Consider the following 56,795-nt stretch of genomic DNA (forward strand, 5'->3'; position numbering starts at 1 on the left):
CACGCATCCGCCAAAGAGCGCCCCGGAAAACTGCCGCCGGTGGGCGACGACGACGAAAAGCCTCTCGATCCGGCCGCAGAAAGAGTGCGCCGGCGGCTCGTCCGCCTGTTGATCGTTTCGTTCGGGACCATGGTTTTGGGCTTTGTCGCCGTGTTCGGCGCAATAGTCTACAAGCTCGGTCTCCTCGGTGCCCCGGCCGGGACGGGGCCGAGCGTCGCCGAAGTGCGGCTGCCGGCGGGATCCACCGTCACGTCGGCCGCGCTCGACGGCGACAACATCCTTCTGCGGATCAGCGAAGCGGCGCGCGGCGACGGCCAGGAGGGCCGGGGCGAAGAGCTTCTTGTCCTCGATGCGGCGAGCGGCACGATCCTGCACCGTGTCAAATTGCTCCCGGGCGGCTGATCGAGGGCCTGAGAGCGCGGTTGGCTGGGGGCAGGGGCTGTGCTTGCCGGAATAGGCGGCAAGAACTGCACGCCACAAGACCCGCAGGTGGCAGGACCCGCACGCGCCAAGCCGCAATGGCGCGCCGCGGCTCCTGCGCCTTGCCGTGCCGTTGTTGTTTTGCTCCTTGCGCTGCTTTGAGTGTTTCGCACCTTGGGGCGCGTTGAGTGTGTCGCACCTTGCGGCGCTGGTGGGGAGCGAGCCTTTTGCCGTGATTTGCGGCGTTCTACGGGCGCCTCGTCCGCACAACGGGCCGGGTGGATCGGACGCTGTCCGGCTCGCAAGCGGGATTTTCATTTCTCGTCTCGTCGCCTCTTGCATCGCCGCGCGGGTCATGCCACATAGCGCCTCCGATGCTTCACGCGGGCGCTTTCGCCTGCCAGGCTGACGCCGCTGCTCCCTTCGTCTAGCGGTCTAGGACGCCGCCCTCTCACGGCGGAAACAGGGGTTCGATTCCCCTAGGGAGTACCAGCGCCTGAGTTTTGATGCGACGATTCCGTGGGTTTCGCTTCGGACATCAGGCGTTGACTGTAAGCTCCGGTATGCGGGCTTCTTGGGATTCTCTCTCTACATTCACACCTCTTCGGATCCGCGCTTTTGCTGAGGTACGGCGCGGGCGGCGCTTCGAGCAGGCGCTTCGGCTGCGTGGCATCGTCTTTATGGGACGGTCTCCTGTGCCTTCGGGCAAGGTCCATTTCCGTGCAGTTCATCGCCCCGTCACGACGAGTTTCGAGCAGGCGTTCGCCCGAAAACGCGGCCTGAGCTTGTGCGCGCCGGCGTCTTTGAGGGCGGATTGGCTGATTTTGAGGCTGGGCGACGGCAATCCGTTCAACAATCGAGCGAGGACTGTTTGAAAGAGTGACGTCGAAGCGGCTTCCGAGGCTCCGCCTTCACAAATCTTGCGGCTCGGAATCCCGGGGTTTTCAAGGGGTTTTGCCCGTCTCCGCGGCCCGCTCTGTTGGAAAGTTTCGTAAAATCCGGCTTCGAAAAGTCATTAGGGTCTCAGGAGTGAAACGAACTCCTTGAAGGGTGAGACCTCGGATGAACGAGCAAGTCCCGATTGAAGGCCGCGCCTCGGCTACAGCGTCGACGGCGGCCGCAGAAAAAGGTGGCATCCCCGGCTGGTGGATCACCATTTTCCTCTTCTGGCTCGGTTGGGTGTTCATGTACGCCGACCGAACCGTCCTCAGCCCAGTGATGCAGGACATACAGACCGAATTCGGCCTGAATGGGACCGAATTGGGGCTGATCAGTTCCCTGTTCTTCCTGGCCTATGCCGCCCTCCAGATCCCGGCCGGTATCCTCGGCGACCGCATCGGCCGCAAGAAGGTCCTCGTACCGGGCTTCCTGCTCTTCGGCGTCTTCACTGCCGTCAGCGGCATGGTCAAGACGTTCCCGCAGCTCATTGCCGCGCGCATCATCACCGGGGTGGGCGAGGGCACCTATTACGGGCCGCAATACGGTATCTCTTCGGAACAGATTCCGCAGAAATTCCGCTCCCTCGGCAGCGCCATCATCAATTCCGGCATGGCCTTCGGCATTGCGCTCGGACTGATGATGTCGAGCTGGGTGGCCTACACGCTCGATCTCGGCTGGCGCATGCCGTTCTATGTGCTCGCCGTTTTGACCATGATCACGGGTCTGTTGATCTGGGTTCTGGTCAAGGAGCATCCGCGCGCCAAAAGCGCCGAGGGCACGTCGCAAGGCTCGTCCTTCAAGTCGCTCATCAAGAACCGCAACCTGCTCCTCACCTATCTGATGGTGTTCTGCTCGCTGTTCGGGTTCTTCATGATCCTGACCTGGCTGCCTTACTATCTGCAGACAGAGCGCGGCATTCCGGCTGAAAACATCGGCAACATCGCCTCGCTCGTGGCCTGGGTCTCGATTCCCGGCGGGCTGCTCTTCGCCCACATTTCCGACCGGCTCGGCAAGCGTCGTCCGCTGGTTCTGGTTCTCGTCCCGATCGCGGCCATCAGCCTCGTCTCGATCGCCTTCCTCGACGACGTGAACCAGATGATCGCGGCGATCTGCGTCTACGGCTTCTTCGGCAAGCTGGCACTCGATCCGGTGCTGATCGCCAACGTCGCCGACAACGCCTCGAAGGAATCCTACGGCACCGCCTTCGGCATCTTCAACTTCGTCGGCATGTCGTCCTCGATCCTCGCTCCGACGATCGCCGGCATGATCGCCGACGCCACCGGCAGCCTCGCCGCCAACTTCTATCTCTCCGCCGTCATCCTGATCGTGGGCATGCTCGGCATGATGTTCATGAAAGACGTCCGCAAGTCTGCGGTCGAAAAGGAAAGTTGAGATGCTCAGTGCTCGACTGATCAAAGGAAACTTCCAGGATTCCGTGACCTTGATGGTTCTCTCCAGGGACCTTTCGTCTCTTCCCGAGGTGAACCGGGTGTCGGTGATGATGGGAACCTCCGCCAACAAGGACGTCTTCCGCGAAACCGGCATGTGGCACGACGATCTGGATGACGCCACGCCGAACGATCTGTGCATCGTCATCGATGCGGAAGGCGAGGATGCGGGCGTCGCCGACAAGGTCGCCGCCCAGGTGGAAGAGCGGCTTGCCGCCATGGCCAAGGGCGGGTCGAAGGCCCGCTATCCGGTGGCGCGAAGCTTCCGGCGCGCCTGCGACCAGCTTCCGAAAGCCGATCTCGCGCTCATCTCCGTGGCGGGGCAGTACGCCCACGGTCTGGCGAAAGAGGCGCTCGATGCCGGCCTCAACGTGATGATCTTCTCCGACAATGTCAGCGTCGAAGAAGAGCGTGACCTCAAGGAGCAGGCGCGGGAGCGCGGGCTCCTGGTCATGGGGCCGGATTGCGGCACGGCGATCGTCGGCAAGGCGCCTCTCGCCTTCGCCAACCGCATCCCGCAGGGCCCGATCGCCGTGGTCGGTGCTTCCGGCACCGGCCTCCAGGAAGTGACGTGCCAGATCGCCCGTGGCGGCATGGGCATCAGCCATGCCCTCGGCCTTGGTGGTCGCGACCTGTCGGAGAAAATCGGCGGGACCTCCGCCGAAACCGCTCTCGATTTCGTGGCCGCCGACGAGGCGTCAAAAGTCGTCGTCTTTGTTTCCAAACCCCCCGCGGCGGCCGTGCGGGCCAGGCTTCTCGACAAGCTGAAGCAGCTTGGCAAGCCGGCCGTCGCCCTCTTCCTGGGCGATCATCCCGACCGTCGGGATTACGGCGATCTGCACCTGACACGCACGCTCGACGAGGCGGCAGCCTTGGCCGTCGATCTCGCAAGGGTCGAGGAGCAGGCAGCGAGCGTGCCGGCCGTCACGGCGAAGGGTATTCGCGGTCTTTATACCGGCGGCACGCTCGCCGGAGAGGCCGCACAGCTTCTCGCCGAGGCTCTGGATCTGTCGCCGGATGCCGCCCATGACGAAGGCTTCATGCTGCGCACGGCGGAGCATCGCATCATCGATCTCGGCGATGATCTCTACACCAGAGGTCGGCCGCATCCGATGATCGACCCGTTCGGGCGCAACGAGATGATCCACGCGCTCGCTGAGGACGCCGATGCGGCCATCCTGCTGGTCGACGTCGTGCTCGGTTTCGGCAGCCATGCCGATCCTGCCGGTGAACTTGCCCGGGCGGTGGAAGAGATGCGGGCGGCGCGCGGCGACAAGGCGCCGATCACCGTCATCGCCAATCTTACCGGCGTGAGCGAGGACCCACAGGATTACGCCGCGCAGGCGAAGACGCTCGAGGATGCCGGCATCCTCATCGCAGACAGCGTGCGCATGGCCGTCCTCCTGGCGCTTCGGCTGATCACGCCCGCGAGGGCAGAAACGGCGAAAGCGTCTCCGCTTCTGAGCGAGCCGCCTGCCGTCATCAACATCGGACTTCGCGGCTTTGCCGACGATCTCGCCAGCAACGACGTCGATGTCGTCCACCTCAAATGGGAACCGGTCTCCGACAAGACCGAGAAGCTGCGCCGCATGGCCGCGTCCCTGATCTGAATCTGGAGTTTTCAAAAATGTACGCAACGATCAACGAAGCCAATGCGGCCGTTCTCGACGAAATGCGCAGCGCGCGGCCTTATCTCGTCGATGTCCGCCCGGCGCATGAATGCATCCCGGCGCTCGCCGAAGGGCATGTCCTGATGCATGCCGGCCCCCCCATCGAATGGGCGGCGATGACCGGCCCGATGAAGGGGGCCGTCCTCGGTGCCTGTCTCTATGAGGGCTGGGCGAAGACGACCGAAGAGGCCGAAGCGTTTGCGCAAAAGAGCGTCCGTTTCGTGCCCTGCCATGATCAGTCGGCGGTCGGCCCGATGGGCGGCATCACCTCCGCCAATATGCCGGTCCTCGTCGTGCGCAACGCCAATCAGGGGAACTTCGCCTATTGCAACCTCAACGAGGGCATCGGCAAGGTGATGCGCTTCGGTGCGTTCGAGGGGGAAGTGCAGACGCGTCTTGCGTGGATGCGCGACGTGCTGGCCCCGGTCCTGTCTGAGGCTCTGAAGCGCAATTCCGACGGGCTCGAGCTCTCCGCGATCATGTCGCAGGCCATCACGATGGGCGACGAGTTCCACCAGCGCAACATCGCCGCCTCGGCGCTTCTGTTGAAGGCGCTCGCCGCCGACATCGCCATCGGCAGTGCGTCGGCCGCCGACAAGGAAGAGGTTCTGCGCTTCCTGGAGCGGACCGACCAGTTCTTCCTCAACGTGGCCATGGCCTATTGCAAATGTGTCATGGATGCCGGGCACGCCGTGGGCGAGGGCAGCATCGTCACGGCGATGACCCGCAACGGCCGCGATTTCGGCATCCGCGTCTCCGGGCTCGGCAAGCAATGGTTCACGGCGCCGGTCAACACGCCGGTCGGCCTGTTCTTCACCGGCTATTCGCAGGATGACGCCAATCCCGATATCGGCGACAGCGCGATCACCGAGACGTTCGGCGTCGGCGGGGCGGCGATGGTTGCGGCACCCGGTGTCACCCGCTTCGTCGGCTCGGGCGGCTTCAACGATGCGTTGGAGACGTCTGAAGAGATGCGCGAGATCTATGTGGAAGCCAACACGACGCTGCAGATCCCGACCTGGGATTTCCAGGGCGCCTGCATGGGTCTCGATGTGCGGCGTGTGGTGGAAAGCGGCATCACGCCGGTGATCAACACCGGTATCGCGCACCGCGAGCCGGGCATCGGCCAGGTCGGCGCCGGTGTCGTGCGCCCGCCGCTCGAATGCTTCGAACAGGCGTTCGAGGCCCTCGTGGAAGCGCGCTCCAAGACCGCCTAAGCCGGATCGGCTGAGACGGGGCGGGCGCTTTGAGGGCCCCGCCCCCTTTCTTTTTCGAACCGCTTTTTGATCGGGTTTTCGCCTCGACCGCTGTCGCGGCCGGGAACGGGCCCCGATTGTCTCAAGTCCAAGCAAATCTTCAAACAACCAGGAGGTCGAGATGACCGAGGGTATCCCTCCGCGCCTGCTGATTGCCATTGGCGGAAACGCCACCCATCCGGAGGGCATTCGCGGCACTCCGGCGGAACAGTTCGAGGTCGGCGCGCGTCTTGCGACAACGCTCCTGCCTTTGATGGAGCTCAACACCGAACTCGTCCTCACGCATGGCAACGGCCCGGTGGCGGGAAAAATCCTGATGCGCAACGCGATCGCGCGCGACCGCGTCACGCCGATGTCGCTCGACGTCTGCGGCGGCCACAGCCAGGGCGGTATCGGTTATGTCCTGATGCAGTCATTCGAGAACGCGCTCAGGCGCGCCGGTGTTGCGCGCGAAGTCGTCTATATGCTGACGCAGGTGGTGGTCGATGCCGATGATCCCGCCTTCGACAATCCGACAAAACCGATCGGCTATTTCTACGATGAGGAAGAAGCGCGGGCTCTGACCCAGGAAATGGGTTGGGAGATGCGCGAGGATTCCGGGCGTGGTTGGCGCCATGTCGTGCCGTCGCCCGAGCCTCGCCATATCGTGGAGACGGCGATGATCGGCACGGCGGCGGCGGCCGGTGCCGTCGTGATCGCCGGCGGCGGCGGTGGCATCCCCGTGGTGCGGGACGCGGAAGGCGATCTCCACGGCGTGGAGGCGGTGATCGACAAGGATCGGACGTCCGTCCTCATGGCGAACCTCCTGGGCATCGACGATTTGATGATCCTGACGCCGGTGCCGCGGGTCGCGATCGATTTCGGCAAGCCGACACAGCGGCCTCTCGAGCAGGTCACTCTCTCGGAGATCCGCCGCCACCGCGCCGATGGACAGTTTCCCCCGGGTAGCATGGGGCCGAAGATCGATGCGGCCATCACGTTCCTGGAAAATGGCGGCAAGCGTGTCCTTATCGGACGCATTGAGGACGCGCTCGCGATGCTGAAGGGTGAGGCCGGAACGTCCGTCACGGCGGACGATCTCGCCTAGGAAAGGAGCCGGCGGTGATACGTCTCTTTCCGGTCACAACGGCGGGTGCCGGGGCTGCTCGTGTTCTCCCAGCGGGCGGCGAGGGACGGATCATCGCCGTGTTCCGTCGCAGCTTCTATGCGTCTTTCGAGAAGGGCCTCATCTGCGTCGGCCCGCCGGGTTTTGGGCCGGGGCCTTTGCATCTGCTCGCTCCGATGGCCGGCATTGCGTCTTGGCAGTCATGGCTTGATGTTGGAGAGAGGGCGGTGGCCGAGGCGGGGAGGCTCCTCGTCGACGATCTCTGCTTCGATGCGCGGAGCGTCCGGCCGTGGCGGGCTTCTCCGCCTTTGCTCACCAGCGCGGACAGTCTTGCCCGCGGTCTCGGCCGGCTGGCAGCCGAGGCGGAGGACGCTCGTCCGGCAGGCCTCGGCAAACTGATTATCTCTTTGGATGGTCATGTCCCAGCAGACCACCTCGCTTCAGATGATCCCGTCCTTGCCAAGGCTCTGCCGATCATCGACGCTTTGATGGGGTGGGCAGGCCGTGCAGAGGTCGCCAGAGACGCGCCTCTGCCTTCCGTGAAAGGGGTGCTCGGCCTCGGACCGGGCCTGACGCCCTCCGGCGACGATTTCCTCGCGGGCTTTCTGGTTGCCTTGCAGCGCCTCGGTGCGCCACACCTCGCCGATCGGCTGGCCTCCTCGGTTCTGCCGCTCGCTGCGACGGAAACCAACGCGATCAGCGCCGCCTATCTGGCCTGTGCCGCAAAGGGTGAGGCTGCGGCCAGTCTGATCGACGCTTTTACCGAAATCTCTGACGGCGGCGCAGACCTCAGACCGCATTTTGAACGCATCGCAGAGATCGGTCACAGTTCTGGATGGGATTGTCTGGCGGGAATGGCGTTCGCCGCCCGGGCAATGCTGCCGGCATTGGTTTGCCGCGACCAAAGCGTTGCGGAGGCATTTGGTCGCTACGCGGGTGCCCTTTAAGCATTCCCGAGCTATTCTTTTTGCCGCTTGCGTTATGGATCGCTACAGTCTTCTGAGATTGTTCTTTCCGCCGCGCTTTGTGCAAAGAGATGCTGCCACCATGAACTCTGGTCTGCCCAATCTCGATCTCGAGGCCATTCGCACATTCGTGGCGGTGGCCCGGCTGAAGAGCTTTTCGGCCGCGGCTCAGCATCTTCATCGCACGACGTCTGCGATCAGCTACCGGATCAAGGCGCTGGAAGACCGCGTCGGCACGCCGCTTTTCGTGCGCACCACCCGTCAGGTGACGTTGACGTCGGCCGGGATGGTTCTCCTGGAGAAAGCCACCCAGATTTTCGAATGGCTCGAGGAATTGCCGGACGAGCTGCGCCAGGTCGGCGACAATGTCGAGCCGCATTTCAAGCTCGTCATCAACAACCTTCTTTACGATGCCGGTGCGGCTGCGGAGCTGCTCGACAATTTGAGCCGGGCCTTCCCCTATACGGAATTCGAGCTGCGGCTCGCCGTCTATATGGGGGTGTGGGACGAGCTGTTGCACAATGGCGGGCATATGGCTCTGGGTGCGCCTGGCTTTCACACGATCAACGACGATTTCCGCACGCATGCGCTCGGCACGATCCATTGGGTTTTCGTGGTCTCGCCAGAGCACCCGCTCACCCAGGTTCCCGAGCCGCTGAGCGATGACGATTTGCGGCGTTTTCCCGCGATCAATGTCCAGGACACGGCGATCCGGCTGGTGAAGCGGGTCGCCTGGAAATTGTCGGGTCAGAAGGAACTGCTCGTGCCCGATCTCCAGACCAAGCTTCTTGGCCACCTGACCGGCGCCGGCATCGGCTTTCTGCCCGAGGTGATGGTGCGTGAGCATCTGCGGGCGGGGCGGTTGGTGGCGCGTCGCGTGGTCCATCCGCGGTCATCCTCGCCCCTGTCGCTGGTGTGGCGGCAGGGAACCACCGGCCGCGTGTGTTCGCACCTGCAGGAGCTTTTCGTGCGCAAGGCCGATGTCGTCGCCCCCATGCTGAGAAACGTGGATGCCGAAGACACCGTCGAAGCCGGGCAGCCGTCTGCCCAGAGCTTTCGCCGCGCCACCGATTTCAATTGAGGGGTGAGAGCGCTCCCGCGCGCTTCATTCGGGTCGTGAACCCTGGTGCAGTCGTGGAACCTGGGGCAGATGCCCCGGAGGTTTTGAGTAAACCTCCGGGGCTGATCCTCATGGGAAGAAGTTGATGTGGACGATGCCGGGTTGGACGCCTGTGGTCATCGGTGCGGCGATGATCTGGCCGCCTTTATAGGGAACCGCGTAGCCGCCTTCTCCGTAATCGGCGAAGGGCTCGACGGAGGAGGCGTTCGCGCCTGTCTTGCCGGCAAAATGGTCCGCCAACGCCTTGCTCAGGGCTATGCCGTCTCCCGAGCCCATGACGATGGTGCTGCAATGGTCGGCAATGCTCGAGAAGCCGATTTTGACCGAGGCATTGATGCCGTCGGGGCCGGTGAAGCTCGCATATGTGATCGATCCGGCGTTCGTTCCGGATTGATTGCCGAAGGTTTTGGAGCCCGCAAGAGCGGCGATCGCTTTCGTGAGGTTTCCGCCGTTGGCGAGGCAGTATTGCTCGAAATAGGAGGCGGCTTGAGCGGGGCGGCCGTTCAACTCGGCGGGACCTGCATTCGCGGAAGAGATCGTTCCAGCCAGGAAGAGGCCCGCCAGTCCCAAGGCGATCTTTTGCATCATAACGTCATTTCCAATCGGGCTGAGTGTGGTGATTTGAGCGCCGCCGTTCGGGTGAGGGATCGGCGGGCTCTTCGGGAGGTGGGCGGTGAAGGGGATCATTGACCCGCCTTCGCCGCGAGAGGTGTCGCGCCGTCCGGCGTGGGCGGCCGAACATTTGGCGCAAACGGTGGCTCTCGGGTGAGGGACCACCTTGGAGCGGGCCTAAACTGCGCGCCCGCCTCCGGGCAAGGGAGAGACGTCGTCGGAACATATTTTGCCGGCAAATCCTTGTGGAAATCCCGGCCTCTCGCGCCGGTTTTTCCGTGTGACGTTGGCGGCTATGCAGGTCACGCGGCTTGACGTCAGGGAAATGTTCGGCAAACCCTTCCGCCCACATCCGAAATCGGCTTCGGCCGCTTGCCCTGCGTTTCCTCCCCTCAAGGCTCCCGGTGCCTTTCATGCGTTCCTCTCTGACCCGCTCCCTGATCATCGTTGCCGTCTTCTCGCTTTTGTCCTTTCTTCTCGGCTTCGTGAAATTCGGCGGTGCGAGCTCCATCGCCCTCGACGCGTTTCCCTCGTATTTCGTTGCCGGCTTCTATGGCCCGCTTCTCGGTGCGCCGGTGGCCGCGGTCGCGCATCTTCTCTCAGCCGTTTCGGGCGGCTTTCCGTTTTCGGTTCCGGTGCATCTCTTCATTGCGGCGGAACAGGCGCTCTGGGCATCTCTCTTCGGCGCCATCCTGCGGTATTCGAACGATGTGTGGTTCCTGGTCGTTGCCATTCCGGCCGGTATCGTGTGCAACGGCTATGTCGGGCCGAAGCTGATCGGCTGGGTCTTTCCAGCCCTCGAGGCGCCGGTGAGCGGGCTCATTCCGGTCCTGCTCGTGGCGAGTGCGGTCAATGTGGCGCTCGCGGCCGCCGCGATCCTGGCGCTGCGCAAGACGCCGCTCGGTCATACCTGACCCATATGTGATGTCGTCGGGGATGCATCTTCGTGTCGAAGCCGGCACGGCCGAGATTGCCGGTCATGCCTTCACGGTGCCGCAACGCATCGACTGGGAGGCGGGCGATATCGTCTATCTCGATGCCGCTTCGAGTGAGCGTCCCTCTTTGTTTCTTGAGCTCTTGTCGGGGCTCGCGCGCTTTTCCAGGTATTTGCAGCCCGTCGAGGGGCGCGCGATGGTGCGGCGGCCTTTCCCGGTGCGCGGGCTCGACCTCTTTTCTTTCCGGCTCCCGGACGGTTCGTCGTTCAAGCTCACCCTGCCGGATGAAGAGTGCCCGGCCGGCCTCGATTTCCGTCTTCACCGCGCACAGACGATCGGCTTCGTTTTCGGCGAGCCGAAGCAGTATAGCGTCGGGCGCAACGTCGCCGAGGAGATCCGCTATTCCTTCGCCGCCCTCGGGCGGGAGGTGCCTTCGGATCTTTCCGCTTTTGACACATACGGTCTGACGAAGATCCTGGCGCATCCGACGCAGTCCCTCTCCGGGGGAGAGAGCCACCGCCTCAATATCGCCTGCGTGGTGGAAACCGGATCGCCCTTCCTGATCCTGGATTTGAGCGCCGCCAATCTCGACCGCGATTTCAAGGCGTTCCTGAAGACGTTGTTGAACGAGATCCGGGAGACCCGCATCGTTCTCATCTATGACGGGGGACGGGGAGATTTCGCCGATCTCTGTCGTCGCGCGGTGACGATTTCGGCCGGGCGTGTCGCAACGGTCGAGGTGGCGAGCGTACGGGAGGCATGCGCCTCGCGAGCGCCGCTTCTCCTCACCGACCCGGCGCGTGAGGGCGCCGAGCCCATCCTCGTTGCCGAGGGGTTTGGTCATGCAGGCCTGGCGCGGCCTTTTTCTGCCCTTTTGCGGGAGGGAGAGCATGCGCTCTTCCTGGCCCCGAACGGAACGGGCAAGACGTCACTCGCCCGCGGTCTCGTCGGCATCGACGCGCGCCATGATGGCCGGCTGTGGCGGCGGGAGGGGAGCCGGATCGCCGCCATCTTCCAGTATCCCGATCGTCTGCCGGTGCATTTGACGGTGGGTGAACTCGATCGGGGCGGCGCCTTTCGCGACCATTTTCCCGAGGTGGGGCGGGACGTGCGGGTCGCAGAACTCCCGCTGTCTCGCAAAAAGCTCCTCTATGTTCTCGCCTTCCTGGCGATGCCGCTCGACATTCTCGTTCTCGACGAGCCCTTCGCCGGGCTCGACCGGCCGGAGATGGAAATCCTGCTTGCGCAGATCAACGCGGCAACCGGACTGTCGGCGATGATCTTCAGCCATGAGGCAGAGATCGACGCCGAGACGGTGCGCCATCTCATATGATCTTCTTCCTTGCACTTGCCTTCGCCTGCGGGGCGGCCAGCAGCCTTGGCGACTTCGTCTTGCCGGCGCTCGGCGTGGTCGCGCGAAGCCTCTATCTGCGCAAGAGTTTCAGACTGCCGGTCTATGCGCTTCTGCTCCCGGCGATCTCGGCTTGCGTCCTCGTTGTCTCCGCCTTCGGCGTGGCGATTGTGCGCGGCGCCACGCCCGAGGCCGCCTTCGAGATGCTCGCCGGCGACTTCCTCTTTCTCCGCATCCCCTGTGCGATGTTTCTTCTCCTCGTCTTCGTGCACAACAACCGCGCCGAACTCGTCGATTTTCTCGGCCGCGTGCCGGTCGTCAATTACGTCGTGCATTTCATGGAGCGGGCGCAGGACGTGCTGGCGGAAGCCATGCGAGAGACGCGCTACACCGCCGATGCGCTCGAGGCGGCCACACCTGCGGCAAGCGGGCGGGGGCCAGTCTCGGCAGTGCGGCGCCTGTCACGGCGTCTCGATACGCTCATGGTGTTTCTGGTGATCTACGTGGAGCGGGTGACGACCGTGATCGAGGCGCGGGGCGTGCTGCCGCCGATGCGCCGCTGGCGCGGCTATGGAGGCAGGGCCGAAATCGTTGCCGACGGCCTCGTCTGCGGGGCCTATCTCATCTGGATCTGGGGGCCATCTGTGGTCCGGCACATGGCCGGAGCGGGCGGCGTCGCCGGCTGAAGGCGCGCTGTCCCGATCCTTTGCGCGGCAATCTCAGAAGATGGAGCGTCCGCGATGCGAAGCTGAGGTCCGTGAGGTGTCGGCGATCCAGGCATTCGGCTTGCGATCGAGCGCGGAGAGGGGCGAGCGGTCTATGTCCAGCCATCCTCGGTCAATCGCGAAGCGGACGATATCGGCCCGGCTTTGCAGAGAGAGCTTTTGCGCCGCGCGACGCTTGTAGGTCTCGACAGACTTCGGGCTGACACAGAGCTTCCCGGCGATCTCCTTGATACTGAAGCCGAAAGCGGTGAGCTTCAAAGTCTCTTCTTCCCGCCGGGTGATCTCCGTCTCCTCGCTGTCATTCTCGCCTTCATTGACACAGGGCAGGAGTTGCGTGGCGAGGCAGGGGTCGATGTAGCGCCTGCCGGAGAGAACGAGACGCAACGCGTCGATGAGGTGGCGTGCCTCGGAGCTCTTGAGCACGTATCCGGTGACGCCCAGCGCAAACACACGCTGAAGAATGCGTGTGTCCGCATGCATCGTGTAGGCGAGGACCGGAAGAGACGGCGCTCTTGCGATCGCCTCCGGCAGCCAGGCGCCTTCCGCTGCACCAGGGAGGCTCAGGTCGGCGACGAGCGCATCGAGGGTGCCGCTTTCCGCGAGCGCCAAAGCCTGTTCGGCGGTGCGCGCCTCGCCGGAAAATTCGAACCCCTCTTCATATTCCAACGCAGCACGGATGCCTGCGATTACGCAGGGATGATCATCCACGACGCCTATGCGATACGCTTTCGAAGCTGCTTGCATCGTCTTTTGCCTCCAGGGAGATGGAGAACCGAGCATTCTGCCCATTCGAGGGTCGGATCTCGACTCTGAGTGGTGAGAATTCTTCTCTTGTCTTCTGTATGGCGGTCGAAAAAACGAAGTCTTCTAACGAACCTTCAGGATTTCCCCATCCATCTTTAAAATTTGCTTCAATATGCGCTACAACTGTAAATCGGTCCACAGCTGAAAGGCTGACTGCGACAAAAGCATCATCGTGCCGGAGACAGCGTGCGGCGGCGATGATCCGTTCGATTGCGCAGGCGACCACGAGGCAGAAACGCAGGCTGAAAAAGCCGGCGTTTTCTTTCGAGGAAAGAAGGTCGATCTGCAGATGATGGCGGGCTGCAATGACCGGAGCCATCGCGCGCACGAATTCGTCGAGAGAAATTGAGCAGGTGTGGGAAAGTTGTGTGGCCGAATAGATGCGATGGATGAGAGGAGAGATCTGGTCGACGTCGCGACCAATATCTCTGATCAGCTCGTCGTCGGCATATTTTCGTGTCAGCTGAAGAAGCTTGAGATTAAGCGAACTCAGAGACGCGCCGACGATGTCGTGTAGCAGCGATATCTCCTCGCACAGCGCGCATTCCTGTTCCGCTTGCATGCTTCCCCCTGAGCAGAGGCACGTTCTGCGTGTACCTTGGGTGCTCCGTAAGCAGAGGTTATTCTAATTAAAAATTAGAATCTATATGTTTTTTCGAGTTTATTTGTGTCTTCGGGCGTTTCGTATTGTCATCGGTCAGGGGAGGGAAGGGGCCCGCCGGAGTTTTTCTCTGTGTTTGCCCGCAGATGGCGTTCGAGCTCAGGGAGGAATTGCCAGAGGTCGCGGTTGAGTTCTGTCATCGAGTGCGCCGCTTCGTTCATCTCGTCGAGGCGCTGGTCATCGAGCGGACGCTCACGTCCGAAATAGATACGGCCCCGCTTCTCCTCGATCCGCATCAGGTTTGTGTGCGTGATCTCGCCGAGCTGGTCGACCGCAAACATGGAATGGTTGAGCTCGTTGCGCAGCTTCGTCGCCGCCTCGAAACGTTTCACGAGAAGCTTCAATTTCTTGGCAATCACGTCATCGCGGAGCTTTGCCTTCGCCAGCCTGTTGACGAGATCGAGCCGCGCCCGCGTGGTGTTGAGCGTTCCGAAGACGATGACCGAGGTCGGGTGGTCGGTTTCCATCAGCAGCATGAGGACGTGGACGAACAGGCTCTCGTTGTTCGACCAGTTGAGCACCAGGTTGCCGATGGTGGCGAAGATGCGCATCCGCCGCTCCTGCAAACCGCGCGGCGGGGCGGAGAACGCCTGGAAGGTGGGTGGCTCCGGAAGGCGCGAATCGGCTGCGGCGTCGTCCGCCGGATAGGTCTCGTCCACCGATGAACCTCTTTGAGTTTATCTCGCGTAGGCTAAGGTCGACGGCATTCAGATTCAAAGTCAATGCAGCAGAAGTAGCGCAGTGTCAGGTTATTCCTGACGCTCTTTAGGGTAATACATGTTATCTGTATAGGAATAACTCTGTCGTGTCAGGATTTTTTACGCGGAAACGGGGAATTTCCTGAGAGACAATTTGCCTCTGCGTCGCTCACCATTGGCGCAGTTGCTGGATGTTCCGGCAACCGGGCCCACCAGGGCTCCGACCAACGCGAGAGGCTGTTGAAGCCGTTCAATCCGCGTAGATGACGGGTTGCGGTCCCCGGCGGTCTCTCGACCAGAGGGAAGTGAAAATGGCTACTGACCGTAACAATCTGGCATTCGCCAATGCCGGCGTCGCCGGTGCATTCCAGGACAGCTGGGGGAACGGCGTCGATGCGTCTGTGACGAACCAGGATTTCGACGTTCTCAGCAACAACGACGCGAGCGACGACGACAATCTTGATCTCGACGATCAGGACGTGGTCGACATCGACGACAACGACGGTGGCGACGACATCGACGTCGCGGTTCTCGGTTCCGGCAATTCGAGCACGACCGATATCGATACCGACGAATCCTACTTCAGCGGGAATGAATCGACCTATACGTCGGACACGTCCGTCGACGTCTCCAATGTCGGCAACGAGACGTTCTCCTCCGACTTCAGTTCGGACGTCTCCTCGACCAACACGTTCAATTATTCCGACGATGACGTGAACACGACCGGCAGCAACAACACTGCCGATGTCGGCGTCACCGACAGCTTCAACGAGACGATCGGCAATGTCGGCAATTGGTCGGACACCGATATCCATACGAAGATGGAGCAGATCTCCGACAGCGATCTCGTCGACGTCGATGGCCTTTGCGGCAATATCGACGATCTCCTGTCGCTCGGCGGTGACGGCAACGTCTTCGCTTTGGATCAGGTCCAGACGATGATGGATAGCGATTTCGTCGCCAATCCGACCGTCACCAACAACGGCCATCTGGATCAGGCGGCGTATAATATCGACGGCGGCTACGCAGATGCGACCTCCGGCGTCGGGAATGTCGACGGTGCCAGCGATGTCGGCGGCAACGCCAATGCCGGCGCGGACGCTCTCGCGGACCTCAGCGGCTTCGACCAGAGCATCAGCATGGGCGGCAACATCCAGTACGCCAGCATGAATCTCGATGTGGTCGGCGGCAGCGCGGACTCCGACATCATGGGCGACGACACCTGATCCTATGCGCACGGCTTCGGCCGGATACGCATTCTTTCAACATCCGCTTGCGGGCATCGCCCTAAACGCTCCGGCTGTGCCTGCGCGAGCGACGACTTTCAAAGGAAAACGCTATGTTCAACTTCAATCCGGCTCCTCCGGCGCCCGAAGAAAACAACACCGGCAGCACCAGTGCCGGCGTTGTGGGTGCGTTCCAGGACAGCAGCCACAACTTCGTTGACGGCTCCGAGAGCAATCTGAGCTCCTCCTTCATGAGCGGCAACGATCTTTCGGATGACGACAACCAGGATATCGACGATCAGGACGGTCTCGATTTCGACGACAACGATGCCGGTGACGACATCGATATGGCGGTGGTCGATTCCCTCAACACCTCCTCGTTCACCGTGGACAAGGATGTGTCAGTCGGCAGCGACAACACCAACACGGTGTCGAAGACGGTCGACGTCGATGTGGAAGATTCCGGCAATTCCTCGGTCAATATCGCGAAGGCTTTAAACTTCACCGAGGAAAACACGACCAATTGGTCGGATGACGATGTCAACACGACGAACAGCGGCAACACGCTCGGCGTCAACGTGGACAATGTCGGCAATCACACGCTGACCGATTCCTTCAATGCCAGCTCCTACACCGATATCAGCAACGATTACTGCCTCGAAGACAATGATCTCGTCGATCTCGACGGGCTCCAGGGCCGTATCGACGATATCTTGAGCGTCGGCGGAGACGGTAACGTCCTCAGCGGTCTGCAGGATCAGCTTCTCACCGACAACGATCTGGTGATGAGTCCGTCCGTGTCGAACAGCGGCTGGGCTTCCGTCAGCCAGGATGCCGGGTGCATCGACGGTGGCTGGACCGATTCTGACGCAACCGTCGGAAATGTCGGCGGTGACAGCGACGTCGGTGCCAATGCGACGGCCTCTGCGGATGCTGCGGCCAATCTCTCTGCGTTCGGCCAGACAATCGAGACCGGCCTCAACACGCAGTATGCCCGCATCGACACGAGCGTCGTGGGTGGTTCCGACGACGGCGATATCGCCGGCGACGACGCCTGATCAGCCGAGCCCGCTGAACGGTGTTCGAAGGCTGAGGAGACTCAAACTTCGAGCGACACTGACACTGAGAGCCGCGCCATGTCGCGGCTCTCTCTGCCTCAACTCGGTCAGAATCTCGGAGCCGCGCCGTGCGTGCCAATGCCGTCGCAGAAGCCATATCCAGATTCATGGGGTTCTTCGAACCGGTCGATGAGACCGCGAAGTTCCGCATCGAGCATCCCGATTTCGATTTCGGGCGTCGCCCGGTTGAGCTGAACCCGGATGCGCCGGGAACGCTTGTCAATGTGTCCCCGGATGATGGACCTGCGGGCGGGGAAGGCGTTTCGCTGCGGCTTGGCGGATATCCGTCCGTGTCGGTCGATCCGGCGGGGCATCATCCGGCTCCGGTGCCATCGGGCCATGGGTATGAGCCGGTCTTTCTGAGCGATCGCGGCCCGGTTTTCATGCGCCCTGGCGAAACGGCGAGCGTCAGCGCCCCCGGCGCCTTTGTCGAGCCGGATGTGCGGGCGGTCTACAACGAGGCAGTCGATTCAAGCTTCGGCGTGGTCCGTCAGCATGCTGTACTCGACGACAGCGATCAGCTCTCGCTGGTCGATGGGGTGGACCCTGTCTCTCTCGTCCCCGATGCGGGCGGGGACCTCCAGACGATGATCGATGCCGCGCAGATCTGGCGGGAAGAGATTTGGCGCGCCGAAACATCGGGCGGAGACGTCTCTGAGGAGAACTGGAACGGCGAGACCGGCGGGCTGCACAATCCTGCAGAGATCCGCGAAGCGCTTCTCCCCTCGGCCTATCACAATCCGGAAAGTGCCGGGCCAGTGACTGGCCATGACGGCGCTTATGTGAACGGGCAGCCGTCCCCCGATTACCCGACGGTCGACGAGATTTTCGACCGGCTCGGTCTCGGCGAAGACGAGGCCGATGAAGCTCCGAAAGACCCCCTCGATGTGGCGGTGACGGCCGAGATCGACCTCGGCCACAACACCGTCGTCAACGAGGCGACGGTCCTGCAGGCCGATACTTTTGCCCGCACGACGATCGTCATGGGCGACTATTACGAAACGAATGCGATCAATCAGCTGACCGTGCATCTCGATGTCGACGAGCGTCCGGCCGGGGCTGGTTTCGATGGCGCCGGCAGCTCTTACACAGATGCCTACAACGTCGCCGTTTTCGAGCGCAGCGAAGGTGTGACACCCGGGCCCGCCGATCCCGCCGGCTACTTCGTGCCTTACGACTACGAGGTGGATGTCATCGACGGCGACCTCATCACCTCCCGTTTCATCGAACAGATCCGTGTCGTCCTGGATAACGATCAGGTCGTTCTCACCTCGGTTAGCGAGGATACGGTGATCGAGACGGGAGGGAATGTCTCATATGGCTCGGTTGATTTTGCGGCCCTCCAGGATTTCTACGACGTCATCATCTTCGGCGGCAGCGTCTATGAAGGAAACTACATCGACCAGGTGAGCATCCTTCTCGACAATGATTACATCGCGCCCGGGGCGGCGGCCGGCGGCAGCATCGCGAGCTCCGGAAATCTTCTCTACAACTTCGCCTCCATCCATAATATCGGCGGAACCGATTTCCGGCCTGTGTCTGAGACGATGTCGGATCTCGTCTCCGCCTTCGGTCGTGGGGAGGAGACCTTCGACCGCTCCCTCGGCGAGCCGCTCGATTTTCTTGGCAGCTCGCATCTGCGCATCCTCTACGTGACCGGCGACCGGGTCGAGCTCACGCATCTCAAACAAACGACCATCCTCTCGGACGCGGACACCGTCGATTATGCGCGGCAAACGGCGGCCGAGCTCGTCAACAAATCCGGGACGGACGTGCCCTGGCATATCGAGACCGGCGGCAACGCGGTCGTCAATGCAGGCCAGATCATCGACTACGACACGGCCGGTTCCGTGCGCTTCCTCGGCGGCGACTACTATTCCGATTCCATTCTCGCGCAGGCGGACCTCGTTCCGAGAGGAAACATGTCCGTTTTCGACACGGCGAAGCTTGCGCCGGAAGTGATCGCCTTCACGAGCCCCGACATCGACGTGCCTGACGAGGAGGGCGGTTTTGCAATCCACTCATACGACATGCCTGGCGATGGCCTGGCGAGCTTTTTCGGGTGAACCATGAAGTTGATGTCCACGGAAATGTCAGGTGGGGGCGGCACCGGCGATGTCGTCGAGGATGTTGCGAGAGCGCGCAAGCGCCCTTCTGTGCAAGGACCGCAGGTTGCGGCGCCTGCCTCGTCTGACGCCTCACGGTCTGGCAGCCTTCAGATGACGCCTGCGGCCCAAGCGGCGATCGCCCGCATGGAGGAGGACATTCTTCGCGTGGTCGCGGTGGCCGCACGGACGCCCCGGCTGCATGGGAAGACGAAAGAGCCGAGAGCTTCGTGGCAGGGTCTTCCGAAGGCGGTGCAGCTCGACGATCTCGCTTTGGTGTCCACCGCGAAAGCCGCCCCACAGCCTCCTCGTGGAGAGGCCGCTCAGGCAATGCCTTCGTCGGCGCCGCCAATGCAGGAGCGGGAGGGCCGCGGCACCGGAAAGCTCGACGACGTCAATCCGGCGAAGTTCCGGGAGCCGGAACCTGCAAAGGCGAAATCTCCCCCCTTTGCGCCCGTGATCGAGATCGAGAAGAACGAGCGCACCGAGCTGCCCGTGCAAAAAGGAGGTGGCGGCAAGCCGCCGCCGTCTTCTGGTGGCAGCGGCGGGGGAGGCGGCGGTTCCGATGGCCGGCCGAAGATGCAGGAGCGCGTCTCGCAGCCGAATTTTCGCCAGGCGCTCGCGCTGACGGTCGCAAAGGTGAAGACGAACATGCTGGTCGTGTTCGTCTTCACGATCGCGATGAACGTTCTCGTTCTCGCCGTGCCGATCTATCTTTTCCAGATCGCCGACCGGGTTCTCACCAGTCGCTCCGTCGATACGCTCGTCATGCTGACGCTGATCACGGCGGGCGCGATCGTGGGGCAGGTGCTTCTCGACGTTTTCCGCCGGCGCATTTTGATGCGCACGGCCTCGGAGATCGAGACGCGGCTGAGTTCGCCCATTTTGAGTGCGGCGGCGCGCTCTGCGCTTGGGGGAAGCGGTCGCGATTATCAGGTGCTGGGAGATCTCCAGCATATCCGCAACTTCGTCACCGGCGGCACGCTTCTGGCGATGCTCGATGCGCCGCTTGCGCCGATCTTTATCCTGGCGGTTTTCCTCGTCCACCCGCATCTCGGTTTCATCGTCTGCACGTCGATCCTGCTCTTGATGATCGTTGCGTTCATCAACCGTCAGATCACGGCGAAACCCTTCGCGGAAGCCAATGCGCATCTGACGATGGCCAACCTCAACCTGGAATCCCTGTCGCGCAATTCGCAGATCATCAATGCGCTCGGCATGATCCCGGAGGCCGTGCGCATGTGGGGACGTGCCAATGCCAACTCGCTCCGCCACCAGGTAACCGCGCAGGATCGCAACGTCTTCTTCACCGGCGTGTCGAAGGGGGTTCGCCTCTTTGCCCAGATCGCCATGCTCGGCTGGGGTGCGCATCTGGCACTCGACGGGCGGCTGACGGGCGGCATGGTGATTGCCTCCTCGATTATTGCGAGCCGCGCGCTCGCACCGGTCGAAGGCACGATCGAGGGATGGCGCACCTATATCCAGTCCCGCGCGGCCTATGACCGGATCGCCAACTTACTGCGGACCTCGCCGCTCAATGTGGAACGCCTCAGACTGCCGCAACCGACGGGCCGCCTCGACGTGGAGCGCGTGCTCTTCGTGCCGCCGCCCAACAAGCGGGTCATTCTGAACGGCGTCACCTTCAGCCTGGAACCCGGAGAGACCCTGGCGATCATCGGGGATTCCGGCGCCGGCAAGTCGACTTTGGGCAAAATGCTGGTCGGATCGATCGTGCCGACGGCGGGAAGTGTGCGGCTCGATCTCATGGAACTGAAGAACTGGGACCCGCGGCAGCTCGGTGAGAACATCGGCTATCTTCCGCAGGACATTCAGCTCTTTCCCGCCTCCATCAAGGCGAACATCGCCCGTATGCGCGAGGATGTGACGGATGAGATGATCTTCGAGGCCGCCTCTCTCGCCGGGGTGCACAAGCTGATCGCATCGCTGCCGCAGGGCTATGAGACCATGATCGCGGGCGATGGCGCGCCGCTCTCCGGAGGCCAGAAGCAGCGGATCGGCCTGGCCCGCGCCTTCTTCGGCAATCCGCGTCTCGTCATCCTCGACGAGCCGAACTCCAATCTCGACACGGCCGGCGAGCAGGCGCTCGCCCAGGCGATCGAAAAGGCGAAGACGGTCGGCACGACGGTTATCGCCATCACCCAGCGCACGGCACTTCTGCGGTGCGTCGACAAGATCATGGTCATGAAGGACGGCACCGTTCAGGCGATCGGTGAGCGGCAGGCGATGCTGCAAGCTCTTGCCGGTCCGAAAAAACCCGGGCCCGGGGGTGCGCCCGGCGGAGAGGTGAGGGGAGACCAGGCATGAGCAAGAAAGCTGGCGGAGACTACCCGCTGGAGGAATGGTATGCGCCCGTTCCTCGCTCCATCGCGTCGGCCTCTCTTGCCGGCGCCCTTGTGATCGGGCTCGCGTTTGCGGGCTTCGGAGGCTGGGCGGCGACGGCACCGCTTGCCGCGGCGGTCGTGGCGAGCGGCACCTTCGTGTCCACCGGCCAGAACAAGCTGGTGCAGCATCTCGAAGGCGGCATTATCCGGGAAATCCGGGCGCGAGAGGGTGACCGGGTCGATGCTGGCCAGACCCTGCTCGTGCTCGATTCCGTTGCTCCGCGCGCCAATGCGCGGCGCCTGTCGATCCGGCTGGCGCGTCTGCAGGCGGCGAGCGACCGGCTCTCGGCCCAGGCGGCCGGGCGCGAGGCGTTGGTCTTCCGCGATGTGCGTTTGAACGATGCGGATGGCGAGGAGATCCAGCAAATCCAAGATATGCAGAGACGCCTCTTCGATGCCGCGCTGGCGCAGCTGAAGGGCAATGAGCACATCGTCGAAGGCAGCATTCAGGCGCTGCGCGAAAGGCTGAAGGGTGTGGAAGCCCAGAAGGCCGCCGTTTCCGAGCAGCTCCGGCTCATCCTCAAGGAGCGCGAAGGCAAGGCCGTGCTTCAGGAGAAAGGCCTCTTGCCGCTGAGCCGTCTGTTCGAAATGGACCGGGTGATCGCCGAAGCGCGGGGCATGGTCGGCAAACTCGAGGGGGACGAAGGCGATCTCAAGAGCCAGATTGCCCGCCATGAGGCGGAAATCGCTCAGCTTCGCCAGGAAACGCGGCAGCGGGCCGGCGACGAATTGCAGACCGTCAACAGCGACCTCGACGATATCCGCGAGCAGCTGGCCGCGGCCTCGGACGTTCTCGGCCGCGTCGAGATCCGCTCGCCGGTCGCCGGCATCATCGTCAAGTTCAACTACAATACGATCGGCGGCGTCATCGAAAGCGGCAAAGACATTCTGGAGATCTTGCCGGAGAACGAGGATCTCATCATCGAGGCGCCGGTGAAACCGTCCGACATCGACGATGTGGCGCTCGGGCAAGCCGCGACCGTCAACCTGACGAGCTTCAACCGCAGGACCACGCCGGCCTTCACCGGCACGGTGATTTACGTGTCCGCCGATACGATCCGCGGCAAGGATCGCGACAACCCGAAAGACGTCTACCTCGTTCGTGTGCTTCTCGACGACAAGCATCTGGCGCAGGCGCAGGAGTTGCACATCACGCCGGGCATGCCAGCCGAGATCTTCATCGAGACGGCGTCGCGCACGTTCCTCGATTACATCACGAAGCCGGTGAGAGACAGTATGGGCCGCGCCTTCCGGGAAAGCTGAGCCCGGGAAAGCCGAGCCGCCTCCGGAGGGGGATCCGGCGGTTCCTTTCGCAAGCGTCGTCTCAAGGGGGATCGGGCGCGAGCGTTTCGGGATGATGGCCGGCAGGCGCGAGTGTCCTCCCGGCGGTTCGCCGCCGGGAGGACACGTTTTCAGGCTTGGGTCGGTCGCTCGGCGGCCGGTTTTTGGGGCGAATGCGCTTCGATGCGCTCATCCTCTTCCATGAGTTCGAACCACATGGCGTTGAGAACGGCAAAGGCGGCTGCCAGCGGCAGGCCGAGAAGCCAGGCGAAATACCACATCTCAATCTCCTCCTGTCGCTTAGTAGGCGTGGCTCTTGCCACCGCTGATTTCGTCCTCGTCGACCTTGCCCCACAGCACCCGATAGACCCAGGCGGTATAGACAAGGATGATCGGCACGAAGATCGCCGTGACGACGAGCATGATGAAGAGCGTGAGGTGGCTCGACGAGGCATCCCAGACGGTGAGGCTCGCCTTCGGCATGAGCGACGACGGCAGGATGAAGGGAAACATCGACGCACCGACGGTCGAAATGATGCCGACGATCGAAAGGCCGCTGACGATCACGGTGAGACCTTCCAGGCGGATCCTGAGCAGGATGAGCGCCAGGAAGGCCGCGGCGATGCCGAGGATCGGCGCCGCCATCATCCAGGGATAGGTCTCGTAATTGCCGAGCCAGATCCCTTCTCCCATCTCGACCGATTTTACGAGCGGGTTTGAAGGCCCGACCGGGTTGATCGAGCCGACGATCCGGTAGCCGTCGACGAAAGCCCAGATATAGGCGCCGGCAAGCACGAAGAGGGCGATCGTCGCGATTGCGGCGATGCTTCCATAGTTGCGGGCGCGCTCACGCACGTCACCTTGCGTCTTCAAGACGAGCCAGGCGCCGCCATGCATGATGAGCATCGAGACGGAGACGAGACCGCACAAAAGCGCGAAGGGATTGAGCAGCCCGAAAAACGTGCCGTCGTAGAAGATGCGCAGATCGCTGTTGAAGCGGAAGGGAACGCCCTGGAGGACGTTGCCGACGGCGACACCGAAGATGAGCGCCGGCACGAACGAGCCGATGAAGAGAGCCCAATCCCAGTTCCGACGCCATGTGGGGCTCTCGCGTTTGGAGCGGTATTTGAAGCCGACCGGCCGCAAGATGAGCGCGAACAGGATCGCGAACATGGCGAGATAGAAACCGGAGAAGGACACCGCATAAAGCGGCGGCCAGGCGGCGAAGATCGCGCCGCCTCCGAGGATCAGCCAGACCTGGTTGCCTTCCCAGACCGGGCCGACGGAGTTGATGACGACACGTCGTTCCAGATCGTTCCTGGCGACGAAAGGCAGCAACGTGCCCGTGCCGAGATCGAAGCCGTCGGTGACGGCAAAGCCGATCAACAGAATGCCGAGGAGCCCCCACCAGATCAGGCGAAGGACATCGTAGGAGATAAGGTCGTGAAGGATCATAGCTGTCACTCCGCCGGTACGACGTGGGAGGAGATGGCCGGGCTTTCAGGCTCTTCCTCGGGATCGGGCCCTTTGCGGATCGCCGCCACCATCAGGCCCATCTCGATGATGAAGAGGGTCGTGTAGATGAGGACGAAGCCGATAATGGTCATCAAGACCGTGCCGGCACCGAGATCCGAGACTGCTGCGGCGGTCGGCAATACGCCTTCGATGATCCAAGGCTGACGTCCGAATTCGGCGACGAACCAGCCGCTTTCGGCCGCAATCCATGGCAGGGGGATGGAAAAGACCGCCACCCAGAGGAGCCAGCGGCGCTTCTCCAACGTGTGCTGGGCCGACAAGACGAAGAAGACGCCCATCAACAGGATGAAGAAGAAGCCGAGGCCTACCATGATGCGGAAGGTCCAGAAGAGCGGCAAGACGCCTGGGACCGTGTCCCATGCCGCCTTGGTGATCTCCTCTTCGCTGGCATTGCGCGGGTCGTCGACGTAGCGCTTCAGAAGAAGCGCATAGCCGAGCTCGTGACCGTTGTCTTCGAAGGTCTTGCGAAGGTTGCCCGGAACTGTGTCACCCGGTGGGAGACTGCGGATCTGCTGCAAGGCGTCGAAGGCCGTAATGCCTTGCCGGATGCGCACTTTTGCGAGTTCGACGAGCTCCTCGATCCCGGGGATCTCGGTGTTGATCGAGCGCGTGCCGATGAGGCCCATCACCCAGGGAATATGCACCGCGTAATGCGTTTCGCGGTCTTCCTGGTCGGGGATGCCGACGACGGTGAAGGCCGCGGGAGCGGGCTCGGTGTGCCACATGGCCTCGATCGCAGCGAGCTTCATCTTCTGATGCTCGGTCGAGAGGTAGCCGCTCTCGTCACCCAGAACGACGACAGAGAGGGCGGAAGCGAGGCCGAAGGAGGCCGCGACCGCCATGGAGCGCTTGGCCAGCGCGATGTGGCGCCCCTTCAAGAGATACCAGGCGGAGACGCCGAGTACGAAGACGGCGGCCGTCACATAGCCGGCGGAGACCGTGTGTACGAATTTCGCCTGCGCCACAGGGTTGAAGAGAACCGCGGCGAAATCCGTCACCTCCATGCGCATCGTGTCGAAGTTGAAGGCCGAACCGACGGGGTTCTGCATCCAGCCGTTGGCGATCAGGATCCACAAGGCGGAGAGGTTGGAGCCGATGGCCACCGCCCAGGTTGCGGTGAGGTGGCCGCGCTTCGACATTTTGTCCCAGCCGAAGAAGAAGAGGCCGACGAAGGTCGCTTCCAGGAAGAAGGCCATCAGACCTTCAATGGCGAGAGGCGCGCCAAAAATGTCGCCGACATAGTGGCTGTAATAGCTCCAGTTCATGCCGAACTGGAATTCCATGACGATGCCGGTCGCGACCCCGACGACGAAGTTGATGCCGAAGAGCACGCCCCAGAACTTCGTCATCTGCCGCCAGATCGGGCGGTCGGTCATGACGTAGACCGTCTCCATGATGGCAAGCATGATGGAGAGGCCGAGGGTCAGAGGCACGAAAAGGAAGTGGTAAAGCGCCGTCAACGCAAATTGCAGGCGCGATAGATCTACAATGTCGAGTTCCATCGGCGGTAACCGGTTTGCCCGGTCTCCTTTCTCTGCCGGCTCCCATCGGGTGCGAGGCCGGCGGTTGATCCCGCGTCGCTCCTAATCGGGACGGAGGGCTTCGAGCGCCTGCTCGAAACCCGGTTCGTTGCGCCGCGGGGCCGCAACGATCTGCCCCTGTTCCAGGATGACGAGACGGTCGGCGATCTCCGCCTCCCGCCGCAAATGTGTGCTGATGACGAGGCTGCGGCCGCGTCTCTGGCCCTTAAGGCGTCGCATGATTTCGCGCGCGGTCGGGCCATCGAGGCCTTCGGTCGGCTCGTCGAGAAGCCAAAGAGGCGTGTCGCGCAGGAAAAGACGCGCCAGCGAGAGGCGTCGTGCCTGGCCGCCGGAAAGGCCGAGCCCGCCTTCACCGAGCCGGGTTTCGAGACCAGCAGAGAGAGCTTCGACATCCGCTCGAAGGCCGGCGGCCTCAAGCGCGCGCCAGAGCCTCGCCTCGTTCGCGTCAGGATCGGCGATCTGAAGATTGCCGGCGAGTGTGTCCTGAAAAAGCTCGGTGCGCTGGGTCAAAAGCGTGGCGGGAAGATGCGCGATGTCGCCCGCCTCGGGTGTGGCTTCGTCGGCCAGGAGCGCGAGCAACGTCGATTTGCCGGCGCCGCTCGGCCCCACGATCGCCAGGGTCTCGCCTTCCGCGAGGGTGAGCGAGATGTCGCTCAGGCAAAGCCTTTTCGCACCAGGGTAACGGAAACCGACGGACTTCAGGCGCGCCGCTTCCCCGTTTGGCGGCATAGAAGGCGATCGTGCCGGAGCCACAGGATCTGTCTCGAGGCGCGGAGCGAGACGGCGTGCCCCAAGCCTTGTGCGGCCGAGCTCGACGGCGCCGCGTTTGAGGGCGGCAAAAGGTTCGACGGCTGCAAAGACGACGAGGATCGCAAGCGCTGCCGCTGGCGCGCCGATCTCGTTCGCCTCGGCAAGGCGCGCCGCGACATAGAGCGTGCCGGCAAGAAGCAGGGCGCCGGCAATGCCGAACGCGGCGGAGGCCTTCGTCTCGATGCGGTTCAGACGCTCATCGGTGGCGACGAGGCGCGCATCTGTCCGTTCGATCACACGGCGCTCTGCCGTGAGACGGGCGGCCATTGCAAGTTCCGTCTGGCCGGCGATGAGATCGATGGTGCGCGCCCGCAGAGCTTCCGTGAGATGCGCACGTTGCAGCCCAGGAGGGAGCGCGGCTGCGGCCGTTTTGAGGGGAATGGCAAGGCCGAGGACGGCAAGCCAGAGAAAGGCGGCGAGGCCGAGCCAGGGGTTGAGCGCGGCGAGAACGAGGCCGGAGGCAGCCGCCGCGGCGAATGCCGCCAGGAACGGTACCAGAATTCGCAGATAAACGGAATCGAGCGCATCGATGTCGACCGTCAGGCGGAAAAGAAGTCGTGCCGGGCGCTCCAAAAGATGCCGCGCCGCGCCGGCCGGGGCCCAGCCGCGGAACAGCCTTTCGCGCAAGGCGGCGAGCGCGCTCAGGGTCGCTTCATGTGTCGTCAGCCGCTCACCGTAGCGGCCGGCCGTGCGGGCGATCGCCAGGAAGCGGATGGCGGCGGCGGGGGCGAAGACATCGAAAGCGAGGGCTGTGGCCGTCGAGAGGCCGGCGATCGCCGTTGCCGTGATGAACCAGCCGGAAAGGCCGAGAAGGCCGACGCCGGCGAGAACCGTCACCGCGGCAAGGGCAGCGCCCGCCGCCAGCATGGGCCGGCGCTCGGCGAGGAGCACCGCGAGAACGGGACGAAGATCGGTCCAGGCCGCTCTCATGCCACGACCTTCATGCCACGGCCCTCATGGCCTGTTTCGGCAGATAGACGATGCGGTCCATGCGGTGCGCCAGAAGCGGGTCGTGGGTCGCCACGATCAGGGTGCGGCCTTTGGCGAAGGCGAGGAGATGGTCGGCGATGTCTTCGGCGGTTTCGTTGTCGAGATGGGCGGTCGGCTCATCGGCGAGAACGAGCGAGATGCCGGGATCGGCCGTCAGCCTTGCCAGCGCCACACGCAGGGCTTCTCCGCCGGAGAGGCCTGAGCCGCCTTCGCCAAGATGGCCATCGCGGCCGTCAAGGATGTGGGAGAGGCCGGCCGCCGCGAGGGCCTGTCGCGCCTCGTTGCCACCGATCCAGGGACGGTGAAGCGTGACATTGGAGACGAGGTTGCCGCCGAAAATGTGCGGTGTCTGGCCGATCCAGGCGATCTGACGGCGCAGCGATCCGGCGTTGGTCTTGTCCAGAGGTCGCTCTGCGATGCGGACGCAGCCGCCATCCGCGGGTGCAAGCCCGGCGATCAGAGCAAGAAGTGTCGACTTGCCGGAGCCGCTCGGCCCGAAGAGGGCGATCTTTTCGCCCGCCGCAACAGAGAGAGAGAAGTCCTCGATCGCCGCCTGCTCGGTTCCGGCATGGGCGAAGGAGAGATTTTCAAGCCGCACGGCCGGTGCGGGTGTGCGCGCGCCGTCTCGCTGGTCGCCGTCTGCGTCATCGGTGCCCGCATCCAGGAGGGCTAAGTCCATTGCGGAGAGATCGTCGAGCGCCTTCAGGGCGGCTTCGCCCGCAGCCCGGTCGTGCCAGATGCTGGACAGATCCCGCAAAGGCTCAAAGAAGGCGGGAGCCAGAAGGAGGACGAAGAGCCCCTCGCCGAGGCTGAGCCGGCCGCCCCAGGCGCCGAAGGGGAGCTGGCCGAGCAGATGGAAGCCGATATAGACCGCCACCATGGCGACGCCGAGCGCGGCGAAGAGCTCCAGAACGGCGGAGGAAAGAAAAGCGATCCTGAGAACCGCCATGGTGCGCGCCCGCAGGGTTTCCGCCTCCTGGCGCAGGCGCCTGGCCGTGGCATCGACTGCGCCCATAGCGCGGATGGTTGCAAGGCCGCGCAGACGGTCGAGGAGAAAGCCGTTCATGTCGCCGAGCCCGGCAAGCTGCGCTTCGCTCGCGGCCTGGGCGCGCCAGCCGATCAACGCCATGAAGACCGGAATGAGAGGGGCTGCGATCAGAAGGACGATCGCTGCCGCCCATGAGACCGGGAAGACGGCGAGAACGATCGCGAGCGGCACGATCACGGCTTTGAGGCGTGCGGGACGATAGCGGGAGAGGTAAGGCACGATCGCCTCGCCCTGTTCGCCGAGAATGCTGGCTGCCACGCCTGAGGCGGGACGCCCGGAATCGAGTGGCGAGCGTGCGGCGAGGGCTTTTGCGGCCTTGGCCCGCCGCTCGGAGAGGATCTGGCGGGCGCGCCGGAAGCAGAGGCGGCCGGCATAGCCGTCGAGAAGTGCCCGGACGATGCCGAGTGTGGCGACGGCCAAAGCGGCCGTTGCGACGTTCAGCCCGAAATCCTCAGGCGCGGGGCCCTGACCGGCCAGATCGCCGATGACGAGGGCGATCAACGCGGCCTGCGGGAGCCAAAGAAGAGCAGCGAGCACTTGCAAGCCGGCACCCAGGCGCATGGGCGGCAGAGGTTCAGTCCGCGCCTTGCGGCGGCGGGAGCGTGGGCTTCTTGCGACCGAGCTCTCTCGCATCTGCGGGCTTTCGTATGTCGCCTGGCGGATCACGTCTTCCGGCCATTCCTTTTAGAGGAGCCGAGGGCGACAATCTTGTCCTTGGTCTCCAACAATTTCGTGACCCGGGCGCCGAGCGCGAGCAACGTTGCGAGACGCTCCGTTTCGAGCGTCTTCACGTCGTCGTACCAGCCGGTGAGCTGCTCGATGAGGGCATGCATGTCGCGCATTTTCGCCTGGGCATGCGCTTCCGCCTCGTTGGCGGGCGGCTCCATCAATGCCTCGCGCAGAAAGGTCAGGGTGGGATCGATCTCGCGGCGCTTGCGGCCTTCGGCCAGGGTTCTGAGGATCTCCCAGACATCGTCCGGCGTCGTGAAGAAATCGCGCCGGTCGTCCGGCAGATGGCGCAGCAGGACGAGGTTCCAGCTCTGCAATTCGCGCAGGCTCATGGAGACGTTGGAGCGCGAGACGCCGAGAGCATCGACGATGTCGTCGGCGCAGAGCGGTCGCGGCGAGATGTAGAGAAGCGCGTAGATCTGCCCGACCGTCCGGTTGATACCCCACCGGCTGCCCATCTCGCCAAAATGCAGGATGAAGGACTGGACCGGGGGCGGAAGATCTGGGCGCAAGAGTGATTTCTCCAGTTAGTTCAGAAATCTTTGAAATTCATAAAGACGAATTCGTTCGGGGGCAACGCGGGCAGAACGAAGGGGATATGGGGATCATTGGGCGCGTGCCCGGCCGATCAAGCCCCGGGCAGACGGAAAGCTGCAAATATTAGAATGGCTTCAGCTTGGCGCGCCGGGTTGCGCGCGAACCGTCCCCGAAGAGCTATGCGAAAAGCTATGGTCTGATATGAGGCGGCAAACGAAATGCGGTGGCTTCTGCCGGCGTCTCAAGTCCTGGCGGACGAGGTGGGATGCGGGCGCGCCTGACCTGCCCGCCAGGCGGCAAGCCGGTTCTCCTGCGGTGAGGCGACCGCATCGGCGAGCCGCCGAACGAGATTTGACACCGGCCGATCACGCGGCAGGCAGATAACGAGATCGCGCTGCGACCAGTCGTCGGAGATGGCGATGACCTTGGCACCCTTTTCCAAGGTTTCCGCCGGGATGACGCTCGCCGGCACGATCGACACGCCGGCGCCGGCGGCCACCATGCGGCAGACGCTGCCGAAGCTTCTGACCCGGATGCGGATGGTCAATTCGCGGCCGAGCCGGTGCGCGTGCTTTTTCAGATGCGCGGAAATCGCCGAGCGGGTGTCGAGGGTGATGAAGCTCTCGTCGAGGAGATCCGTGAAGGTGACGGCGCTGCGCTGCGCCAGCGGATGCCCCGCTGGGGCGATGAAGACAAGGCGGTCGGAGAGGATCGGAATGGTCTCGATACCGTCGAGCTGGGCGTTTTCCGCCGCAATGCCGATGTCGGCCTCGCCGGAGCGCACGGCGGTGGCGATCTCATCGGAGGTGTCTTCCTCCAGATCGACGATCACGTCCGGGTGGCGGGCGAGAAAGCTCGCCAGCACGTCGGGAAGAAAGCTGGTGATGGCATTGGAATTGGCGCGCAGCTTGATGAGACCGCTTTCGCGCTGCTTCCAGGCCTCCACCGCACCGTCGAGGCGCTCCGCCTGCAAGAGGACGGCTCGGGCATGGCCCGCGACCATGAGGCCCGCGCGCGTCGGCTTGGAGCCTCGGGCGGTGCGCTCCAGCAAAGGCACGCCGGCGCGGCTTTCCAGGATCTTCATGCGCTCGTGCAAGGCGGAGACGGAGATGTGATGGAGACGTGCCGCCTCCGCCATGCTGCCGAGCTCGCTCACCGCCACGAAGAGCCTGAGATCGGTCAGGTCGAAATGCATCCAGCTTTCTCCGTTGCCGAAAGCAGCATCCAGAGAATACGACTGGTCCGCAAGCTCTTTCCTGTCGTAGGCGGCATGGATCGTCTTCGAAGCCCGCCGCAGAATGTGGGCCCGTAGCGAACCCGCGAGGAGAGAGGAAAGCGAACCATGAGAGGCTGCGTATGAGAGGCGGGGCGACGCCGTGACGAGGCCGCTCGATGGAATTCTCGTCGTCAGCATCGAGCAGGCGATCGCGGCCCCCTATGCGACGCGGCTTCTGGCCGATCTCGGGGCGCGCGTCATCAAGGTAGAGCGGCCGGATGGTGGCGATTTCGCGCGCGAATACGACAAGCGGGCGCGCGATATGGCGAGCCATTTCGTCTGGACGAACCGTTCCAAGGAAAGCCTCACGCTCGATCTGAAGCGTGAAGAGGGCGTCGCGATCCTGAAGCGGCTTTTGAAGAAGGCCGACGTCTTCGTGCAGAATCTCGCGCCGGGTGCCGCCGAGCGGCTCGGTCTCGGAGAGAAGACGCTGCGGGCGGACAACGAAAAGCTGATCACCTGCGCGATTTCGGGCTACGGCGAGGGCGGGCCTTACGGCAAGAAGAAGGCCTATGATCTTCTCATCCAGGCCGAGGCCGGCTTCGTCTCGGTGACGGGTTCGCCCGGCCAGCCGGCCAAGGCCGGGATCTCGATCGCCGACATCGCTGCGGGCGTCTCCGCCTACAGCACCATCCTCGCCGCGCTTCTCAACCGCCACAAAACGGCGAGGGGCGACCATATCGAGATCTCCATGCTGGAGGCGATGGCCGAATGGATGGGCTATCCAATGTATTTTGCGACCGATGGGGCACCGCCGCCGCCGCTCGCGGGCGCCGGACATGCCACGATCTTCCCTTATGGGCCCTATCGCACGGCCGACGGCACGGTGATTTTCGGCCTGCAGAACGATCGCGAATGGGCGGCCTTCTGCCAGACGGTGCTGGAGCGGGACGATCTCGCCGGCGATGCGCGCTTCAAGGGCAATGCCGGGCGCGCGGCGCATATGGATGAGATCAACGAGGCCATCAACGGTGTCCTTTCGCGTCTCACCACTGCCGAGGCGATGGCGCGGCTCGAGAAAGCCAATATCGGCACGGCGAGCCTCAACGACATGGCCGCGCTCTGGGCCCATCCGCAGCTTGCCGCCCGCAATCGCTGGCAGGAAATCGCCATTCCGACGGGGACGATTCCGGCCCTTCGTCCGATCTCCGGCGCGGCCTGGCAGCCACGGCTCGATCCCGTGCCGGCGCTCGGCGAGCACACACGCGCCATCCTGGACGAACTTGATATCACGCAAGAGGAGGCTGCGGCGCTCGCAGCTTCCGGAAAAGACGAGTGACATGATTGCAGACGAGGAAGACCACCGCGATCTCCGCGACGCGCTTCGCGCGCTGTGCTCCGAATTCCCGGCCGAATACCACCGCAAGCACGGGGCTGCGGAGACCTATCCGGAAGAGTTCATCACGGCTCTGACGGAGGCAGGCTGGCTCGCCGCCATGATCCCTGAGGAATATGGCGGATCAGGACTTGGCCTGACGGAGGCCTCCATCATCATGGAGGAGATCAACCGCTCGGGCGGCAATGCCGGGCATTGCCACGGCCAGATGTACAATATGGGCACGCTGTTGCGGCACGGTTCGGAGGCGCAGAAGAAAGAGTTTCTGCCGAAGATCGCGTCGGGCGAGCTCCGGCTCCAGTCGATGGGCGTGACGGAGCCGACGACGGGCACCGACACGACGAAACTGAAGACGACGGCGGTCAAGAAAGGCGACCGCTATGTCGTCAACGGCCAAAAGGTCTGGATCTCGCGCATCCAGCATTCCGACCTGATGATCCTGCTCGCCCGCACCACGCCGCTTGCCGACGTGAAGCGGAAATCGCAGGGGTTGTCGATCTTCCTGGTCGATCTCAAGGAGGCGATCGGCAACGGCCTCTCGGTGACGCCCATCCGCAACATGGTGGGCCACGAGACCAACGAACTCTTCTTCGACGATCTGGAAATTCCGGCTGAAAGCCTCATCGGCGAAGAGGGCCGGGGTTTCAAATATATCCTCGACGGGCTCAACGCGGAGCGCACGCTGATCGCCGCCGAATGCATCGGCGACGGCTATTGGTTCGTCGACAAGATGGTCGCCTATGCCAATGAGCGCACCGTCTTCGAACGCCCGATCGGTCAGAACCAGGGGGTGCAGTTTCCGATCGCGCGCGCCTATGTCGACATCGAGGCGGCCAATCTCATGCGCTTCAAGGCGGCGCGGAAGTTCGATGCACATGCCGATTGCGGCGCAGAGGCGAACATGGCGAAACTTCTCGCCGCCGACGCCTCCTGGAAGGCTGCGAATGTCTGCCTGCAGACGTTTGGTGGCTTCGGCTTCGCCGAGGAATACGACGTGGAGCGCAAGTTCCGGGAGACGCGGCTTTACCAGGTGGCGCCGATCTCCACCAATTTCATCCTCTCCTATGTCGCCGAGCATGTTCTCGGCCTGCCGCGCTCCTTCTGAGGTTCCGAATGGCTGATGCCGGACAGCGCAACCCGCTTTTGATGCAGGCGACAGGCCGGGAAAGCGCCGAGCTCGCGGCCTTCGCTGCCGGCCTCGATCTCGACGCCGTGCCCGAAGAGGTGGTGGCACGGGCCGTCGATTTCTTCGTCGACTGGGCGGGCTCGGCTCTCTCCGGGCGCGGGCATCGCGCTATCGGCGTTCTGGAGCGCTATGCCGAGACGATGGGCCCCGCTGATGGGGGCGCTGAAATGCTCACCAATCGACGTGCTACCTCGCCCGTCTTCGCCGCGATCGTGAATGCGGCCGCGAGCCATATCTCCGAGCAGGACGACGTTCACAACGGCTCCGTCTTCCATCCGGCGACCGTCGTCTTCTCGCCGGCGCTGGCCGTGGCGCAGACGGTCGGCGCCTCAGGCCGCGATTTCCTGGCGGCCGCAATCGCCGGCTATGAGGTCGGTATCCGGGTCGGCGAATTTCTCGGCCGCTCGCATTACACGGTCTTTCACACGACCGGCACGGCGGGGACTTTTGCGGCGGCAGCGGCCGTCGGCCGTCTTCTCGGGCTCTCTGCCGGAGAGATGGGCGAGGCCTTCGGTTCCGCCGGCACGCAATCGGCCGGGCTTTGGGAATTCCTGCGCGATGCCGCCGATTCCAAGCAACTGCACACGGCGAAAGCGGCGGAGAACGGTCTGATGGCCGCCTATCTGGCGCGCGATGGCTTCACCGGGGCAAAACGGATCCTGGAAGGAAAGCAGGGGCTAGCTGCCGGGACATCATCAGATGCCGATCCCGCAAAGCTTGTCGACCGGCTTGGTGAACGCTGGGCGCTCGCCGAGACATCGTTCAAGTTTCACGCCTCGTGCCGACACACGCATCCGGCGGCCGACGCGCTCCTGAAGGTTGTGATGGAGCACGATCTTGCCGCAAGCGATATCGCCACCGTCACAACCCATGTGCATCAGGGCGCGATCGATGTTCTGGGCGCCGTCACACAGCCGCAGAGCGTGCATCAGGCGAAGTTTTCCATGGGCGCCACGCTCGGCCTCATAGCCGCACATCGCAAAGCGGGTCTTTCGGAGTTTGCCAGCGTGCTCGACGATCGCGTCGCGCTGTCCTTCATCGACAAGGTGGACATGGCGCTCGATGCGGAAGTCGATCAGGCCTATCCGGCGCGCTGGATCGGCAAGGTCATGGTGACGACCGGCGATGGGCGGCGGCTCGAAGGGCGTGTCGACGTACCGAAAGGCGACCCCGGCAACACGCTGAGCCGGGCCGAGATTACCGAGAAGGCGCGGGCGCTGGCAGTGTCGTCCGGTGCGGTTGAGCCAGGCGAACTGGACCCACTGATGGACCGGCTTTGGTCCATCCCTGAGGCCGAGAAGATTGGTTTTCTTCTTCCTCGAAGGAGAAGCGATGATGGCTGAAACGCGTTTTCCGTTCCTGCCGCTCTTCGTGCCGGCCGACAGGCCGGAGCGTTTCGGCAAGGCTGCCGCGTCCGGCGCCGACGCCGTCATCATCGATCTCGAAGATGCCGTTGCGCCCGCTGCCAAAGAGGCGGCGCGGGAGGGGCTCGGGCAGGGCCTTGCGGGACTCAAGCCGGGCGAGACGGAGATCTATGTTCGCCTCAATGGCGCCGATACGGGATATTTCGCCGACGACCTGGAAGCTGTCGCGACTTTGCCTCTGACGGGCATCGTTCTGCCAAAAGCGGAAGATCCCGCCATTCTGCGGATTGCCCGAGAAACGCTCGGGGCGAACGGCCGCGTCATTGCCCTTGTCGAAACGCCCCTCGGCATCGTGCGCGCCCGCGAGCTTGCGCAGGTTGCCGACCGTCTCGCCTTCGGTTCTCTCGATTATGCCGTTGCGCTCGGCGCGCGTCATGTGCGGCACGCGCTCGATGCGGCCCGTCAGGAACTCGTCCTCGCCTCCGCCTGCGCGGGGCTGCCTGGCCCGATCGACGGGGTGACCACGACCTACCGCGACGAGCAGGCGGTCGTTGATGACGCCGCCTATGCGGCCGATCTCGGCTTCGGCGGCAAGCTTCTCATCCATCCGGCACAGATCGCCCCCGCCATTCGCGGCTTTTCGCCGACGGGTGAAGAAATCGTCCGTGCGGAGAAGATCCTGTCGGCTCTCACGGAGAGGGAGGGGGGCGCTGTGTCTCTCGATGGAGCGATGGTGGATGCTCCCGTCGTGAAATGGGCGCAGACCGTCAAATCGCGGGCGCTCCGGCTTCAGGCTTTGCAGACGGACGGCGAAGCGGGCGCTGCGGCACGGGCTCGATCGTGAAATCGCCCTGATGCCGAAAAGGGCGGAGCCTTCGCCCCGCCCTCTGTTCTCTGATGCAGACTGGCGTCAGGTCAGGCCTGAACCGGCTGGCCATTCGAGGCCGACACACCGCCATCGACGGGCACATTGGCGCCGGTCATGAAGCTCGCGTCGTCGCTTGCGAGGAAGGCGATGACGGCAGCCACCTCCTCCGGTTCGCAGGGGCGGCCGAGGGGAATGCGGCCGCGAAAGGCGTCGACGAGTTCCTTATCGTCCAGCATGTCCTCGGTCAGGCCGGTCTTGGTGAAGCTCGGGCAGACGGAATTGACGCGGATGCCGCGCTTGCCGAGATCGAGTGCAAGCGCTCGTGTGTAGTTCACGATCGCGCCCTTCGCGGCGTTGTAGGGGCTCATGCCCCAATCGCCCCCGGTTCCGGAGACGGATGCCGTGTTGATGATCGACCCCTTGGTCTTCTCCAGCTCCGGAATGGCGGCGCGGCTGCCATAAAAGACCCCGTCCACATCCGTCTTCATGACCTTGTGCCACTGCTCGTCCGTGATGTCTTCGGGGTTGCCGTTTTCCAGGACGCCCGCATTGTTGACGAGGATGTCGAGCCGGCCGAACTGATCGATCGTCTTGCGGACGGTGCCGTCGACTTCCTCGCGTTTGGAGACGTCGGCGCGGATCGACAGGGTCCGTTCGGTCGGCAGGCTGCCGGCCACTTCTTCGAGCCTGTCGGAGAGGTCGACCAGCGCCACATTGGCGCCCTCGCTGGAAAAGCGCCGGGCTGTCGCCTCACCCATGCCGGAGGCGGCGCCGGTTACGAGAACGACCTTGTTGTTAAAGCGGTGCATGGAACAACTCCTTCCGGGCAGGCGCGAGGCGCCTGCCAATCTTCATTGTGTGCGGATTGTATGAAGGAGCAACGCGGCAGCCGCCCGGACGATCCTCGGTTTTTGCCGAAGGGGGCTTTTGGAACGCGTCGGGACTTGGGTGTCGACGCAAGTGCCGGATCTGGCTTGCTTCGAAACCCTGTGGATGAGGAGAGTTGGTTTCCGGAGGGGGCCCGGAGAGAACGTCAGCTCTTCAGGCGCCAACCGGTTTTGAAGATCCACCAGATCGCCGCAAGGCAAATGATGAGGAAGAGCGCGGTCATGATCAGGCTGACGGTGACTGAGACGTCGGCCAGACCGTAAAAACTCCAGCGGAAGCCTGAGATCAGATAGACGACGGGGTTGAACAGCGTCACCTTCTGCCAGAAGGGCGGCAGCATATCGATCGAATAGAAGCTGCCGCCGAGGAAGGTCAGAGGCGTGATGATGAGAAGCGGCACGATCTGCAGCTTCTCGAAACCATCGGCCCAGATGCCGATGATGAAGCCAAACATGGAGAAAGTGACTGCGGTCAGCACCAGGAACGTCACCATCCACAGCGGATGTTCGATCCTGAGCGGCACGAAAAGCGTGGCGGTCGCGAGAATGATGACCCCCAGGATGACCGATTTCGTGGCCGCAGCACCGACATAGGCAATGACGATCTCGAGGAAGGAGACCGGCGCGGACAGGTGCTCGAAGATCGTTCCGGTGAACTTCGGAAAATAGATGCCGAAGGCGGCGTTCGTCACGCTCTGCGTCAGAAGCGAGAGCATGACGAGGCCCGGGACAATGAAAGCGCCGTAGCTGACGCCCCCCACTTCGTCGATGCGCGAGCCGATGGCGGAGCCGAAGACGACGAAATAGAGCGTCGTCGACAAGACCGGCGCCAGAATGCTCTGCATCAGCGTGCGGGCGGTGCGGGCCATCTCGAATTTGTAGATGGCGCGAATGGCGTAAATGTTCATGCCGCCTCGTGAACCAGACTGACGAAGATTTCTTCGAGCGTGCTCTCGCGTGTCTCGATGTCGCTGAAACGGATGCCTGCCTCGGTCAGATCGTGCAGAAGGGAGGTGATCCCCTTGCGGTTCTGCGCCGTTTCGTAGGTGTAGGTGAGGTAGGTGCCGTCTTCGGAAAGCTCCAGCTCGTACGATGCGAGCGATTCCGGCACAGCGTGGAGAGGTTCCTGGAGGCACAGGCGGAGCTGCTTGCGGCCAAGTTTGCGCATCAGCTCTTTCTTTTCCTCCACGAGAACGATCTCGCCGTGATTGATGACGCCCACCCGATCGGCCATCTCCTCGGCCTCTTCGATGTAGTGCGTCGTCAAGATGACGGTGACGCCCGTCTCCCTCAAGGAGCTGATCAGTCGCCACATGTCGCGACGTAGCTCCACGTCGACGCCCGCCGTCGGCTCGTCGAGAAAGAGGATTTCAGGCTCATGTGAGAGCGCCTTGGCGATCAGAACCCGTCGCTTCATACCGCCCGAGAGCGTGATAATCTTGGAATCGCGCTTCTCCCAGAGAGACAGATCGCGCAGCACGCTCTCCAGATGGGCCGGGTTCGGCTTCTTTCCGAAAAGGCCGCGCGAGAACGAGACAGTTGCCCAGACAGTTTCGAAGGCGTCCGTCGAAAGCTCCTGCGGCACGAGCCCGATCTTGGAGCGGGCGGCGCGGTAATCGGAGATGATGTCGTGACCGTCCACGGTCACGGTGCCCGTGGTTGGATTGACGATGCCGCAAATGATGCCGATGAGCGTCGTCTTGCCGGCGCCGTTGGGACCGAGGAGCGCGAACAGCTCTCCCTTTTCGATCTCAAGATCGATGTTTTTCAGCGCCTGAAAGCCGCTCTCATAGGTTTTGGACAGGCCGGAAACGGAAAGGACGTTCGACATGGGGTGCGGGCGACATCCGGAAAGGAAGGAATGGTAAGCCGGCATTTAGGCCGCCGGCAAAAAAGGGCCAGAGCAGAAAGTGGCGGTGCGTGACAATCCACCCCACGCCATGGGGCGTCCGAGACGAAACGCTGCCTCAGGCGACGGCCTTGCGCAGTTCGTCCGGTCGTTGCTGAAATTCGAGCGCATGCCCGTCCATGGCGAGTTCCTCCAGCATGCTGAGCAGCATTTCCATCCTCTCTTCGCCGAAGATTGTCTCGATGCGCTTGTAAACGTCTTCGATGGCAGGCGAGGCGAGGCGGATGAGACTGCGGCCATTCTCCGTAATGTCGATCTTCAGGCGACGGCTGTCCTGGCCGTCCTGACCGCGTGTGATGAGGCCGCGCTCTTCCAGGGCTTTCAGGATGCGCGTCATGGAGGGGGTGAGAAGACACGCGCGGGCCGACAGCGCCGTGGCATCGGAAGGACCGGCTTCGTCCAAGATGCGGAGAACGCGCCATTGCTGTTCGGTGCAGCCATATTCGGCGATGATCGGCCGCAGATGCATCATGAAGGCTTCGCGGGCGCGCAGAAGCGCCACCGGCACTGAACGACCTGTCTGGCGTAGGGTCATGATGGCGACGTCTCCCGGCGATCCTGTCAGGCATTGTAGCGGGAAGTCGTCCTCGACCAAAGACGCGGCCTTCCCAGGCTTCTGCCGGTGGCAAGGCGCCCGGGCACCGGACGGTTCCGCCGAGATACTATCAGATTGTTCGCTTCTGCGGCTGCGACGCGTCAGCGTTCGCCCGAGCCCGCTTTGAGGGCTTGCCCGGGCTGGATCGCTGCACCGCGTGATCTGCCGCCGGCGACCATCCAGAATCGTCCCCTGAAGGGTCGGTGCAGATCCGCAGAGGCGTCGCTGGAGGCGCTCTCAGGCCTGCGTGGCCGCCTTGCGCTGAGCCTGGGTGAAGGCACGAAGATCGAAGTCGGGATCTTCGACCTGATGGGCGCGGATTTCGACGCCGAGTTTCATCAAGGTCCGCACCGCCATATGGTCGGCCGGCCGGTTGACGGATTCCACCGCGATCAGGCGTCCTTCCTTGAAACAGAAGACAGAAAAAGTCTCCGCTTCCGGATCTCCGCGCAGGATCGTCTGATCCGTGCCAAAGGGAAGTCCGACCATCTGCAGCTTCAGGTTCGACTGATCGCTCCAGAACCAGGGAACGTCGCAATAGGCGGTCGGTTTGCCCACGAGGCGCGCGGCGAGGCAGCGGGCCTGGTCGACGGCGTTTTGCACCGATTCAAGCCGCATCGACTTGCCTGCCTGGACGTTCGGGTGATTGGCCACGTCGCCGATCGCCGAGATGGCCGGATCGGACGTGGCGAGAAACTCATCGACCACGATGCCGTCCTTGACCTCCAGGCCAGCGGCTTCGGCGAGCTCGGAATTGGCGAGAACGCCAATGCCATAGAGAACGAGATCGGCGGCGACGTTGCGCCCATCGGCGAGCACCACGCCCGTGACGTGATCGTTTTCCCCTTCGAGCCGCTGCACGCGTGCATCCGTGATGATGTGGACGCCGCGGCGACGATGGGCATTTTCGAAGAATTCCGACATCTTCGGCGTCACGACGCGCGCCATGACACGCGGCGCCAGTTCCACAACGGTCACGGTCTTGCCGAGCTTGGCGGCAACTGCGGCAAGCTCCAGGCCGATGAACCCGCCACCGACGACGACGAGGCTGGACGCCGCCTCGATGCGTTCACGCAGCCGGTTGGAATCGGCGAGCCCGCGCACGGCGAAGACGCCGTCGAGCTCGGCGCCCGGCACCGGCAGCGGACGATTGCGGACACCGAGGGCCAACGTCAAATGATCGTAGCGCAGGCGACGTCCCGACTGCAGCTCGACCTCGCGGGCCGCCCGGTCGATGGTGGTGACCGCTTCGCCGAGAATGAGCTCGATGTTGCGGTCCTCATAGAATTTCTCGCCGCGGAGAAGCAGCCCTTCGGCGCTGACGGTGCCGATCAGATAGCCTTTCGACAGGGGCGGCCGCTGATAGGGCAGATCAGTTTCTTCGCCGATCAGAACGATGCGCCCGGTGAAGCCAAGCTCGCGCAGCGAGGCGGCGAGCTGCACGCCCGCATGGCCGGTACCAACGATGATCTGGGTTTCTTCGGACATTTCGAACATTCCTTTCGGCGCTGCTTTTGGCGCACCGTCTGGCGAAGCGCAACGATGCCGTTCTCGTCTCGTCTCAGATAGAGAGGGCTGAGAGGCAATCGCCGGCCATAAGGCCGATCGGCGGCAGGGGGAACCGATACGGTGTCGCGGGCGATGGCGCGCATCGCTTCCTCAAGGCACACTCTGATGCGCTTTTGCAGAAAGGCGATGTGGAAGAAGGGGCGAAACTGCCGGTTCTGCTGCAAGAAGCTGCCGACATGATCGGCCGTGAAGGGCCCCGCTTTCGCCATCTTCGCTCGGCTTTCCTACAAATAGTCTGGAATTTCGCAGCCGAAGCCTCCGGTGGCGCAAGGCGAGAGCTTGCTGGTCCGGTTGTGTTTGTGCCATCTCCCTTGCGGGATCGGCTCCGGATCGCATGATGGATTGGGGAGCCTGCGGATCTTGCCGCGGTAGCCTGGCGGCCGAAGGGGGCCTTGATTGCAAAGAAAACGTGTCCTCGCCGCGAACCTCCCTTCGATCGCTTCCTTTATCGGTCTTGCTCTCGCTTTCGTCTTCGTGCCGTTCATCACCTTTCTGTCGACACGGTCAGCGCCGGCGGTGTTGAGCTTTGCGACGCTGTTTCTGCTCCTTGGCGCCTATTGGCGAGCTGAGACGTGGCGGGATTTCGCAGCACGCTTCACCGAAGTGGCCCGGCAGCCCTTGGCGATCGCGATCGCCTCGTTCGTGCTTGCAGCGTTTGTAAGCGTCTCGTGGTCGGTCGAGCCTTTGATGAGTCTGCAATACTCGTTTCGTCTGTTGGGGAACTGTCTGCTCGGCTTCGCCTTCGTCGTCGTCATCGCTGGGGAGCACCGACGACACATCATGAAATTTCTGGTGGTCGGGCTCGTGATCACCCTGCCGCTTCTGGCAAACGAGCTGCACGGGCCTTTCCAGCTCAGACAACCCTTCTCCGATACGCTCGGCTCAGAATCTCTCAACCGGGCGGTTCTCGTGACGAGCATCCTGGCTGCGCTCTTTCTGGCCCTCGCTTGTGCGGAGAAATGGCTGTCCTGGCTGGCGCTTTTTCTCTCGCTTGTCGCTGCCGTCGTTGCGGTTCTCTCCTCCTCGCAGTCCTCCGTCCTTTTTTGGGGCGTGGTGGTGATCGCCTGGCCGCTTGCCGCCTACGCTCCCAGGGCAACGGCCCGCGCCGTCACCGCGACAGCCTTTGCGTGCCTCGTCCTCTTTCCATTCTTCGCCATGCTCTACACGCCCTGGATGCGCCGCCTGCTCGGCGGGGTTCCGGAAGATGTCGTGCATGCGACGAGCGCGCAGATTCGCCTTTCCATCTGGGAGAATTTTGCCGAGCTCATCCCGCACGAGCCTCTCCTCGGCTGGGGCTATTATGCCGAACGCGCCATGAGCAAGGGGCTCGCCGGCCCCGCCGCATCCGCGGTGATCGGCAGCGCCCATCCGCATGATGTCGCGATCCAATTGTGGGTCGATTTCGGTCTTCTGGGCGTCTTCGTGGCGGGTCTCATCGGCTTCGCCTGGCTGCGGCGTCTCTTGCAGGCGGAGACGGCCGTTTTGACGGCCGGAAGCGCGATCACCGCAGGCGTCTTTGCGGTCTGGATGGTGAGCCACGGCGCCTGGCAGGAATGGTGGCTGGCGATGATGTCACTGGTCTTCGCAACGCTTCTGCGTAGCACGCCGGGTGGCCAGGCTATTTCCTTTTGGCGGAAAGCCGAAACGCGAGCGCATCCACCATTCCATGGCGCAACGCCACCCAAAACGTGAGCGAACTCACATAGGCCGCCACGACAGCCGCGTAGGGGGCTCGCGTCGAGATCACGGCGAGCGCGATGCAGAAGAGGCTGTTAAGGGTGAGCGCGAGCACCACCTGATCGTGCTTCCAGCCCCGCCGCACGGCCTTCTGGTAGGCATGTTCGCTATGGGCGAGCCAGATGCGCTCGCCACGGCGCGCGCGAATGAGAAGGGTGAGGCCGGTGTCGGTGAGATAATAGGCCGGCAGAATGAGGGCGGCGGCAATCTCTTCCTTAAGAGCGAGCGCGACCAGAAGAGAGCCGACACAAAAGCCCACGAAAACGCTGCCGGCATCGCCCAGAAAAATTCGCGCCGGGTGCCAGTTGTGGAGGAGAAAGCCGAGGCTCGCCGCGATGAGAAGGCAGGGCAGGAGCGGCAGGTCGCCCAAGGGAGTGGCGACAAGCAGAACGCCGATCGCGATCGCAATCGTCGTCACGCCGGTGATGCCGTCGATGCCGTCCATGAAGTTGTAGGCATTGACGAAGCCGAGCAGGAAGAACCACAGGACGAAGCGCTCGACCAAAAAAGGCAGGGCAGGGCTGAGGTTCACCGACAGTGGCAGGGACGCGACGGCCAACGCCACGAGGCCTGCCTGGGCAATGAAGCGCGTGGCAGCCCTCAGGCCGACGAGATCGTCGAAGGCGGAGACGAGTGCAAGCGCCACGGCGATCGCGAGGAATGAAACCTCTCTTGCTGACGGCAGGCCGGCCGGGATCCCAAGCACGAGGCCGATGGCGAGGCAGAGCGCGATGACCGGCACGAGCGCAAACCCGGCGCCGCGGGGGACGGGTGTTTCATGATTGCGACGTGCGTCCGGCAAATCGAGAAGCGCGCGGCGGGTGAGGACGGGGATGAGGTTGCGAATGCCGACCCACGTGACAGCGAAGGCTGCAAGCGACAGCCACAAGGCGTTGAGCTGATCCATCACGCGGCTCAGCCGGGGGCTCTGTCCATCAAAGAGCGCACATTGTTGGTCGGTCGGGCGCAGAGCTCAGTGATGCCGCTGCGCAAGAGGCCGACGCAGGCGGCATTGTCGCCGTGCATCGCGGCCGTGTGGAGATCAGTCAAATAGACGTCGAGGCGCTCGGGCAGGATCGCGGGCGCGCTGGCGAGCAAGACACCCGCGACGGGCGTATGCGTGACCGTCTCGTTCTCGCTGACGAGATCTTCATGCAGCTTCTCGCCCGGGCGCAGGCCGGTGAACACCACCGGCACATCAACGTCCGGCTTCCGTCCGGCAAGACGAATGAGATTTCGGGCCAGATCGGCGATGCGTACAGGTTCGCCCATGTCGAGGAGGTAGATCTTGCCGCCGCCTTCGGGATGGGCGACGCCATAGGCCGACGCCTGCAGAACGAGCTGTGCCGCTTCGCTCGGCGTCATGAAATAGCGCGTGACATCGGCATGGGTGACCGTCAAAGGCCCGCCGTTCTTGAGCTGCTCTTCGAAGAGCGGCAGGACGGAGCCCCGCGAGCCCAGAACGTTGCCGAAGCGCACGATCATGAAGCGGGTGCCTTTCTGCTCGCGGTCGAGCTTCTGGCAGTAGCGTTCGGCAAGTCCCTTGGTCAGACCGAGGACGTTCTTGGCGTTGGCGGCCTTGTCGGTCGAGATCATGATGAAGGCGCTGGCGCCGGATGCGCAGGCGGCGTCGGCGACGTTCTTGGTGCCGAAGACGTTGGAAAGAACCGCCTCGACGGGGTTTCTCTCCACGATCGGCACGTGCTTCAGCGCCGCGGCGTGGAAGACGAGTTCCGGCCGTTCGCGCATGAACAGCGCCTTCAGTGCTTCGCGGTCGCGGATGTCGCAGAGGATCGGCACCACCTGCGCCTGGATGCTCGGATTTTTCCGGATACGGCGATCGATCTCATAGAGATTGTGCTCGCTGTTCTCCAGCAGGATGAGGCGTGAAGCACCGAAGCGCACGACCTGCTTGACGATTTCGGAGCCGACCGAACCACCGGCACCCGTGATGAGGACGCTGCGCCCGGCGATCAGGCGGTTGATGCCTTCCTCGTCGAGCACCACGGGCTGGCGGCCGAGCAGGTCTTCGATCTTGACCGCTTCGGGCTCCACGTTCTGCTGCGAGGCCTGCAGATCCTGAATGTTCGGCAGCCGGTTCACGGTCAGCCCAACCTGCGAGGCGGCATCGACCAGCTCGTTCAGGACATCGCGCGGCGTGTTCACACGCGCGACAATGATCTGGGTCGGCGGCGTCGACGTGCGCCTCAGCTGCGTCACCTGCCGCGCCATGCCCTCGATCGTGCTCAAGACCGGAACGCCGTGAAGCTGGCGCCCGACGTGTCTCGGGTTCGTTTCGATGATGCCGACGATGAGAAAGCGCGATTTGCGGTCGCGTTTGACGGCGCGGATGAAGACATCGGCCTCGTCATTGAAGCCGAAAAGCAGCACCGGCTCGAGCGGGTTGCGCGGATCGTGGCTGGAGCGGCCGATGAGGCTGTCGCGATAAAGCCGGTAGGCCATACGCGGCGCGCCCAGCATGACGGTCAGAACGAACCATTCGATAACAAGAACCGAACGGGGCAGGGCGCCGCCGCGCTGGATGAGGAAAATGACGAGCAGAAAGATGAAGATGGAGGCGGTGACCGCCTTCGAGATCGCGTAGATATCGCGCACCGACGCGTAGCGCCAGGAGCCGCTGTGCAGCCGGAAGATCGGAAAGACGAGCACGCAGACGAGCGTGAAAATGCCAATGAGGCTCACGACCTCGCCGGGGGCGAAGGTCGGTTCCGTCCCCGTGCGCAGGTAATAGGAAAGGCCGAGGGAGATCGCTGCGGCCGAAAAATCGTAGCCGTAGATAATCCAGCTGCGCATGCGCCGGGAGATGCGTCTGACCACCTGATCGATCACGTCCGGCTCCCGATTTGATGCTGAGGTGCAAAAAGCGATCGCAGGCTAAAGCCGCTGCCCTGTCGCGCGTTCCCATGCCAGGTCTCGCTCAGGCGATCCAACCTCGCAGCTATGTCAAAGCTATGGCAGAAGCGCATACGGTTTCTTGCCGCCCCCTCTCGGAAAGCTACTCGGCCGGGGTCTTGGTCGAGTGCTGTTTCAACTGGCGGATATCGGCAAGGGCTTGAAAGAAACGGTCTTCGGCCCCCCTCGGCTTGTCCTGTGCGGGCCCGTTCGAGGCATCTGAAGAAGCCTCTTCGCCGGCCGAGGCGTGACCGTTCTTCGCCTCGGTGTTGCCGTCCGTCTGTGTACCGTTCTTGTTTGTGAAGCCGTTGGCGCCGGCGGGCTGCATCGGCCGGTCGGCCGACATGCGGCGGATGTCTTCGCTGATGCGCGCGATTTCCTCCGCGCCGATCGGCTCTGCGTCTTTGGCCGTGTCTCTGGCAGTGTGATTGCGGGAAAGATGGCGGCCGGCCTGCGTGCGGTGGCCGGGCGCGCGCCGCGCCTCGCTGCGCCGCGGGGCGCCTTTCGCGTCTTTCCGGCCGGGCCTTTTGCCTTCTTCCGAAGCCCCGGCTTTCTCCGGCGCCGGGTCGTGTTGGCCGGCCTCCGGATCCTCCTCGGAGGCGGCGTTCCCCATGACGGAGCGGAGGTAGTCGATTTCCGCGCGCATGCCGATCAGGTCGACGCGGCGATCCTCCGCCAGGCTCTTCAGGTCCTGGATCTCATCTTGCATGGCAAGCCGGCGTTCCATCTCCGCTTCGAGCGCGTTGCGGCCGGCGCGCAGCGCGGTGCCGGTCTCGGCCAGACGCTTCTTGGTTTCGATGAGTTCGGCGTTGGTTTGTTCGAGGCGGGTGCCGAGCTCGCCGATCTCTTCGTCTCGGGACGCGAGATCGCTGCGCAATGCGGCAATCTCCTGCGTCTTGAGATCGGAATCGAGGCGATAGGCAGTGACGCGGTCGCGAAAAGTGCTCGCATCACGTTCCAGCCGGCGTATGGCCATCGCATTGCGGGCGCGCATCTCGTCGCGCTCCGTATCGAAATCGGCTCTCGTTATCGCCAGGCTCGCCTTCAGACGCTGTTCCGTCACGCGCCGGATGCGGCGAGCAAGGACCGTGAAAAACGCAAGACAGAACAATCCGCTCGCAAATGCGCCAAGGGCGAACAGCATAGCCGCTTGTATCATCACCGGCTCCGTCCGCGGCAGGCCCTTAGAAATAGAGGCAGGTTGCGCAGACGGCAACAAGAGCTTGGCCGGAGCGTGCGCGTGTCCGCGACACTATCGCAAAAATGTCACGGCTTGTTCAAGCTTTGCGTGGGCTTGCTCAGAACGGATTCCAGGTCGGCCTGGAGGTGAACTTGAGATAGCCGAGATTGACGCCCAGCCGGGCACCGACGCCGGTGCGGATCGGCACGACATAGATCGGGTCGTGCACGCCGGTATGCGAGAGCACGGTCATGCCGAGACCGCCGACCATATAAGCGGAACCGTTCACGCCAGCGAAGCGCTGGTAGATGGAATTGTAGCTCGGCAGGTTGTAGACGAGCATCATCGTGCGATTGCCATCGCCGCCGAAATCCCACCCGACCGAAGGGCCCTGCCAGAAGATGTGGCTGGGCGGTGCGAGCTTGGTATAAATCGTGCCTTCGCCGTAGCGCAGGCCGCCGATGAGGGCGCCGGAGCCCTCCTGGCCGATGATGTAGCCGTTGGGAAGGCCGTAACGCTGGATGGCCTTTTCCACGAGCGTGGCCAAGCCCCCGGATGCGGCTCCAAAGACGTGATGGCCCGCTTCGACGACCTCCGCCGCCGTGTAGTTGAGGCTACCGGGTTCACCGGCCTGGGCCGAAGCCGGCTGGACCGCACCCGCCTGAGTGGCGAAGGCGGCCGGAGCGACCGCGATCTGGACTGCCAGCGCGCCGGCGGCAAGAAGTCTGGCTATGGGCATGGGCCCTCCTGCGACGGCTTGTTAATGACCTCGATTGGTCCACAGGAAACGGCAGAATGGTAAATGTCGGGTAAACCCCCGAGAAATGGGGCGCTCCGGCTGGTCCGCGGCAGGCGCGCTCGATACGATGGGTCAACCATGAGCGACGAATCGCTTTCTGTCCCAATTTCGGATTTCAGCCGATGACCAGCCTTAAAATCGCGCCAGTCGACCTTGCCGCCTTGATCGCGAGCCGGGTCTGTCATGACGTCATCAGCCCTGTCGGCGCCATTGCCAACGGACTCGAAGTCCTCGATGAGGAAACCGATCCGAGCATGCGCGACTTCGCGATGGATCTCATTCGCAAGAGTGCCCGTCAGGCCTCTGTGAAATTGCAGTTCTCGCGTTTGGCCTTCGGCGCGTCCGGCGGGGCGGGCGCGCAGATCGATATGGCCGATGCAGGTCGGTGTGCGGGCGAGTTTCTGGAGCGCGAGAAGGCCAATCTCGACTGGCGGGTCGACGCGCAGATGCTGCCGAAAGCAGAGGCGAAGATCCTGCTCAACCTCCTGCTTCTCGGTGCCAACACGATCGCCCGGGGCGGCACTCTGACGGTCGGCGCCACGCAGGGCGAGAACGGGGTGACGATCAGCGTGGTGGCTGCCGGCGACCGCGCGCGCCTTTCCGAGAGCGTCCGCACGGTGCTTCTTTCGGGCGAAGTCCCAGAACAGCTGGATGCGCATTCGGTCCAGCCGCTTTATGCGGTCATGCTCGCCGAAGAGGTCGGCCTCGGCTTCGAGATCGCCGAAGAGGAAGGGAAGGTCTCTTTCCTCGCCCGCCCGAAAGCCTGAGCCGGGCCCATCCCCACGTGCCAAGACGGGCGCGCGCGTTGTGCGCAAAACGAAAAGCCCCGCGACCTTGCGGTGCGGGGCTATCGAAGGGGATTGAGGGAGGCTTCAGGCGCTTTCGCGGAACTCTTCCTGATCGGGCTCGCGCAGCACGTAGCCGCGACCCCAGACCGTCTCGATATAATTCTCGCCGTCGGTCGCAGCCGCGAGCTTCTTTCTGAGCTTGCAGATGAACACGTCGATGATTTTGAGCTCAGGCTCGTCCATGCCGCCGTAGAGATGGTTGAGGAACATCTCCTTCGTCAGCGTCGTGCCCTTTCTGAGGGAGAGGAGCTCCAGCATCTGGTACTCCTTGCCGGTCAGATGCACGCGCTGGCCGGCCACTTCGACGGTTTTGGTGTCGAGGTTGACCCGGAGATTGCCGGTCTGGATGACCGATTCCGCATGTCCTTTGGAGCGACGGACGACCGCGTTGATGCGCGCGACCAGCTCATCCTTGTGGAAGGGCTTGGTCATATAATCGTCGGCGCCGAAGCCCAGGCCACGGACCTTGTCTTCGATGCCGCCCAAGCCTGAAAGGATCAGGATCGGCGTCTTCACCTTGGCGACACGCAGCTGCTTCAAGACATCGTAGCCGGTCATATCCGGCAAGTTGAGGTCGAGAAGGATAATGTCGTAGTCGTAGAGCTTGCCGAGGTCGACACCTTCCTCACCGAGGTCGGTCGTATAGACGTTGAAGCTTTCCGACTTCAGCATCAATTCGATCGACTGTGCGGTGGCGCTGTCGTCCTCGATCAGAAGAACACGCATGCCAATCCCCTCCTAGCCCTTTTCGTGCCGCTCGAGTGGTGTGTGGCTCGAGCCGACTGAACAGGCAAAACCGCAGCCACATTTACGTCGGAATGGTTAACAGACTCTAACTCCCGGCAGCAAGCCCATAACGTCAGCTGCTTAAAATAGAGTCTTGATTCCATTCCGATTCCGCTGGGTCACCTGCGTCGAGAAACGTTGTGGTACCGATGCGGCTGGACGCCTTCGCGCCGGCGCCGGACCGGCCAACTCAAAGCAAACGGCATCAAGCGATTTACCGTGCCTTAAGTCCTCGTCCCTATCATTAACGCCAGTCGTAAACGAACGGTTACCGCCGCCCGTTGCCGGTGTCATGTGGAGCGGGTGGACCCTCGGGGCTGGGGAGTATTGAGTATGAAGTCGCGAGACGCATCCATCCGGCAAAAACGCTTTAAAGTTGAAGATTGCGAGCGGCGGCTCGGCCAGATCGACGCCATGATCGAAGAATTCAGCCGGATGGCGGCCGATCTAGAACACGAGATAGCGGCTGAAAAGCGGCGGACGGGGATCGAAGACGAAAAGCATTTCGCCTATTCGACCTTCGCACGTGCGGCCGGCCAGAGGCGCGAGAACCTGCTCGCTTCGGTTGATGATTTGAACCGGCAGCGCGAAGCCGCCCAGGCGGCGCTCGAAACCGCGCGCGCCGAGCTTCAGCGCGAAGAAGGGCGGCTCGGCCGGGAAAACCCCGGGACAGCTCCGTCCGGCCACGGTCGTCTGGCAAGCTGAGATATCGTTCCGCGCCCTCGGTCAGGCCGGGGGCGCCGATCAAAAGTGCGATCAGGGCGTGAGCTTGTGTCGGGCGAGTCGCTCGTAGAGCGGCAATGCCTCGGCCGCCACTTCCTTGAGCCCGTCATCTTCCAACTCCGGCAGCGGCGCCGGCGGCTGAAAGCCCGTCGAGCGATGCACTGCATCGTACCAATGCGCGGCCCAAACGCCGTCGCTGTCGCGGGGACCGGCCGGCCAGGCGAGCATTGCCGGAGAAAAATCGATCTCGAGAGCCGCGCAAAGGGCACGCAGCATCGCTTCCGGATTTGCGAGAAGATCGTCGGCGTCGACGACCGGAGGGATCCTTCCGCCCAATTCTGTCGCCAGGTGAAAAAGCTCATCCTGCTCGACGAATCCGATATCTGAAAGGCTCGGGCCAGCGCGCTTGCGGGCATAGGAAGCGAGCACGCGCGCCGGATGACGGATCAGGAACGCGTGGCGACAGCTGCGCATCCAATCGCGGCCGATCTCCGCGATCATGTGGTGCGTCATGTGCTTCTGGTAGAAGATACGGCTGCCAAACGGCGGCGCGCCCGCGAGGCGTTCCGCCACCTTTTGCCAATCGGCTTCATGGGCGGCACAGATTTCCTCGCGCATCGGATGATCGATGCCGGTCACCTTCAGCCATGCCGCATAGAACGGCTCGTCCCATACTTCGGTGTCGGGACGGTTTTCGAAGGCGCGCATCATCGCGGTCGAGATGTTGCGCGGGCCGGACCACATGGCGATGCGGATCGTCTCGTCGCTCTTCGCGGGCGAGGGTCTCTCAAACGCCATCACGGCACCTGGAATGCTGGAGAAATGGAGACCTGACCGCGGACTCGAACCGCAGATATTTGACGCTGCACCGCCAACGGGTACCCGTTCCCCCATCAGGTCGATGAGAGATTAGGCGAACACGAATGCGTGAGAAAACCATCACGTGCCGATGTGGTTAAAATCTTAGTCTTTGCCTTAGAGAGGGCTCAAGACAAGGGTGTGGCGAAGGCGCGGATGCGCTCGCGGTAGAGTTGCGTCAGCCGCGGCAAGAGCTTCGGCCTGTCGGGATGAAGCGTGCCGATCATCCGTCCGTCGACGGAGCGGACCGGGACCAGCCCGGCGAACGTGCCTGTGATAAAGGCCTCGTCGGCCCCATAGACGTCGGTCAGCGAAAAGCGCCTTTCATGTGCCGGGATGCCGGCCTCTCGGGCGGCTTTCAGCACCTGTCCGCGGGTGACTCCGCCGAGGCAGTAATCGCCCGTCGAGGTCCAGACCTCGCCGTTGCGGACGATGAAGAAATGCGTGGAATTGCAGGTGGCGACAAAGCCTGCCGGGTCGAGCATCAGCCCTTCATCCGCGCCGGCCTTGGCGGCTTGAATGCATGCAAGGATGCAGTTGAGCTTGGAATGGGAATTGATCTTCTGGTCCTGCTCGGCAGGCCCCGTGCGCCGCACATGAACGGTGAAAAGCGTGACGCCTTCGCCTGCGATTTCAGGCTTCGGGTTTTTGTATTCGGGAATGACGACGATCGTGGGTGCGCCGATCGTCATGCGCGGATCCTGATAAGGGGTGCGCTTCACGCCGCGCGTGATCATCAGGCGCACATGCACGCCGTCGCGCATGTCGTTGGCGGCGAGGCATTCCATCACCCGGGCGGTGAGGCCGGCGCGATCGAGCCCGATATCCATGTCGAGCGCCGCAGCGCCCTCAAACAGGCGGTCGAGATGCTCGTCGAGGAAGGCGATGCCCCCGTCGGTGACGCGCAGGCCTTCCCAGACGCCGTCGCCCAGGATGAAACCGGAATCGAAGACGGAGACGACCGCCTTGTCTCGCGGCAAGAGTTCGCCGTTGACCGAGATCAGGATCTCGGCGTTGCGCGGATCGTCTTCGTATTCGTGGGTGCCTGTCGCCATTTCGCCGCCCGATCACTGGAGATTTCAATGAAACCATTCCGGCAAAGCCGGGGTGCGGGCGGCTGTCAAGGGCAAGTGGGGGCGAAGCCCCGCTAGAGGCGGGACATCAATTGCGGTATTGCTGAATTCGGGTCGTGCGCAGCCCAGCAAGGCCGTGAGACTCGATCGACATCTGCCAGGAGAGAAACTCCTCGACTGTCAGCGTATAGCGCGAGCAAGCTTCATCGAGGCTCAATAAGCCGCCGCGGACGGCGGCAACAACCTCAGCCTTGCGGCGGATTACCCAGCGCTTGGTATTGGGGGGTGGAAGATCAGCAATCGTGAGCGGGCTTCCATCCGGTCCGATAACGTATTTCACTCTCGGTCGGACATGCTCGGCCATGGCAGACTCTTATACAAACTCACCAACTGAGCTCGTTATAAGGTGGCACGGCTTAACAAGCGTCTAACCATCCGTAACGGAAATCTTAAGCGCAACCGGGGCATTTTTTTAGAAACCGCGGGCGCTTGACAGAACGTCGCAAGCACTGCAACCAAAGCCCATGCTGGACATCGATCTTGAGCTGCCAGGCCCGCGCAGCAAAGCCCGCGTCCTCGTCGCTATGTCCGGCGGGGTCGATTCCTCCGTTGCTGCCGCGCTCGTCAATGCGGCGGGCTACGAAACCATTGGCGTGACCCTGCAACTCTATGATCATGGGGCGGCGATCCATCGCTCCGGGGCCTGCTGTGCGGGGCAGGACATTCACGACGCCAAACGTGTCGCCCAGGCGCTCGGCATCGCTCATTATGTTCTCGATTATGAAAGCCGTTTCCGCGAGGCGGTGATCGAGCCTTTTGCGGCGAGCTATCTGTCGGGCGAGACGCCGGTGCCCTGCGTCGCCTGTAATCAGTCGGTGAAATTCTCCGATCTCCTCGACACAGCCCGCCAGCTTGGGGCCGCCGCCATGGTGACCGGCCATTATGTGCGCACCCGCTCCGTTGGAGGCCGGCGTGCGCTTTTCCGGCCTGTCGATGCGGACCGCGACCAGAGCTACTTCCTTTATGCGACGACGGCCGAGCAGCTCGACTTCCTGCGCTTCCCCCTCGGCGATTTCACCAAGCCGGAGGTGCGGGCGCTGGCGGCCGAGATCGGTTTGAGCGTCGCAGAGAAGAGCGACAGTCAGGATATCTGCTTCGTGCCACAGGGACGCTACAGCGACGTCATCGAAAAGCTGAAGCCCAACGCGGCCGACGAGGGCGATATCGTGCATATCGACGGGCGGGTGCTCGGTCGCCATCGGGGCATCATGCATTACACCGTCGGCCAGCGGCGCGGGCTCGGGATTTCGGCCGCCGAGCCGCTCTTCGTCGTGCGGTTGGATGCCGCGGCAAAGCGCGTGATTGTCGGTCCGCGCGAGGCTTTGGCGACCCGCCGCTTCCGGCTGCGCGATCTGAACTGGCTCGGGGATGGCGATCCCTCCGCCTGGACGGAAGGGCAGGAGGTCTATGCTCGCGTGCGCTCGACGCGTCCCCCGGTCAAAGCATCCGTTTCCGTGCAAGCCGGTGAAGCGTCTGTCATTCTCGAGGATAGCGAGATGGGCGTGGCGCCGGGGCAGGCGTGCGTCTTCTACGATCGAGATGCGTCCGATGCGCGTGTTCTGGGCGGTGGCGTGATCGCTCAGGAGACCACGAGCGAACAAGCCTGCGCCGCCTGAGCAGTCGCACGGCGGCTCAAAGCTGGTCGAACAGGCTTGCCACACCGGCAAAACCCCCGTCTTTGCTTGGAACTCCGCTCGCAGCGCCACGTTACCTGAGCGACCCAGCCAATCGATAGAAGGAGGCATCCCATGGCAGAGACGAATGTGCCCGGCGGCAAGAGCGAGACGGAACGCAAGGCCGATGAGACCAAGCGCAAGGCTGAAGACGTTCGCCACGACCTCAACGCCGAGTTCGAGATTCTGAAGGCGGATGTCGCCGAACTCAGCACCCGGATCTCAGACCTTTTGCGCACCGGCGCCCGCGAAGGAAAAGACATGTTGAACGAACGTGCCGATTATTACCGCCGCGAAGGCCGCAGGCGCGCCGACGCAGCCATGTCCGAAGCCGAGGCTCTGTCCGATGATCTGAGCCAGTCGATCAGTCGCAATCCCTTCACTGCCGTTCTCGTGGCGTTGGGGCTGGGCTTTCTCGTCGGCGCCATTTCCCGGCGCTAGTCTTCATGCTCAGGCTGCTTTCTTCGATCAGCTTTGCCTACGGCGCCGCAAATCTGCGGCGCCGTATCCGCGTCATGGCGCGGCAGGCTATTCTCATGGCGGTCGGCGCCGTCATTCTGCTTTACGCGCTCGGTTTCGGGCTGGTGACGCTCCATATCTGGCTCTCCAGCATGTGGGGTTCGCTCGTGTCCGCCGGCGTGATCGGTGCCGTGCTTTTTGTCATCGGGCTTATCGTCCTGCTTCTGGCTCTGAGGCCTCACCGCGAGCAGGCGCGTTCTGTCGAACAGCCTCTCAACCAGATGAGCGCCACCGCGCACGATACCTATGACCGGATGCAGCGCTCGCTTCGCCAAAGCGGTTCGCCTCTTGCCAATCCGGTCGTGCAGGCGGCGGGCATCGCTCTCATCATCGGCGTCCTTCTCGGACGCCGGTAACCGTCCCGTGATCGCCTCGGCATGTTCCGAGCCGCGGAGACATGTTTCGGCCGCTCGTCTCTTTTCGAGGCGGGCGGTCTTTTTGATTGTGCGTCGGCGCCAGGGCTTCGGGAGCGGTGTGGCCTCGCGACAAGATCGCCGAGGTCTGAAAGCTCATCTGCCAAGGCTAGGGGCCTTAGGCCGCCCAGAAAAATGCTTTCCGATCTCTTGCCAGCTCTGAGATAGCCGGGGCCGGTCCGGTAACGTTCCTCTCATTTTCTCCGACTATAGTTCTCCGGCAGGCCGTGCTCAGGCCGGTCCGGAGGGGATACGATGCTTCACTCGAAGGCGCTGCCTGGCAGCGCGTCCGATGTGCCAATCGCAGAAAATCCAGCCGATGCCCGGCCGGAAGGATCCCGCTTTGGGCGGCACACCCAATTGCAGCGGGAGGACGATCTACCACGTGAGACGGAGACCCGTGGCGCGGAGATGCCCAATGCCGTTGCCGACAAGGTGACAGATCTTCTCGATTTTCGCCGTCGTGGCGCGGTGCGGCTGCAGACGGCGATCGACGCCCATCTGGTGGTTTCGGAAAACAGCATCTCACGCTGCATCATCCGTGACCTCTCCACCGCCGGCGCGCAGCTCGAGGTCGAGGAGGGCATCACGCCGGAGCGCGAGATGATCCTCGCCGTGCCTCAGGTGAATATCGCGATCGTTTGCGAGCTCGCGTGGCGGCGCGGCAAACGCATGGGCGTTCAGTTCTGCCGTGGGCGGATTCCAGCCGATAAGATCGCCGAGATGATGAAGCTCTGACGAGGACGCGTGCGGAGCACGCGTTCGCCCGTCAGGCAAGAAAACCGCCGGCTGCGCCCCCACCGCCCGCAGAGCGGCGGCCGCGGCCGGGAACCGTCCGTCATTTCCCCCATCAGGCTTGCGCGCGTCCTGCGTCACCTAAGTGGCGCACAGCGGCGTCTGATCTCTCTCCGTCATGCTTTCGGCGCGGTGCTCGTACCTCCAGACGATCGCATGCTCACCCCCATGCGGCGGTGCGGGGAAGCGCGCTGCGCCGCCGAAGGTCTTTGAAACCGGAGTCTTATTGTCTACTTTATGTCCGTTCAAAAGTGCGATCCTATTGTCAGGCGCTTGCGCAGAGAGGTTTCATGGCACTGAGGCATGGACAGGGTAGCGAAGCCGCGGAGGTGATTTCCGCCGACCGGGGGGCGAATGTCGTCGCCTTTCCCGCCTGCGAAGCCTTCGGCCCGAGGGCCTCGGATGCGCGCGGTCTGACGGAAGCGGAAGAGATCGAGCTCGATCGTCTGCGCTGGTTCGTCCTCAAAAGTCTTTTGTCCTCTCAAACCGATCTCGAACGCGCCTGTTTCGTGCTGGCCGCCGATCCGGACGCGTCGCTCGAACGCTTCGCGATCGCTTTTTTTCGGGCCATGTCGTCCAAGGCACGACGACAGCTCGTTTTCTACCGGCCGGGCACGCGCAATTTCTCCACCGACGAAGCCTGGCTTCTGCGACTAATGGGTGCATGGCGCTCAGGCGACGAAATGAGCGTTCGCGCGTTAATCGCCTGGAGGGTCAAGCCCGAGGGGCACCGCTGGCTGCGTTTCTTGTCGCGCGGGCTGGCATTTGCTCTCGTTGCGGAAACCCCTTGAAGCTGGAATGGGTCTGGCATAGTTTAGAGATATTCTAATTTAGGCAGACGCCGAATCGTACCGATGGAGGGCACAATGGGTCTGGTGGCAGCAAAAATTGAACCGAGCGCGAAACAGGACATCGTCGCGGGTCTCACGCAGAGTCTCGCGGAGACGGCTGTGGAAATGACGAAGGCGCAGAATTTCCACTGGAACGTCACAGGCATGGCTTTCGGCCCGCTGCATGAGCTGTTCCAGAAAATGTACGAAGATCACTTCGAGGCGATGGACGTGCTCGCCGAGCGGGTCAAGGCGCTCGATGAGCACGCGGAAGGCCGCTATTCGAAGTATCTGGAACGCAGCGCTGTGGAAGAGCATGACGGCCATGCGACCGATCGCGAGATGGTTGCCGCGCTCCTGGCCGACCAGGAAACGCTGTCGTCCACGCTCTCGGCTCTGTGCAGCGTATCGGAAAAGCACGGCGATTGGGCAACCAATGATCTCGCCACCGAGCGGGTGGCTGCGCACGACAAGTTCGCATGGATGCTGCGGGCTCATCTCGGCGAAAACGCCTGATCGGTTTCGAAGAAGGAGCCTTTACGGCTCCTCATGCGCTGATTGTTGTC

52 protein-coding genes and 1 tRNA gene (1 of these 53 running past the window's edge) are annotated in these 56,795 nt (G+C 63.1%); 29 read left to right on the plus strand and 24 right to left on the minus strand.

Going from position 1 to position 56,795, the window contains the following annotated elements:
- The 8 genes from EO094_RS04445 to allS all read left to right on the plus strand — a co-directional run.
- Positions 1–402, plus strand: partial view of a hypothetical protein gene (locus tag EO094_RS04445; protein WP_128291066.1) — the 3' portion only. Its footprint begins 9 nt before the window's first position; the window shows 402 of its 411 coding nt (coding positions 10–411); the start codon falls outside the window, past its left edge; it ends in the stop codon at positions 400–402.
- Positions 403–836: 434 nt separating this feature from the next.
- Positions 837–912 (plus strand) — tRNA-Glu (locus EO094_RS04450).
- Positions 913–1,482: 570 nt separating this feature from the next.
- Complete coding sequence (locus EO094_RS04455; protein WP_128291067.1) at positions 1,483–2,751, plus strand: MFS transporter; 1,269 nt, start codon at positions 1,483–1,485, stop codon at positions 2,749–2,751.
- A gap of 1 nt (position 2,752) precedes the next feature.
- A complete protein-coding gene (gene fdrA / locus EO094_RS04460) occupies positions 2,753–4,417 on the plus strand; it encodes an acyl-CoA synthetase FdrA (RefSeq protein WP_128291068.1) in 1,665 nt (554 codons plus the stop codon).
- Positions 4,418–4,434: 17 nt separating this feature from the next.
- Complete coding sequence (locus tag EO094_RS04465; protein WP_128291069.1) at positions 4,435–5,694, plus strand: YlbE family protein; 1,260 nt, start codon at positions 4,435–4,437, stop codon at positions 5,692–5,694.
- Positions 5,695–5,854: 160 nt separating this feature from the next.
- Positions 5,855–6,820, plus strand: coding sequence for a carbamate kinase (locus EO094_RS04470; protein WP_128291070.1), 966 nt, complete (start codon positions 5,855–5,857; stop codon positions 6,818–6,820).
- A 14-nt stretch (positions 6,821–6,834) separates the two neighbouring features.
- Positions 6,835–7,785 carry an oxamate carbamoyltransferase subunit AllH family protein gene (locus tag EO094_RS04475; RefSeq protein ID WP_128291071.1) on the plus strand — a complete coding sequence of 317 codons (951 nt, stop codon included), beginning with the start codon at positions 6,835–6,837 and terminating at the stop codon, positions 7,783–7,785.
- A 100-nt stretch (positions 7,786–7,885) separates the two neighbouring features.
- Positions 7,886–8,884, plus strand: coding sequence for an HTH-type transcriptional activator AllS (gene allS, locus EO094_RS04480; RefSeq protein WP_128291072.1), 999 nt, complete (start codon positions 7,886–7,888; stop codon positions 8,882–8,884).
- 108 nt (positions 8,885–8,992) lie between these two features.
- Here allS and EO094_RS04485 read toward each other — a convergent pair whose 3' ends face one another.
- Complete coding sequence (locus EO094_RS04485; RefSeq protein WP_128291073.1) at positions 8,993–9,511, minus strand: hypothetical protein; 519 nt, start codon at positions 9,509–9,511, stop codon at positions 8,993–8,995.
- 437 nt (positions 9,512–9,948) lie between these two features.
- Between EO094_RS04485 and EO094_RS04490 the strand changes: the two genes are divergently transcribed.
- The 3 genes from EO094_RS04490 to EO094_RS04500 are packed head-to-tail and all read left to right on the plus strand — an operon-like array spanning position 9,949 to position 12,507.
- A complete protein-coding gene (locus tag EO094_RS04490) occupies positions 9,949–10,449 on the plus strand; it encodes an ECF transporter S component (RefSeq protein ID WP_128291074.1) in 501 nt (166 codons plus the stop codon).
- Positions 10,450–10,471: 22 nt separating this feature from the next.
- The gene (locus tag EO094_RS04495; protein ID WP_128291075.1) at positions 10,472–11,803 is read left to right on the plus strand and encodes an ABC transporter ATP-binding protein; all 1,332 of its coding nucleotides are present in this window, start codon (positions 10,472–10,474) and stop codon (positions 11,801–11,803) included.
- The gene (locus EO094_RS04500; protein WP_128291076.1) at positions 11,800–12,507 is read left to right on the plus strand and encodes a hypothetical protein; all 708 of its coding nucleotides are present in this window, start codon (positions 11,800–11,802) and stop codon (positions 12,505–12,507) included. Before EO094_RS04495 ends, EO094_RS04500 begins: the two co-directional genes overlap by 4 nt.
- A 33-nt stretch (positions 12,508–12,540) precedes the next feature.
- On the opposite strand, the gene EO094_RS04505 is transcribed toward EO094_RS04500, so the two are convergent.
- The 3 genes from EO094_RS04505 to EO094_RS04515 all read right to left on the minus strand — a co-directional run bounded on the left by EO094_RS04505 (position 12,541) and on the right by EO094_RS04515 (position 14,670).
- Positions 12,541–13,290: a response regulator transcription factor gene (locus tag EO094_RS04505; protein ID WP_164879554.1), complete on the minus strand. Its 750-nt coding sequence runs from the start codon at positions 13,288–13,290 to the stop codon at positions 12,541–12,543.
- Complete coding sequence (locus EO094_RS04510) at positions 13,247–13,912, minus strand: hypothetical protein (protein ID WP_128291078.1); 666 nt, start codon at positions 13,910–13,912, stop codon at positions 13,247–13,249. Before EO094_RS04510 ends, EO094_RS04505 begins: the two co-directional genes overlap by 44 nt.
- A 128-nt stretch (positions 13,913–14,040) precedes the next feature.
- Positions 14,041–14,670, minus strand: coding sequence for a hypothetical protein (locus EO094_RS04515; RefSeq protein WP_128291079.1), 630 nt, complete (start codon positions 14,668–14,670; stop codon positions 14,041–14,043).
- A gap of 350 nt (positions 14,671–15,020) precedes the next feature.
- Between EO094_RS04515 and EO094_RS04520 the strand changes: the two genes are divergently transcribed.
- From EO094_RS04520 to EO094_RS04540, 5 genes are all read left to right on the plus strand, one after another.
- Positions 15,021–15,935: a hypothetical protein gene (locus EO094_RS04520; protein WP_128291080.1), complete on the plus strand. Its 915-nt coding sequence runs from the start codon at positions 15,021–15,023 to the stop codon at positions 15,933–15,935.
- A 113-nt stretch (positions 15,936–16,048) separates the two neighbouring features.
- Positions 16,049–16,993, plus strand: a complete 945-nt coding sequence (locus tag EO094_RS04525; protein WP_128291081.1) for a hypothetical protein — start codon at positions 16,049–16,051, stop codon at positions 16,991–16,993.
- Between the two features lie 167 nt (positions 16,994–17,160).
- Positions 17,161–19,119, plus strand: coding sequence for a hypothetical protein (locus EO094_RS04530; RefSeq protein WP_128291082.1), 1,959 nt, complete (start codon positions 17,161–17,163; stop codon positions 19,117–19,119).
- A 153-nt stretch (positions 19,120–19,272) separates the two neighbouring features.
- Positions 19,273–21,483, plus strand: a complete 2,211-nt coding sequence (locus EO094_RS04535; protein ID WP_205649817.1) for a type I secretion system permease/ATPase — start codon at positions 19,273–19,275, stop codon at positions 21,481–21,483.
- Positions 21,480–22,823: an HlyD family type I secretion periplasmic adaptor subunit gene (locus tag EO094_RS04540; RefSeq protein ID WP_128291083.1), complete on the plus strand. Its 1,344-nt coding sequence runs from the start codon at positions 21,480–21,482 to the stop codon at positions 22,821–22,823. Before EO094_RS04535 ends, EO094_RS04540 begins: the two co-directional genes overlap by 4 nt.
- A 149-nt stretch (positions 22,824–22,972) precedes the next feature.
- Here the strand turns inward: EO094_RS04540 and cydX are convergent, their stop codons facing one another.
- The 7 genes from cydX to EO094_RS04575 all read right to left on the minus strand — a co-directional run bounded on the left by cydX (position 22,973) and on the right by EO094_RS04575 (position 31,227).
- Positions 22,973–23,122 (minus strand): cytochrome bd-I oxidase subunit CydX, encoded by a 150-nt coding sequence (gene cydX, locus EO094_RS04545; RefSeq protein ID WP_092815755.1) that lies wholly within the window; start codon positions 23,120–23,122, stop codon positions 22,973–22,975.
- A 19-nt stretch (positions 23,123–23,141) separates the two neighbouring features.
- Entirely contained in the window at positions 23,142–24,296 is a 1,155-nt protein-coding gene (cydB, locus tag EO094_RS04550; RefSeq protein WP_128291084.1) for a cytochrome d ubiquinol oxidase subunit II, read from the minus strand.
- A 5-nt stretch (positions 24,297–24,301) separates the two neighbouring features.
- Positions 24,302–25,879, minus strand: a complete 1,578-nt coding sequence (locus EO094_RS04555; protein ID WP_128291085.1) for a cytochrome ubiquinol oxidase subunit I — start codon at positions 25,877–25,879, stop codon at positions 24,302–24,304.
- Positions 25,880–25,960: 81 nt separating this feature from the next.
- Positions 25,961–27,658 (minus strand): amino acid ABC transporter ATP-binding/permease protein, encoded by a 1,698-nt coding sequence (locus tag EO094_RS04560; protein WP_128291086.1) that lies wholly within the window; start codon positions 27,656–27,658, stop codon positions 25,961–25,963.
- 10 nt (positions 27,659–27,668) lie between these two features.
- On the minus strand, positions 27,669–29,399 hold the full coding sequence (cydD, locus tag EO094_RS04565) for a thiol reductant ABC exporter subunit CydD (protein ID WP_128291087.1): 1,731 nt from the start codon (positions 29,397–29,399) through the stop codon (positions 27,669–27,671).
- A 29-nt stretch (positions 29,400–29,428) separates the two neighbouring features.
- Entirely contained in the window at positions 29,429–29,953 is a 525-nt protein-coding gene (locus tag EO094_RS04570; RefSeq protein WP_128291818.1) for a GbsR/MarR family transcriptional regulator, read from the minus strand.
- A gap of 320 nt (positions 29,954–30,273) precedes the next feature.
- Positions 30,274–31,227 (minus strand): LysR substrate-binding domain-containing protein, encoded by a 954-nt coding sequence (locus tag EO094_RS04575; RefSeq protein WP_164879555.1) that lies wholly within the window; start codon positions 31,225–31,227, stop codon positions 30,274–30,276.
- Positions 31,228–31,408: 181 nt separating this feature from the next.
- Here EO094_RS04575 and EO094_RS04580 point away from each other — a divergent pair, with 181 nt between their 5' ends.
- Genes EO094_RS04580 through EO094_RS04595 form a run of 4 tightly spaced genes read left to right on the plus strand, consistent with a single transcriptional unit; the run spans position 31,409 to position 36,038 of the window.
- Positions 31,409–32,587 carry a CaiB/BaiF CoA transferase family protein gene (locus EO094_RS04580; protein WP_128291089.1) on the plus strand — a complete coding sequence of 393 codons (1,179 nt, stop codon included), beginning with the start codon at positions 31,409–31,411 and terminating at the stop codon, positions 32,585–32,587.
- Between the two features lies 1 nt (position 32,588).
- Positions 32,589–33,749 (plus strand): acyl-CoA dehydrogenase family protein, encoded by a 1,161-nt coding sequence (locus tag EO094_RS04585; protein ID WP_128291090.1) that lies wholly within the window; start codon positions 32,589–32,591, stop codon positions 33,747–33,749.
- An 8-nt stretch (positions 33,750–33,757) separates the two neighbouring features.
- Positions 33,758–35,173 carry an MmgE/PrpD family protein gene (locus EO094_RS04590; protein WP_246008360.1) on the plus strand — a complete coding sequence of 472 codons (1,416 nt, stop codon included), beginning with the start codon at positions 33,758–33,760 and terminating at the stop codon, positions 35,171–35,173.
- Entirely contained in the window at positions 35,166–36,038 is an 873-nt protein-coding gene (locus EO094_RS04595; RefSeq protein WP_128291091.1) for an aldolase/citrate lyase family protein, read from the plus strand. The genes EO094_RS04590 and EO094_RS04595 overlap by 8 nt, the downstream gene beginning before the upstream one ends.
- 71 nt (positions 36,039–36,109) lie before the next feature.
- Here the strand turns inward: EO094_RS04595 and budC are convergent, their stop codons facing one another.
- The 5 genes from budC to EO094_RS04620 all read right to left on the minus strand — a co-directional run bounded on the left by budC (position 36,110) and on the right by EO094_RS04620 (position 40,941).
- Positions 36,110–36,871, minus strand: a complete 762-nt coding sequence (gene budC, locus EO094_RS04600; RefSeq protein WP_128291092.1) for a meso-2,3-butanediol dehydrogenase — start codon at positions 36,869–36,871, stop codon at positions 36,110–36,112.
- Positions 36,872–37,095: 224 nt separating this feature from the next.
- Positions 37,096–37,857 (minus strand): ABC transporter permease, encoded by a 762-nt coding sequence (locus tag EO094_RS04605; RefSeq protein WP_128291093.1) that lies wholly within the window; start codon positions 37,855–37,857, stop codon positions 37,096–37,098.
- Positions 37,854–38,780 (minus strand): ABC transporter ATP-binding protein, encoded by a 927-nt coding sequence (locus tag EO094_RS04610; protein WP_128291094.1) that lies wholly within the window; start codon positions 38,778–38,780, stop codon positions 37,854–37,856. Before EO094_RS04610 ends, EO094_RS04605 begins: the two co-directional genes overlap by 4 nt.
- A 136-nt stretch (positions 38,781–38,916) precedes the next feature.
- Positions 38,917–39,393 (minus strand): homoprotocatechuate degradation operon regulator HpaR, encoded by a 477-nt coding sequence (gene hpaR, locus EO094_RS04615; protein ID WP_128291095.1) that lies wholly within the window; start codon positions 39,391–39,393, stop codon positions 38,917–38,919.
- A gap of 297 nt (positions 39,394–39,690) precedes the next feature.
- Entirely contained in the window at positions 39,691–40,941 is a 1,251-nt protein-coding gene (locus EO094_RS04620; RefSeq protein ID WP_128291096.1) for an NAD(P)/FAD-dependent oxidoreductase, read from the minus strand.
- A gap of 477 nt (positions 40,942–41,418) precedes the next feature.
- Here EO094_RS04620 and EO094_RS04625 point away from each other — a divergent pair, with 477 nt between their 5' ends.
- On the plus strand, positions 41,419–42,714 hold the full coding sequence (locus EO094_RS04625; protein WP_128291097.1) for an O-antigen ligase family protein: 1,296 nt from the start codon (positions 41,419–41,421) through the stop codon (positions 42,712–42,714).
- Here EO094_RS04625 and EO094_RS04630 read toward each other — a convergent pair.
- The 4 genes from EO094_RS04630 to EO094_RS04645 form a co-directional block, all read right to left on the minus strand.
- Complete coding sequence (locus tag EO094_RS04630) at positions 42,641–43,666, minus strand: MraY family glycosyltransferase (protein WP_128291098.1); 1,026 nt, start codon at positions 43,664–43,666, stop codon at positions 42,641–42,643. The genes EO094_RS04625 and EO094_RS04630 overlap by 74 nt on opposite strands.
- Positions 43,667–43,674: 8 nt before the next feature.
- A complete protein-coding gene (locus EO094_RS04635; protein WP_128291099.1) occupies positions 43,675–45,609 on the minus strand; it encodes a polysaccharide biosynthesis protein in 1,935 nt (644 codons plus the stop codon).
- Positions 45,610–45,775: 166 nt separating this feature from the next.
- The gene (locus EO094_RS04640; RefSeq protein WP_128291100.1) at positions 45,776–46,831 is read right to left on the minus strand and encodes a hypothetical protein; all 1,056 of its coding nucleotides are present in this window, start codon (positions 46,829–46,831) and stop codon (positions 45,776–45,778) included.
- 139 nt (positions 46,832–46,970) lie between these two features.
- Positions 46,971–47,591 (minus strand): DUF1134 domain-containing protein, encoded by a 621-nt coding sequence (locus EO094_RS04645; RefSeq protein WP_128291101.1) that lies wholly within the window; start codon positions 47,589–47,591, stop codon positions 46,971–46,973.
- 182 nt (positions 47,592–47,773) lie between these two features.
- Here EO094_RS04645 and chpT point away from each other — a divergent pair, with 182 nt between their 5' ends.
- A complete protein-coding gene (gene chpT, locus EO094_RS04650) occupies positions 47,774–48,418 on the plus strand; it encodes a histidine phosphotransferase ChpT (RefSeq protein ID WP_128291102.1) in 645 nt (214 codons plus the stop codon).
- Between the two features lie 105 nt (positions 48,419–48,523).
- Here the strand turns inward: chpT and ctrA are convergent, their stop codons facing one another.
- On the minus strand, positions 48,524–49,225 hold the full coding sequence (ctrA, locus tag EO094_RS04655) for a response regulator transcription factor CtrA (RefSeq protein ID WP_092815812.1): 702 nt from the start codon (positions 49,223–49,225) through the stop codon (positions 48,524–48,526).
- 354 nt (positions 49,226–49,579) lie between these two features.
- On the opposite strand from ctrA, the gene EO094_RS04660 reads away from it, so the two are divergent.
- Complete coding sequence (locus EO094_RS04660; protein ID WP_205649819.1) at positions 49,580–49,990, plus strand: flagellar export protein FliJ; 411 nt, start codon at positions 49,580–49,582, stop codon at positions 49,988–49,990.
- 51 nt (positions 49,991–50,041) lie between these two features.
- Here EO094_RS04660 and EO094_RS04665 read toward each other — a convergent pair whose 3' ends face one another.
- From EO094_RS04665 to sciP, 3 genes are all read right to left on the minus strand, one after another.
- A complete protein-coding gene (locus tag EO094_RS04665; RefSeq protein WP_205649820.1) occupies positions 50,042–50,806 on the minus strand; it encodes a sulfotransferase-like domain-containing protein in 765 nt (254 codons plus the stop codon).
- 188 nt (positions 50,807–50,994) lie between these two features.
- Positions 50,995–51,921, minus strand: coding sequence for an aminotransferase class IV (locus tag EO094_RS04670; protein WP_128291103.1), 927 nt, complete (start codon positions 51,919–51,921; stop codon positions 50,995–50,997).
- Between the two features lie 106 nt (positions 51,922–52,027).
- Positions 52,028–52,303 carry a CtrA inhibitor SciP gene (gene sciP, locus EO094_RS04675; RefSeq protein ID WP_092815821.1) on the minus strand — a complete coding sequence of 92 codons (276 nt, stop codon included), beginning with the start codon at positions 52,301–52,303 and terminating at the stop codon, positions 52,028–52,030.
- Positions 52,304–52,463: 160 nt separating this feature from the next.
- Here sciP and mnmA point away from each other — a divergent pair, with 160 nt between their 5' ends.
- From mnmA to EO094_RS04705, 6 genes are all read left to right on the plus strand, one after another.
- Positions 52,464–53,615 (plus strand): tRNA 2-thiouridine(34) synthase MnmA, encoded by a 1,152-nt coding sequence (gene mnmA / locus EO094_RS04680; RefSeq protein ID WP_128291104.1) that lies wholly within the window; start codon positions 52,464–52,466, stop codon positions 53,613–53,615.
- A gap of 132 nt (positions 53,616–53,747) precedes the next feature.
- Positions 53,748–54,113, plus strand: coding sequence for an ElaB/YgaM/YqjD family protein (locus EO094_RS04685; RefSeq protein ID WP_128291105.1), 366 nt, complete (start codon positions 53,748–53,750; stop codon positions 54,111–54,113).
- 5 nt (positions 54,114–54,118) lie between these two features.
- Positions 54,119–54,547 (plus strand): phage holin family protein, encoded by a 429-nt coding sequence (locus EO094_RS04690; protein WP_128291106.1) that lies wholly within the window; start codon positions 54,119–54,121, stop codon positions 54,545–54,547.
- Positions 54,548–54,859: 312 nt separating this feature from the next.
- A complete protein-coding gene (locus tag EO094_RS04695; RefSeq protein WP_128291107.1) occupies positions 54,860–55,342 on the plus strand; it encodes a PilZ domain-containing protein in 483 nt (160 codons plus the stop codon).
- Between the two features lie 347 nt (positions 55,343–55,689).
- Positions 55,690–56,190, plus strand: coding sequence for a hypothetical protein (locus EO094_RS04700; RefSeq protein ID WP_128291108.1), 501 nt, complete (start codon positions 55,690–55,692; stop codon positions 56,188–56,190).
- Between the two features lie 75 nt (positions 56,191–56,265).
- The gene (locus tag EO094_RS04705) at positions 56,266–56,745 is read left to right on the plus strand and encodes a Dps family protein (RefSeq protein WP_128291109.1); all 480 of its coding nucleotides are present in this window, start codon (positions 56,266–56,268) and stop codon (positions 56,743–56,745) included.
- The last annotated feature ends 50 nt before the right edge of the window (positions 56,746–56,795 follow it).

The organism is Afifella aestuarii, from assembly GCF_004023665.1.
Lineage (GTDB): Bacteria > Pseudomonadota > Alphaproteobacteria > Rhizobiales > Afifellaceae > Afifella > Afifella aestuarii.

Bases quoted from the DNA above. Each gene is read 5' to 3' on its own strand.
- EO094_RS04455 (WP_128291067.1), top strand. From the start codon at position 1,483: ATGAACGAGCAAGTCCCGATTGAAGGCCGCGCCTCGGCTACAGCGTCG.
- EO094_RS04535 (WP_205649817.1), top strand. From the start codon at position 19,273: ATGACGCCTGCGGCCCAAGCGGCGATCGCCCGCATGGAGGAGGACATT.
- EO094_RS04575 (WP_164879555.1), bottom strand. From the start codon at position 31,227: ATGCATTTCGACCTGACCGATCTCAGGCTCTTCGTGGCGGTGAGCGAG.
- EO094_RS04465 (WP_128291069.1), top strand. From the start codon at position 4,435: ATGTACGCAACGATCAACGAAGCCAATGCGGCCGTTCTCGACGAAATG.
- ctrA (WP_092815812.1), bottom strand. From the start codon at position 49,225: ATGCGTGTTCTTCTGATCGAGGACGACAGCGCCACCGCACAGTCGATC.
- budC (WP_128291092.1), bottom strand. From the start codon at position 36,871: ATGCACCGCTTTAACAACAAGGTCGTTCTCGTAACCGGCGCCGCCTCC.
- EO094_RS04590 (WP_246008360.1), top strand. From the start codon at position 33,758: ATGGCTGATGCCGGACAGCGCAACCCGCTTTTGATGCAGGCGACAGGC.
- EO094_RS04605 (WP_128291093.1), bottom strand. From the start codon at position 37,857: ATGAACATTTACGCCATTCGCGCCATCTACAAATTCGAGATGGCCCGC.
- EO094_RS04630 (WP_128291098.1), bottom strand. From the start codon at position 43,666: ATGGATCAGCTCAACGCCTTGTGGCTGTCGCTTGCAGCCTTCGCTGTC.
- EO094_RS04555 (WP_128291085.1), bottom strand. From the start codon at position 25,879: ATGGAACTCGACATTGTAGATCTATCGCGCCTGCAATTTGCGTTGACG.
- EO094_RS04700 (WP_128291108.1), top strand. From the start codon at position 55,690: ATGGCACTGAGGCATGGACAGGGTAGCGAAGCCGCGGAGGTGATTTCC.
- EO094_RS04685 (WP_128291105.1), top strand. From the start codon at position 53,748: ATGGCAGAGACGAATGTGCCCGGCGGCAAGAGCGAGACGGAACGCAAG.
- cydB (WP_128291084.1), bottom strand. From the start codon at position 24,296: ATGATCCTTCACGACCTTATCTCCTACGATGTCCTTCGCCTGATCTGG.
- EO094_RS04500 (WP_128291076.1), top strand. From the start codon at position 11,800: ATGATCTTCTTCCTTGCACTTGCCTTCGCCTGCGGGGCGGCCAGCAGC.
- allS (WP_128291072.1), top strand. From the start codon at position 7,886: ATGAACTCTGGTCTGCCCAATCTCGATCTCGAGGCCATTCGCACATTC.
- EO094_RS04690 (WP_128291106.1), top strand. From the start codon at position 54,119: ATGCTCAGGCTGCTTTCTTCGATCAGCTTTGCCTACGGCGCCGCAAAT.
- EO094_RS04520 (WP_128291080.1), top strand. From the start codon at position 15,021: ATGGCTACTGACCGTAACAATCTGGCATTCGCCAATGCCGGCGTCGCC.
- hpaR (WP_128291095.1), bottom strand. From the start codon at position 39,393: ATGACCCTACGCCAGACAGGTCGTTCAGTGCCGGTGGCGCTTCTGCGC.
- EO094_RS04645 (WP_128291101.1), bottom strand. From the start codon at position 47,591: ATGCCCATAGCCAGACTTCTTGCCGCCGGCGCGCTGGCAGTCCAGATC.
- cydD (WP_128291087.1), bottom strand. From the start codon at position 29,399: ATGCGAGAGAGCTCGGTCGCAAGAAGCCCACGCTCCCGCCGCCGCAAG.
- fdrA (WP_128291068.1), top strand. From the start codon at position 2,753: ATGCTCAGTGCTCGACTGATCAAAGGAAACTTCCAGGATTCCGTGACC.
- EO094_RS04695 (WP_128291107.1), top strand. From the start codon at position 54,860: ATGCTTCACTCGAAGGCGCTGCCTGGCAGCGCGTCCGATGTGCCAATC.
- EO094_RS04530 (WP_128291082.1), top strand. From the start codon at position 17,161: ATGGGGTTCTTCGAACCGGTCGATGAGACCGCGAAGTTCCGCATCGAG.
- EO094_RS04505 (WP_164879554.1), bottom strand. From the start codon at position 13,290: ATGCAAGCAGCTTCGAAAGCGTATCGCATAGGCGTCGTGGATGATCAT.
- mnmA (WP_128291104.1), top strand. From the start codon at position 52,464: ATGCTGGACATCGATCTTGAGCTGCCAGGCCCGCGCAGCAAAGCCCGC.
- EO094_RS04670 (WP_128291103.1), bottom strand. From the start codon at position 51,921: ATGGCGACAGGCACCCACGAATACGAAGACGATCCGCGCAACGCCGAG.
- EO094_RS04495 (WP_128291075.1), top strand. From the start codon at position 10,472: ATGCATCTTCGTGTCGAAGCCGGCACGGCCGAGATTGCCGGTCATGCC.
- EO094_RS04560 (WP_128291086.1), bottom strand. From the start codon at position 27,658: ATGAGAGCGGCCTGGACCGATCTTCGTCCCGTTCTCGCGGTGCTCCTC.
- EO094_RS04595 (WP_128291091.1), top strand. From the start codon at position 35,166: ATGGCTGAAACGCGTTTTCCGTTCCTGCCGCTCTTCGTGCCGGCCGAC.
- sciP (WP_092815821.1), bottom strand. From the start codon at position 52,303: ATGGCCGAGCATGTCCGACCGAGAGTGAAATACGTTATCGGACCGGAT.
- EO094_RS04525 (WP_128291081.1), top strand. From the start codon at position 16,049: ATGTTCAACTTCAATCCGGCTCCTCCGGCGCCCGAAGAAAACAACACC.
- EO094_RS04540 (WP_128291083.1), top strand. From the start codon at position 21,480: ATGAGCAAGAAAGCTGGCGGAGACTACCCGCTGGAGGAATGGTATGCG.
- EO094_RS04610 (WP_128291094.1), bottom strand. From the start codon at position 38,780: ATGTCGAACGTCCTTTCCGTTTCCGGCCTGTCCAAAACCTATGAGAGC.
- EO094_RS04510 (WP_128291078.1), bottom strand. From the start codon at position 13,912: ATGCAAGCGGAACAGGAATGCGCGCTGTGCGAGGAGATATCGCTGCTA.
- EO094_RS04570 (WP_128291818.1), bottom strand. From the start codon at position 29,953: ATGGGCAGCCGGTGGGGTATCAACCGGACGGTCGGGCAGATCTACGCG.
- cydX (WP_092815755.1), bottom strand. From the start codon at position 23,122: ATGTGGTATTTCGCCTGGCTTCTCGGCCTGCCGCTGGCAGCCGCCTTT.
- EO094_RS04620 (WP_128291096.1), bottom strand. From the start codon at position 40,941: ATGTCCGAAGAAACCCAGATCATCGTTGGTACCGGCCATGCGGGCGTG.
- EO094_RS04705 (WP_128291109.1), top strand. From the start codon at position 56,266: ATGGGTCTGGTGGCAGCAAAAATTGAACCGAGCGCGAAACAGGACATC.
- EO094_RS04665 (WP_205649820.1), bottom strand. From the start codon at position 50,806: ATGGCGTTTGAGAGACCCTCGCCCGCGAAGAGCGACGAGACGATCCGC.
- EO094_RS04490 (WP_128291074.1), top strand. From the start codon at position 9,949: ATGCGTTCCTCTCTGACCCGCTCCCTGATCATCGTTGCCGTCTTCTCG.
- EO094_RS04470 (WP_128291070.1), top strand. From the start codon at position 5,855: ATGACCGAGGGTATCCCTCCGCGCCTGCTGATTGCCATTGGCGGAAAC.
- chpT (WP_128291102.1), top strand. From the start codon at position 47,774: ATGACCAGCCTTAAAATCGCGCCAGTCGACCTTGCCGCCTTGATCGCG.
- EO094_RS04485 (WP_128291073.1), bottom strand. From the start codon at position 9,511: ATGATGCAAAAGATCGCCTTGGGACTGGCGGGCCTCTTCCTGGCTGGA.
- EO094_RS04585 (WP_128291090.1), top strand. From the start codon at position 32,589: ATGATTGCAGACGAGGAAGACCACCGCGATCTCCGCGACGCGCTTCGC.
- EO094_RS04640 (WP_128291100.1), bottom strand. From the start codon at position 46,831: ATGATACAAGCGGCTATGCTGTTCGCCCTTGGCGCATTTGCGAGCGGA.